Here is a 56050-nt window from a genome sequence, read left to right as displayed (position 1 = left end):
GTCACGACTCACACTGTTTCACCCACTGTCACCGACAACTACGAGTCGTAGCCGTCCGGTGGTGTCCGTGTCGTACCAGCTCAGAGCGGGGACGTCCGCGCATAGCGGCAGGTCACGCAGGTGTGGAGCGGGGCGGCAGGGGGCAGCGGAGCCGTATGACGATGACTGAGGTGGCGTCGTGGCGGCAGCTGGACGACGCCATCCGCGAGGTGGGGCAGCGGTGCGGGCAGGAGCACGCGCACTCGACCCTGGTCTACCGCGGCCTGGCGCGCAGCGCCTACTCGCACGTGTCGGGACTGGCCCGGCTGGAGGGCGACTACGCCGCCCTCGAACCGCACCTGATCCGCAACTTCCGCAAGTACGCCCACACCAGGGCACCCGGCCCGACGCTGTGGGACTGGCTGGCCCTCGGACAGCACCACGGCCTGCCCACGCGCCTGCTGGACTGGACGTTCTCGCCGCTGGTGGCGCTGCACTTCGCCACCGCCTCATGGCCGGAGGACGACGCCGTGCTGATGGCGGTGGACTGCTCGGGCGCCCACCGGCTGCTGCCCGAGCCGCTGCGCGCAGTGCTCGACCGGGAGGGGGCCCTGGTCTTCTCCACCGAGATGCTGGCCGAACGGGCCCGCGACCTGGCGTGCTTCGACGCGCTCGGCCGGGAGCGGCCGTTCCTGGCCTACTTCGAGCCGCCCTCGATGGACGATCGGGTGGTCAACCAGTCGTCGGTGCTGTCGGCGCTGTCCAGCCCCGTGGTGCAGCTGGAGCGCTGGCTGGGTGAGCATCCGGACCTGTGGTGGGGCTGGCTGATCCCCCGCCGGGTCAAGGCGGACATCAGGGGCTGGCTCGACCAGGCGAACGTCACCGAACGGATCCTGCTGCCCGGGTTGGACGGCCTCGCGGCCTGGCTGCGGCGCTACTACAGCCCCAACGCCCGCTACGACGCGGCGAACGGCGGGGGCGCGTGGATGGCCGGCGCGGAGAACGGCCGCCAGCGAGAGGGACGGATGGACACGTGACCACCCCGCGCCACGCCAGGCGGTCACGCTTGTCGGGCTGCCGCGGGCCGGCCGCACGTCCCGCGGCAGCGTGGGGCGGTCGCGCTTGCCGCGCTACCGCGAGGCGGTCACACGGTCACGCGTCAGCAGGAAGCCCAGGGCGACCATGCCGAGCCCCAGGAAGAGGTGCAGCCAGTTGTCCGCCACGTTGACGGGCACGAAGTTGGCCGGGCTGTGGTGACCGATGAGCAGCCCGTACACCCACAGCAGCAGGTAGACCACGCCGCCGACGATCAGGTAGCCGCGCGCGCCCGCCCAGGTCCGGGCCAGCAGGATGCCCGCGACGCCGAACAGCAGGTGGACGACGTTGTGCAGGACCGACACCTGGAAGAGGCCGAGCAGCAGCGCGCCCGACCCGGGTCCGGCGACGGCCAGCGCGTGATAGTGCGTGGTGATGCCGGGGATGAAGCCGAGTACGCCGACGAGCAGGAACACCGCGCCGACGACGAGCGCGGCCAGCTGCACCGGAGATCGGGTGACGGGTTTGCGCCGCGTGTCCATGAGACCCTCCTCGGGGACGAGGTCCTGCGGTGCAGCTACCCTCGGCCGGCCGCTTCACGCCGGTCAGGCCACCGATGCCGCTCCGGTCCCGGTCAGGAGAGCGCGCTGTCGACCGCGGCGACGTACCGGTAGAAGGCCTTGGTGCGGTGGGCGGGGTCCTCGATCCAGGCGCGGCTCAGGTCGCCCCCGGCGAAGAACTGCTTGCGCTGCCCGCGGCTCAGCTCCAGCTGCACGCCCATGCCTCTGCGGTTCCGGTTCGCGATGTTGGCGGGGCTGTCGCCGTTGATCTCTTCCGGCGTCGACGCCGCGACGGTGAACCCCGCGGCGCGCAGCGCGGTGGTGATCTTCTTGGCCAGCTTCCTGTCGCGACCGCCGACGTAGGTGGTCGCCTCGGCGCCGGCGGCGGCGTGCCAGGAGACGGTGTAGTCGACCGCGGCGACCAGCGCGCGCGCTCGCGGCTCGTCGAAACGGGTGGAGGTGATGTGCAGGTCGCCGTTGTCCGAGGGCTTGATGCCCTCGAAGGAGTAGAAGGCGTGCCTGCCGCCCGCCGCGTGGTCGGCCAGCTGGGTCGTCGGCGCCTCGATCGCGCCGCCGTGGATGGCGATGTGCGCCACCGTGGCCTTCCTGGGCAGGCGCTGGACGCGCCGGTAGTCCTTGCCCTCGGTCTCGTGCGCGGCCAGCTCGGCATAGTTGCTGTAGACGTCGGCCGGCTTGGCGGCATGGGCGGTGGGGGTGGCGCCCAGAGCGAGGAGGCCGGTGACGACGGCCGGGATGACGCTTCTCATATGGCGGTCAGCTTAGTGCCCGCGAACGAACAAGATGATCGCGGCGTGAGGAGACCCAGCGAAACGCCTTCTGCGCGGAGTGGCCTTCCGGTGGCAACGGCGTTGTTCGTGCCCTGCCGTACCGGAAGGTCTCGCGCCGGTGTCCGCCTCCGCTGCCACCCCTCCGGCGAAAACCTGCTGCTCCTGCGTGGCCTGCCGCTTTGGCCATGGAGCCGTCCGACGCCCCGGCCACGCCTGGCGGGTCAGTCGGGCAGTCGGTCGGTCCACTCGGTGGCGATCGTGACGGGGCCGCTGGAGTGCGCGGTGCCTCCGGTGAGCGGCGCCCAGACGGAGGTGTTCCGGAGCTGTCCGGTCTCCGGGTCAATAGTGAGCGTTTCCTGACCGTCGAGCACCGGCACTTGGAGCCGCCGTCCGCCGTCGGCATCGCCGAGGTCCTGGACACCGGGCCGGGCGGCGAGTGCCCGGTAGGCGGCGGCGCGAACCTCGGGTGAGACCGGGGCCTCGCTGATCGCGCCCGGTAGTGACGTGCCTCTTTGCGCCGGTGGCGGGCGATTAGGTTGGTGGCGAACGGCCGCATACAGGTACACGTCGTGGAAGTAACGGTCGTAGACGGCCGTGAACTCCTCCGCGTCCAGCCGAAAGCGGGCGACGAGCTCATCGTCGCCCGCTTGCTCGCGTGTCTCGGTCGTCACGTTCGGTCATCCTCCTGCGATCGGCTCTCACCCTCCCTTCGCCGCACCCGCGTCGGCCTTTCCCGCCTTCCGGGGACGGCCCTGCCGGCTGACTTCCCGGTGCCGGGGGAGACGAGGGCTGCGGCGGGCAGATAGGGGATGCCGTGCCAGCGGTCCGGGGGAGACGAGGGCTGCGGCGGGCAGGTAGGGGATGCCGTGCCTGGGGTCGGAGCCGGTGTCAGCGACGCGGCGAGGCTCACCAGGGCGATCAGCGCCGGCGAGTCGGTCGCCGGACGCCTTGCGCCGCCGGCCGCGATCGCTACTCGGCGGCGGCACGCTCCAGGTTGCCGGCCATGCGCTGGAGGACGTCTACGGTTCGGCGGTACTCCTCTTCGGTGAGGCCGGTGAGGAAGGTGGAGCGGATGCCGTTCACCTTCTCGTGCACCGCGGCGTGCCCGGCCTGGCCTGTCGCTGTCAGCGTGTAGCGGCCCGCGTCGTCCTGGGCGAGCCAGCCGCGACGCGTGAGCTCGCCGGTGATGTCTTCCAGGGGGACCGCGTCAGGTGCCCAGAAGGGTCGCAACGCCTGGGCAAGGTCGGCGGCGGTCCGCGGAGACTGATGCAGGACGTTCATGATCTGCCAGTGCCTCCGGGTGAGCTGCTGGTTGGCGAAGACACGCTCAGCCGTGGCTTCGATGAGACGGTCGAGGTGCTTGAGCCAGTAGCCGATGGGGCGTTCCATCATCATGTCCTTTTCCATATGGATGTCATATAACAAGTAAGTGTTCGGGAGCATATACTTGCGGATCATGGAACGCAACGGTGATGAGCACATCGAGACGATCGAACGGGCCATGGTGGCCATCCGCCGCAGCCAGAGCCGGCGCACCCTGGCACGGCTCGCCGCAGGCCGCCAGGCGACCGGCTCGGGCGACGGCCATGAGATGGCCTGTTCGGGCGGCCGTGAGACGACCGGTTCGGGCGACGGCCGCGAGATGGCCGGTTCGGGCGGCGGCCGTGAGATGGCCGGTTCGGGCGGCGGCCGTGAGATGGCCGGTTCGGGCGGCGGCCGTGAGACGGCGGCGAGCGCCGTGCCGGGAGCCGGCACCGAGGTGCTGGACGTCATCGAGGAAGCCGAGGAAGCAGGCGACGCCGCGACCGTCACCAGCGTGGCCACTGCCTTGAACATCGACCAGCCGCGCGCCAGCAAGCTGGTCGCCGCGGCCGTGGCGGCAGGCCTGGTGCGACGTGAGGCCGACCAGGCGGACGGCCGCCGCGCCCTGCTCGTACGAACGCCGGCCGGGCGCCGCCTGTCGGCCGAGATCCACGGGTTCCGGCAGCGGATCTACGCCGAGGCCATGAACGACTGGCCGGCCGCCGACCGCGCCGAGTTCGCCCGCCTTCTCGCCGGCTTCGTGGAATCACTGCGGACGGTCACCCGCTGAACCCGCACCGGCTCGATCAGGCTGAAGGCCGCCTCCAACTCGCCGTCGTGGAGGAGCGCGACCGTCGGCATGTTCGGCCTGACCCTGGCCGGCGCGCGGTCGTAGGAGCCGCCGCCGCGGCCCCCGCCAGGGGTAGGTGGGCCATGCCGGGCCGCCTTGACGTGGGGCTTGCCCCGTGATCACAAGCCCCACGAGCGTGGGTCAGCCGGTGCCCGGCGGCTCGCGCGCGAGTCGGTCGTGGGTGTCGACGCTGCCGAACACCCAGCCGGCGGTAGAGGATCACGGGCAGCGTGCCCCGGATGTCGGCCGGCCTGACGACGCGGGCCGGGCCGGTCCCCGTCGGCCCGCCCTTCACCCTGATCCACTCATCGGTGACGTCGGGCTTGGGCACGCTGGGGTCGGACTGCAGGTCTTCGAGGATCCCGCGGCTCTCCTCGGTCGGGGGCTGGTGAGATGAACGGTTCCTTGACGTCGGCGTCAGCGAACTGCTGGGCCGCGGGTTCCAGGACCGCCACCTCGTTCCGGGCCGCGTTCTGGGCCATGGGCGAAAAACTCCGCATCGTGTGAGTGGGTCGATGTCCGCGGTGAGTCCTGCCCCCACCCCCTTCCTTGAAGTCGTCATTTGGGATGGTTTGGGGGCTTTTTGGGCATGTGGTGTCCTGCCGTTCATGAGGGGCGTCAGGGCAGGGGCGGGGAGATCGGCCGCCGTGGCCGGACGCATCGATCTCTCCCGGACGGGTATCCGGCAACCATGCCGTACACACCCGACCCTGACCACCGTCGCCCCGAAGGTGCCGGCGACGCGGTCGTCGAGGGCCTCGGCCGCCTGTCGGAGGCGCTGGAGACGACCGAGCGCGCCCGCGGGCACCTCTACTCCTTCCACCAGCTCACCGGCACCGCCGACCGGACCCTCGATGACGTGGTCGACCTGCTGGAGTCGGCGGGCTGCGACGAACTGGCCCGGCGCATCCGCACGGAACTGCTCGGCCGCGAGGTCCTGCCCGGCCGGTGGACCTTCCAGATCGTCGAGGAGTACGACGACGGCTACTACCAGACGTTCAAGGAGCTGGAACGGCAGGCCCGCACCGAACTGCTCGGCGGCAGGCGGCACGTCCACGAGGCCGAGATGCGGCAACGCCGCCAGACCTGAGCGCACCGGCCGGCCGTCCCCCTCCCGTTCCTGGAGCGTCGCGCCACCGGCGAGGACATCTTTCTCCCGGCCATGAGTGACGTGACGGCCGCGCGGGCGACGGCGCCGCGCTGGGGGTCTGGCATGGGGTGACGGTGAGGCCGCACGGGCCGTCTGGCGAGGTGTGACGTCGCGCGGGCAGTGGCGCGGCGCCGAGGGCTGGCCGGGTGTGACGTCGCGCGGGCGGGGGCGCGGCCCGGGGTCTGGCGCGGTGTGATGTGGGGTGGGTGGTGGCGGGGCGCCGGGCGCCGGGGGTCTGGCACGGGGTGAGGGTGGCGGGGCCGCGCTGGCGGTCTGGCATGGTGTGGCGGGCGCCCGGATGGCGGCGCCGAGGGTCGCGCTGGGGGAACTCGGGCGTGGTCGGGTACGGCGACGCGGTGGTGAGCGGGATCGTGTGCCCGGGCACAGCCGCGTCGTGAGCGGGCGATCCTGTGCTCCGGCACAGCCGGAAGGCGCGGGTCGGTTGCGCCGGCCCATCGACTTCGCGACCCCACTGGCCCACGATCTCCCCTAAGCCTCGGCCACCCCACCCCACGGAGGCACGATTGAAACGTTTCGCCATCGCCGTCGCGCTCGCTCTCGCGGCCGCCACGCTGGTCGCGACCCCCGCGCACGCGGCGGGTACCACCTTCACCGGCACCTACACCAACGCGGCGGGCATCAGGGGCTACCGCGGCTACGTCCCGTCCTCCTACCAGCCCGGCACGCCGATGCCGCTGCTGGTCGCCCTGCACGGCTGCAACATGAGCGCCAAGGACATGGAGGACCTCACCCGATACAACGAGCTGGCCGAGGCCCGCGGCTTCATCGTGGTCTACCCCGAGCAGTCGATCCTGGCCAACCTGCTGCGCTGCTGGAACTTCGCCCCCGCCGGCAACCACATACGTGACAAGGGCGAACCTTCGATCATCGCCGGCATCACCGCGAAGGTCCGCTCGCAGTACACGGTCGACACGCGCAGGACCTACGTCATCGGCGCCTCCTCCGGTGCGGCCATGTCCGTGATCATGGGGGCGACCTACCCCGACGTGTACGCCGCCATCGGCAGCGTGGCGGGTGGCCCGTTCCCGGGCGACCAGAACGCGACACCCGAGCAGAACGGCCTCTACGCCTACCAGGCGATGGGCGCCTACGCCCGCAAGGTGCCCGCCTTCGTGCTCCACGGCCTGGCCGACACCACCGTGGACGCGCAGCTCGGCCGCGACACCGTCACCCAGTGGGCGCAGACCGACGACCTCGCGCTCGACGGCGGCGTGGACGACGACGACGTCGACGCCGTCGCCGACATCACCAGGCAGGCCACGGAGAACGGCCGCGCCTTCACCCACTACACCTACAACCAGGCCGACACGGGCGAGTCGGTGATCGAGGCCTACTTCGTCGAAGGCATGGGCCACCGGTGGCCCAGCGGCTGCACGTGCAGCCGGTACGGTGACCCACTCGGGCCCGACGCCTCACGCATCTCGTGGGACTTCTTCATGGCCCACCCCAAGCCATAACCCCAGGACGGTCCTGGCCGAAGCCCCGCGGCCCAGGACTGTCCGCAGGACGACCGTGGCCGTGCTCCGCCGGCCACGGTCGTCCCCCATCCGGGACGACCCTGGCCCGCGCCCCCGCGGCCAGGGTCGTCCTTTTTCTTTGGTGCGGCCCCGGTCACCCGTGGCGGGTGGGGGGTGGGTGGGGCGGCCTGGGTGGTTCGGGGGATCAGGGTGGGTGGGGTGGCCTGGGCGGGGTTCGGGGGAGGCGTCTTGAACGGGTGGGCGGGTCGTGGCGGAGGTGGTGGGGTTCGGGGTCAGGGGTGGCGTCGGCGGGGGCGGTCAGGGGAGCGGGCGGCCAGCGCCCAGGAGAGCCCCGTCGCCGCCACCAGGCCCGCCAGATACCACGGCAGGACCCGCTGCCTGTCCGCGTGGTCGCGGTAGTCCCAGTCGGTCATCACCGCGGTGGTACGCCATTCGGGGTCGTAGTGGATCTTCAGCGTCCTGTCGGCCGAAGGGGAGCTGGTACTGCTGTGTTCGACCTGGCCGCCGGGGCATGCCAGCACGTAGTCACGGACGGGCGCCCCGGAGCTCGTGACCTCCTCGTCGACCTTCCTGACGGTCGCGCTCCTGACCTGGCAGACGGCGGTCGTGCCGTACCTGGTGAGGTCGCCGAAGGCGAGATCCTCCTTCAGGGTCAGGCAGTAGGCCGGCAGCACCGGCACGCCCAGCGCCAGCAGGGCGACCGCGGCCTGGGCCTTCCGCGGCTGGGTCGGCGCGTGCCAGACCGGACCGGTGATGAGGCAGAAGCCGCCGAGCGTGGACATGATCACCGCGAGATCCCACAGGCCGGTGCGCACGCCCAGCCATACGCCCGCGGTGGGGAGCGCGAAGCCCACGACGGTCAGGGCCGCGCCGCGCAGCACGCGCAGGGTCAGACGTCCGCGCTCGCCCATGGGCGCCCGCCTCCCAAGATCCGGTTGCGGGGACAGCATCCCGCATGGCGCCCCGGCATCCGCAGGCGCCCCCGGCCGGCGCCCCCGGCAGCCGCTCGCTCAGGCGGGCAGCCGGGCTCGGGCTCGATGTTCGCTCGGCCGTACACCGAGGGTGCGCCGTACGGGCACCGCCTTCCCCGCCGGACGCGCCCGCCTGAGTTGAACCTGCCCCAGGGGAAGGTCACACACTGGGCGCATGATGAACATCGGGGAATTCGCCGAGCTGACCGGTCTGAGCCTGAAGGCGTTGCGCCTCTACGGCGAGCAGGGCCTGCTGCCGCCCGCCTCCGTCGACGAGTGGTCGCGGCACCGCCGCTACAGCGCCGCGCAGTTCGACACGGCGCTCCGGCTCAGGGCGGCCCGCTCGGCCGGCCTGCCGCTGGCCGAGGCGCCGGCGCTGCTCGGCGACCCCGAGACGGCGGCGGCGACGCTGGCCGCCCACCGCGCCAGGCTGGCCGCCGAGCGCGACCGCCAGGACGCCGCCCTCGCCGCCCTCGACCGGCTGCTGGCGGGTCCGGTGCGATGGCGGACCGAGGTACGGCAGGCGCGGCGGCAGCACTGGGCCGGCGTGATCCTTCCGGCCGACGTGGCCGACGACGAGCAGGCCGACGAGCTGTTCGCCGGGCTGTGGCGCCGGCTGTCGGCCGCGGGCAACCCGCCGACGGGGGCGTTCTGGACCACGATCAGGGCCGCGCGGGGGAGCGAGACCGAGACGGAGGTGGTGTGCTGCTGGCCGGTCGCCGAGCCGCCGCCCGCCGACTGGGCCGACGTGGAGCGCGGCACCATCGAGCCCGGCGAGGAGATGGTGGTCCGGTGGAGGTTCGAGCAGGACGTCCCGGTCGTGGACGGGGCTGCGCATCCGGCCGTGCTCGCCCTGCTGGCGGCGGTGGAGAGCGAGGGGGTGGACGTGTCGCTGTCGCAGGTCCGCCAGATCGGGCTGCTGGAGGACGGGCAGCCGGTGGGCGTGGAGGTGGCGGTCCGCGTGAAGCTCTGACACGTTGACTCACCCGGGTTCCGAAACCCTGCTGCCCCCGTAATGTCAGGCCCGTATCATGCGTTTCCGGACCGCCCGGTGTGATCGCCCGCACGGCGCGGCCGAGGAGGCACCCGGTCGGACGAAGCACCGACGAGCTCGTTCGATCTTGTCGCGCGGGACACGACGGAGCGCCAGACTCGGGGTGAGCGCGAACGCCCGCCGAGGGGTTCGCGCAACGGGGGCTGCCCGGTCCACCGGGCAGCGGAACAGGGGGACGCATGGCGATGCAGCTGTACCTGGCCGAGCCGGACGCCCTCGGGCCGACGCTCGAGGCGTCGGCGCGGGACTGGTCGGCACGAACCGGCGTCGCGGTCGAGATCTGGGCGCTGCCCCGATCGCCGGTCACCGGCGAGGCCGCGGAGACGGTGCGCAACACCATCACCACGGTGCTCCGCCAGCTCGAGGGACGCCAGGGGACACGGAGGGTCTCCATCGCCGTCACGTCGGGGGACTACGGGCTCAGGCTGACCATCAGCCATGACGGCGCGGGCTCGCCCGAACCGGCCGCCGACCGCTTCGCCGCGCCCATGGCACGGTTCGCGGCGCTGCGTGGCAAGCTGACCGTCAACGACGTCCACGGCGCCGGCACGACCATCACCGGGGCGATTCCGCTGTAGCGCGCAGACAGGCGGTGACCCGGTGCGATCTGCGGAAACACCGCCTGGCTACGCTTTGTGAAGTGACACTGACGCGACGGTGCGCGGGCCTGGCGGCAGCGGGGGCGCTGGCCGTCACCGCGTGCGGCGCCGGTGACGCGGGCCATCCGGCCCGCGTCACGCCGCCGGCCCCCACGCCGACGCTGTCGGCGGCGCCGCCCGCCCAGCCGGCGCCCGCGCTCACCCGGGCGCGGGTCGATCTCGCCGTCTCCCGCCTCGACGGGGTCATCCGCGACATGATGGCCAGGACAGGCGTGCCGGGGCTGTCGGCCGCCGTCGTCCACCAGGACCGCACGGTGTTCCTGAAGGGGTACGGCGTCCGCCGGGTCGGCGACCCGCGACCCGTCGGCCCCGACACGGTCTTCCAGCTCGCCTCCCTCTCCAAGCCGCTGGCCTCGACCGTGGTGGCGGGGGTGGTGGGCGGCAGGACGGTCACCTGGGACGACCCCGTGGTCAAACACCTGCCGGGCTTCGCGCTCAAGGACCCATGGGTGAGCCGGCACGTCACCCTGGCCGACCTGTTCGCCCACCGCAGCGGCCTGCCCGACCACGCGGGCGACCTCCTCGAGGACCTCGGCTACGGCCGGCCGTACATCCTCGGCCACCTGCGCTACGAGCCGCTGGCGCCGTTCCGGGCGAGCTACGCCTACACCAACTTCGGCTTCACCGCGGCGGCGGAGGCGGCGGCGAAGGCCCGCGGCGTCACCTGGGAGGAGCTGTCGTCCCAGGTGCTGTACCGGCCGCTGGGCATGACCTCCACCAGCTCGCTCTTCTCCGCCTACGCCACGGCGCCCGACCGGGCCGCTCTCCACGTCAGGGTGGACGGCCGCTGGACGGCCAGGTACACCCGCGACGCCCAGGCGCAGTCGCCCGCCGGCGGGGCGAGCTCCACCGCCCGCGACCTGGTCGCGTGGATGCGGCTGCAACTCGGCGACGGCAAGCTCGGCGGCAGGACGGTCGTCGACCCGGCCGCGCTCCAGCGGACGCACCAGCCGCAGATCGTCTCCCTCCCGCCCCGCGCTCCGTACGGCGAGCCCGGGTTCTACGGCCTCGGCTGGAACGTGATGTACGACGAGCTGGGACGGCTGCGGCTCAACCACTCGGGCGCCTTCGCCCTGGGGGCGGCGACCACGGCGACGCTGCTGCCGACCGAGAGCCTCGGGATCGTGGTGCTCACCAACGGCCAACCGGTGGGCCTGCCCGAGGCCGTCGCCGCGACCTTCTTCGACATCGCCCAGCACGGCAGGCCGACGGTCGACTGGCTCTCCTTCTTCGGCCGGCTCTTCACCGCCATGGAGCAGGAAGAGCGATCGCCGATCGACTACGCCAAGCCTCCCGCCGCCCCCAGGCCGGCACGTCCGGCCGGCGCCTACACGGGCACCTACGGCAACGCCTACTACGGGCCGATGCGGGTGGCCGCCGAGCACGGCGGGCTGGTGATGCGGCTCGGCCCCGAGGGGCCCAATGGGATGGCCTTCCCGCTGCGCCACTACGACGGCGACACCTTCGCCTTCCTCACCCGGGGCGAGAACGCCGCCGGATGGTCCGGTGCCCGGTTCGCCGTGGGGGAGAGCGGCAGGGCCACCGCGGTGACCGTCCAGCATCTCGACCAGAACGGGCTGGGCACCTTCACCCGGCGCTGACGGTCCCGGCTGGCGGCGCCGCCGGCCCGGTCAGGGGAGGCGGAGCTCGGCGAAGACCGCCCGATGGTCGGTGCGAGGCACGTCGCGCACCTCGACCCTGGCCACGCCCACCCGCCGGTCCGCCAGCACGTGGTCGATGGCGATCAGCGGCGGGAGCAGCCGCCCGTGCGGCCACGTCGGGGTCAGCCCCCTGCCCACCGCCGTCGCGGCGTCGACGTACCCCTTCGCCAGCAGGTCCCGCAGCGCCCGGTGGTCGAGGCTGGCGTTGAAGTCGCCCGCGAGCACCCGCACCACGTCGGGCGACGGCGCGGGCATCGCCTTCAGGGAGGCGTTCCACTCGGTCACCATCGGCCCGAGCGGCGGGTTCGGGTGGATCGCCACCACCTGCGCCCTGGCCCCCGACGGCAGCGTCACGGTGGCGGCGGGCATGTTGTGGCCGATCGGCGTGAACAGCCCCTTCTCCTCGGTCAGCGGGTGCTTGGCGAACAGGCCGCTGCCGGTCGCGCCCCAGGCCGGCTGCAGCACCCGGTACGGCATGAGCCTGTCCAGCCCCGCCGCGTCCAGCCGCCTGACCGTCTCGGGCCCCAGTTCGAGCGCGCTGAACACGTCAGGGTCGTACTCCCGCACCAGCGCGACCACGGCCTCCGCGTCGGCCCGGGAGAACAGGTTGATCGACAGCACCTTGAGCGCGGGCCCCCGCGCCGTGAGCGGCTCGGGAAAGGCGCGCGGCAGCACGGTGGCGGCCAGCGCCACGCACGCGGCCAGCGCCGGCACGGCCGCGGCCCTCCTGCGTACGGCCAGCGTCACCGCCGCGACCGCGCCGAGCGCCAGCCCGTACGGCGTGAGCGTCATCAGCTGGGTCAGGAACGAGCCGGTCTCCAGCCCGAAGACCCGCACGACCGCCCACGCCACGAGCGCCGTCGCCACCAGCCACGACAGCCACCGCCTGCGCGCGCGCCGCGGCACCGTCCCAGGCGCCTGAAGACCCTTCTCGGCGGTGATGCTCACCCGAACCCCTTGCCTCGGCCTTTCCCACGCCCTTGCGTCGGTCTGTCCGTGACAGTGTGGGGGGCGGAGATGAAAGGCGGATGAAGCGCGAGGAAGGCGGCGCCGTCAGGGCGCCGAGTACAGCAGGCGGCGCTGGAGCGCGTGGTCGATCAGGCCGATGAGCATGTCGCGGCTGGAACCGCGGTCACGGGCGTCGCACAGCAGGATCGGGATGGCCGCGTCGAGCTGGAGCGCGAGCCTGATCTCCTCGACCTCGAACTGCTCGGCGCCGTCGAAGCAGTTGACCGCGACGATGAAGGGCGTGCCGCGCCGTTCGAAGTAGTCGACGGCGGCGAAGCAGTCGCCCAGCCTGCGGGTGTCGGCCAGGACGACCGCGCCGAGCGCGCCCAGCGCCAGCTCGTCCCAGAGGAACCAGAAACGCTCCTGGCCAGGGGTGCCGAACAGGTAGAGCACGTAGTCGGTGTTCAGCGTGATGCGCCCGAAGTCCATCGCCACGGTGGTGGAGCGTTTGGCCGAGACGCCGTAGACGTCGTCCACGCCGACGCCGCGTTCGGTGAGCAGTTCCTCGGTACGCAGCGTCCGCGTCTCCGAGACGGCGCTGACCATGGTGGTCTTGCCCGCCCCGAAACCGCCCGCGATCAGGATCTTGACCGCGTTGGGCATGCGGCGCCGTTCAGAGAGAGCGAAGACCATCGAGTACCGCCTTGTAGACCCGTGGGTCGTGGATGTCGCTGTCGGGGTGGGGATGCTGCACGTCGATCAGATCGTGTTCCAGGAGGTCGCCGAGCAGGACGCAGATCGCCCCCGGCGGCAGGTCCAGGTGGGAGGCCAGTTCGGCCACCGCGATCGGCGCCCTGGACAGGCGCAGGATCGCCGCGTGCTCGGGGTCGAGCCCGGGAGCCGGCCGGTCGGCCACCTCGGCCACCGCGATCGCCTGGGTGATCAGGGCGAAGGCGCCGCGGGCCGGCTGGGTGCGTCCCCTGGTGATCACGAAGGGGCGCAGCAGGCTCGGATCGACCTCGTGCTCGGGCGTGCCTGGACGGGTCGTCAAGCGACCTCACCTGCCCTCAGGTCGGCGGCGTCGGCCGGCGTGAGGCGGGCGCTGGTCGACAGGTGCTGGCCGACCTTGGCGATGAGCATCTCCATCTCGTAGGCCAGCAGGCCGAGGTCGGCGTCATGGGTGGTGAGCGCGGCCAGCCGGGCTCCGTGGCCCGCGATCGTCACGCGCAGGATCAGCTGTTGCCACTCCACGAGTGTCTGCTTGATCTGGCCGCCGCCCGCGTAGTCGGCGGCGGCCGCGGCGAGGCTCTGCAGGCTGGCGGCGACGGCCGACAGCCTGTCGGCGTCGTCGGGTTCGAGCCCGTCCGAGGTGGCGAGCAGCAGCCCGTCGCTGCTGAGGACGATCGCGTGCCGGATGTCGGAGACCCGGGTGACCAGGTCGTTGAGCAGCCAGTTCAGTTGTGCCGTGGTCATGTCGACTCCTGATCGCCGTGGTGGTCGCGGCCGCCGAGCAGGCGCTCGGCGGCGGCGCGACCGCGGACGGTGCCCCGTTGCAGGGCCGCCAAGCGGGTGCGCAGCTCGTGCTCGTCATCCGCGATGTGCGGCACGTGCTCGTCGGGCGGCGGGCCGGCGGCGGAGGGGGCGGGGTGCTGGCGCAGTTCGGGAACGAGGCTGGTCTGGGGCACGCGCAGGGGGAGACCTCCGGGTGTGAAGTGCGGCTGGCCGGTGCTCCGGGCAGGCGTCGCCTGGCCGGGGCGTGAAGCGGGTACGGCTCCCGGCACCGGGGCCGGGGTCGGTGGACGGGCCGGGACGGACGCGACGGCGAACGCCGGTGCGGGCGCGGGCATCGGCGCCGACGGCGTCACGGGAGCGGGCCGGGGGACGGGAGCAGCCGGTGTCCCGGGAGCGGGCCGTGCCCCGATAGCCGGCGGTGCCGATGTGGAGAGCGCCGGTGTGGGCGGTGCCGATGTGGGCGGTGCGGGGCGCTGCCGTTGCGGCAGGGCAGTGGCGGGGGCGGTCCGCTGCGGGTGCGCCGCGGCGGGCGTGAACAGATCGCCGTGCTCCGGTTCCTGCAGCAGCTCCCGCGGCACCAGCACCACGGCGGCCACCCCGCCGTACGGCGAGGACTTGAGCGTCACGGAGATGTCGTGCCTGGCCGCGAGCCTGCTGACGACGTAGAAGCCGAGCCGCGCCGCCGTACCGGTGATCTTGAACTCCGGCGGGTCGGCGATCCGCCGGTTGGCCTCCGCCAGCTCCTCGGCGGACATGCCGAGGCCGCGGTCCTCGATCTCCAGCGCGTACCCGTTGGCGACGTGCTGCCCGCTGACCGTGACGGTCGTGGAGGGCGGGGAGAACGACACGGCGTTGTCGATGAGCTCGGCCAGCAGGTGGGTCAGGTCACCGACGGCCCTGCCGAGCAGGTGGCTGTCGTCGAGCGGGGTGATGGAGACCCTGGCGTAGTCCTCGACCTCGGCCAGCGCGCCGCGCACCACGTCGAGCAGCGGGACCGAGCGCCGCCACGTACGAGCGGGGGTGGCGCCCGCCAGCACCAGCAGGTTCTCGGCCGCCCGCCGGGTCCTGACGGCCAGGTGGTCGAGCGTGTACAGGTCGGTCAGCTCCTGCGGGGTGGTGGCGCGGCGCTGCATGGCGTCGAGCGCGTCGAGCTGCCGCTTGACCAGCCCCTGGGTCCGGCGGGCCAGGCTGGTCAGCGTGTTGCGGGTGCTCAGCCGCAGCTCCGCCTGCTCGACCGAGACCCTGATCGCGGTCTCCTGCACGGTGTTGAAGGCGCGCGCCACCTCGCCGATCTCGTCGGGCCCGAACGCCAGCGGCGGCGCCTCCTCGGTCAGGTCGACGTCCTGGCCGTGGCTGACGCGTTCGACCACGCCGGGCAGCCGGTGCTCGGCCAGGTCCAGGGCGGCCGCCCGCAGCCGGTTCAGCTGCGCCAGCAGGGCCCTGGTGGTGGTGACCGCGAGCACGATCGAGGCGACGACCGCCACCAGGCCGAGCCCACCGGCGATCAGGAGGCGGACCAGCACGCCGACGGCGACCGGGACCGCCTGCTGGACCACGCGGTCGCCGCCGTCCTGGATCACCGCGTTGAGGCCGGACAGCGCGCCGTCGGCGGCGCTGCGCCACTGCTGGGCGGTGACCGGCGCCGCGCTCCCGGTGGGATCGGCCTCGGCCAAGGCGTGCTCCAGCGCGCGCAGCCGGGTCACCGGCGCGCTCGCTCGCCACTCGCGGAAGGCCCGCTGGTCCTCGGCGGGCAGCGCGGAGGCGGCCTGCTCCAGGGTGTAGGTGGCGATGGTGCTCGCCCTGACGATCTCGGACTGGTCGTCGCGGGTGAGGCTACCGCCGGCCAGGACGCCGCTGACCAGCGCGTCCTCGCGGGACAGCAGCTCGCGGGAGACGCTCATCGCGCTGAGCGACCTGGCGTGCTTGGCGATCTCGTCGTCGTCGACGGCCGCCGCCGCGTCGTACATGTCGTAGAAGCTGTCGATCAGCGCGTCGTAGGCCGCCTGCGCCTGCCGGCGGTCCTGCCGTCCCGCGTCGACGCCCGAGCGCAGCTCGGGCAGGGTGGCCAGCTGCCGGACCACCTCCTGGGCGCGGACGTTGAGCGAGTCGGAGGCGGCCCACCGCGTGAGGGTGGCACGTGCGGACTCGTCGAACGCCACCCGCAGCCGGTCGTTGTCCGCGCGCTGCGCGCGCAGCTGCTGGCCGGCCACCGATCCCGAGCCGAGCGAGCCGATGGTCAGGCGCCGTTCGCGTTGCAGGCCCCATAACAGGGGTTCGCTCGGCTGGACGAGGTTGCCGTCGACCGTGGTGACCCACAGCAGGTTGATGCTGTCGGAGACGGTGACCCACGCGCTGAATGCCCACAGGGCCACCAGGGAGACCAGCATCGCGACGATCTTGCTACGGACCCGGGTTGCCCGCCATCGCCGGTGTTTGCTGCGGGCCTCCGAGGCCTTGTCAAGGCCGCGAGATGACCGCGTTTGTCGCACACCAGGGGAATGTGGCACTCGGCACACCCTAGCGATCGGACAAATCTCGCTCAAGATCCTCAGTGGATTGTGTCAGATCTCCCCTCGGTGGGGATCGTCCGCAAATCCCGGGCCGGGTGCGGCTCCGCGACGCGCTCCCGAGGCTTCCCGCGCACCGCAGCGCGGCACTCGCCCGCCCGGCCGGCGCGCAGGCGCCGGTGCGCCCGTAGCGGTGCCGCTGCGGAGCGTCAGGCCCGAAACGCCGCCCGTACGGCAGGCGGCCCGCCCGCCGTACGGGCGGCCGGTTCTCCGTCGAGGCGGGCGACCTTTTCCGGCGGAAGGCGAGCGTTCTCGTCGCCCCCGGCGTGTTCTTCGGACGCGAAGGGCGGTTCAGGATCACCATCGGAATGGACACCGGCCACCTGTCCCAGGCGCTCGAAGCCCTGTCGCCCGTCGTGGCCGAACTACCCGACGCTGTTCAGAGGTGATGGACGTGGAGCTCCGCCTCCTTTCCCGCGCGTACTCCGTCTGCCGGCTGCCGGCGGGCACCGCCGTACCGGCCCCGCCGCCGTCGGCCGAGCTGTACGGCCTGACGGTGACGGCCGACGAGGTCTCCGTCGTCTGCGCCACGGGCGAGGAGCCGCCGGGCGCCCAGGTGGAGAGCGGCTGGAGCGCGCTGCGGGTGGCGGGCGAGCTGGACTTCTCGCTCATCGGCGTCCTGTCGTCGCTCACCGCGCCGCTGGCCGAGGCGGGCGTGTCGGTGTTCGCGCTGTCGACGTACGACACCGACTACCTTCTGGTGCGGACGGCCGACCTGCGGCGGGCGTGGAAGGCGCTGGAGGCGCGCGGATACGTGATCAGCGAGGGCTGAGCCCCTCCATGCCGTAGGCGAGCCGGTCCCGGCGCGAACTCCGCCTCCGGCCTGGCGATCACGCACAGACTGGTCGTATCCCTGTATAGTCGCGCGCGTCGCACGATACGAGGAGGTGAGCCTGATGACGACGTTCTTCCGTCCTGCCCGGGCCCTCCTGGTCGCCGCGTTCGCCTGATCCGCGTCCAGGAGCGCGCCCGTCCGCGTCACTCCTGAACGAAGGAACCATGACACTCGAGTCTTTTCGCATCACCGTTTCCGATGACGTCCTGACCGACCTGCGCGAGCGCCTGACCCGCACCCGGTTCACGACCGCGTCCGACCCCGCCTTCTGGGCGGCCGGGGTCGACCCCGACTACCTGCGCGAGCTCGTCTCCTACTGGGCCGACGGGTTCGACTGGAGCGCGGTCGAGTCGGCGCTCAACGCCTTCCCCCACCACGTGGCCGAGGTCGACGGCCGGCGGGTCCACTTCGTGCTCATGCGCGGCACGCGGGTGGAGGGGGCGCCGGAGCCGCTGCCGCTGGTCCTGACGCACGGCTGGCCGAGCAGCTTCGTGGAGATGCTGCGCGTCGCGCCCCTGCTGGCCGACCCCGCCGCCCACGGCGGCGATCCCGCGGACGCCTTCGACGTGGTCGTCCCCTCGCTGCCCGGCTTCCTGTTCTCCGAGCTGCCGCGCGAGCGGTTCACCCGCAAGGGCGTCGCGCGGACCTGGCACGCGCTCATGACGCGGACCCTCGGCTACCGCCGCTTCGGCGCCTTCGGCGGCGACATCGGCGGCGGGGTCACCCAGTGGCTCGGCGCGCTCTACCCGGACGAGGTCGCCGGCGTCCACATCACCTCGGCGGTCGTGACCTCCGACTTCTCCGACGTCCCGCCGACTCCCCAGGAACAGGCCTTCCTCGACGCCCTCGCCGCCTACGACGTCACCGACCAGGGCTACAGCGAGATCATGTGGAGCAGGCCCGACACGATCGCCGCCGCCCTCATGGACTCTCCCGCGGGACTGCTGGCCTGGATCGCCGACAAGTACCGCGACTGGAGCGACTGCGGCGGCGACCTGGAGAAGCGCTGGGACAAGGACACGCTCCTGACGGTGGCCACCCTCTACTGGGCGACCGGCACCATCGGCTCGTCCTTCCGGCAGTACTACGACTACGGGCTCAACGAGCCGGTCCCCACGATCGGCGTGCCGGCCGCCGTCACGCTGAGCAACGAGCCCGCCTTCGCGGGCTTTCCCAGGAGCATGGCCGAACGCCTCTACGCCGACCTGCGCCACTGGAGCACCCCCGACCGCGGAGGGCACTTCATGGCGCACGAGGAGCCCGAGCAGGTGGCCAGGGAGCTGCGGGACTTCTTCCGCCCCCTACGGTCCACCGGCTGATCCGCGGTGCATCGGCTGATCCGCGGTGCACCGGTTGAGCTGCGGTGCACCGGTTGAGCTGCGGTGCACCGGCTGGTCCGCGGTGCACCGGCTGAGCTGCGGGTCTTCCGCTGGCCGCGGCTGACCCGCTGATCCGTGGGAAAGGGCCGCTTCCCGGCGATCGGGGAGCGGCCCTGCCGTTCAGCGGGACGGGCCGTTCAGCGGACCCCGCCGTTCAGGATCGGGATCAGCTGCTCCTCCTCGTAGTCGAGGTGCGCCTCGACCTCCTTGGTCAGCTCGTCGACCCCGGCCACGAGGGTGTCCCGGTCGAGCCCGTCGTCCGCGAGCAGCTCCTGCAGCCGGGCCAGCAGCCGCGCGACCACCTCGTGCTCCTCACGCAGGCGCGTCATGGCGGGGGCGAGCTCCGGATGCCTCGCCTCCAGGGAGGGGAACATCATCGTGTCCTCGCCCATGTGGTGATGGTGCAGCCCCTGGCACAGCGACAGACAGTTGACGCGCAGCTGCGCCCCGATGCCGGGACCCGACGCGGCGACCTCCTTGCGGATCAGGGCCAGCTCCCTGCGGAAGGAGCCGTGGATCTTCCTGAGCACCTCGCCCATCGGCCCCGCCGGCGGGCCGTCGTGGACGGGGTGGAGCGCGACGACGGGAATGACCCTGCTCGTCCTGGCCTGGTACTCGCCCCAGCCGGGGTCGGCTTCCACCGCGCGGTCGAACAGCCGGTCCCGCTCCTCGCCCTCCAGCACCACGGCGTCGGCCTCGTAGGTGAAGACGCCGTCCTCGACGGTGACGCGCGGGTGGGCGAGGAGGTTGTGGTACCAGGCGGGATGGGTGGGCGCGCCCATGGCCGAGGCGATGACGAGCATCCGGTCACCGTCGGGCAGGTAACCGAGCGGCGTCGTACGGCGGGCGCCCGTCCTGGCCCCCGTGGTCGTGAGCAGGAGCAGCCGCGCTCCCTCGAAGGCGCCGACCTGGCCGGCGTTGGCGCGGAACTCGTCGATGATCTGCTGGTTGAAGTCGTTGGTCATGCGTGTGTTCGCTCCAGGCGTGGATGAAGATCATTGGAAAGTCGGGGAACGGCCCGCACAGGGCAGAAGACGCCGACGGACGGCGTGAAAGGAATCCCAGGAGTACAGGAGTACCGGGAGTACGCGGCGCCGGGCGTGGGGAGGCGCGCGGGAGGGTCGTGGCGGTTAACCGCGCTCGACAGTGTGAGAAGTCACGACATCATCCCCCTGATACGGCGCCTCCATGCCTCCGCCGTCCTCCCGGGCGGCGGCACGCGACGCGAAGGTCATTACAGGCGCATCCCGCAGATCTTGTCAAGGCGCTCGCGCCGGCACCGGAGGTCAGTCATGGGCCAGTGTCGTCGCGACCTGCGGGAGCGTGTGACGATCGAGGCATGACACGATCGTTCGACGACCTGGTGGCCGAGGCCGCCGCCGTACCGGTCGCCGGCTGGGACTTCTCCTGGCTCGAAGGGCGGGCGACCGAGGAGCGCCCGTCCTGGGGTTACCAGCGCATGATGAGCGACAGGCTCGCCACGGCCGGGGCCGCGCTCGACGTCGAGACCGGCGGGGGCGAGGTGCTGGCGGGAGCGCGGAGGCTGCCGCGCACCATGGTGGCCACCGAGTCGTGGCCGCCGAACATCGTCAGAGCGACCAGGCTGCTGCATCCCCTGGGCGCGGTCGTCGTCGCCACCTCCGGCGAACCGCCGTTTCCGTTCGCCGACGAGGCCTTCGACCTGGTGACCAGCCGGCATCCGGTGACCGTGTGGTGGAGCGAGATCGCCAGGGTGCTCCGGCCGGGCGGCACCTACTTCGCCCAGCACGTCGGACCCGGCAGCGTGTTCGAGGTGACCGAGTACTTCCTCGGCCCGCAGTTCGAGGCGCGCAGCAAGCGCCATCCCGCCGTCGAGACCGCCGACGCCGTGGCGGCCGGCCTGCGGATCCTCGACGTGCGCATGGAACGGCTGCGGATGGAGTTCTTCGACATCGGCGCCGTCGTCTACTTCCTGCGCAAGGTGATCTGGATCGTCCCCGGTTTCACCGTCGAGGCCCACCGCGACCGGCTGCGCGACCTGCACGAGCGGATCGCCAAGGACGGCTCGTTCGTCGCCCACGCGTCACGGGTGCTCATCGAGGCCCGCAAGCCGGCCTGAACCGCCGATCAAGGTAGAGAAACCTCTACCCGCGATCGGGCGCCAACCTTACTGCCCTTCACGCGAGCGATGACGATCATCGAAGGCATGAGAACAGTGACGATCAGGCCGCGGGTCCACGCGGTGGGAGCAGTGGTGGCGGCGATGGCGCTCGGCGTGGTCGTCGGCGGCGGCGGGCAGGCCGCCACCGCCGACGACGCGGGCGGCAGGGCCAGGTTCGAGGAGATCGACGTCCAGCGGATCAACGTCGTCGAGCCGGACGGCAAGCCCCGCCTGGTCCTGACCAACAGGGTGAAGTCGCCGGGCGCCGTCGTCGACGGCGTCGACCTGGGCAACGGGGGGCTGCGGCCGGGCATGATGTTCTACAACTCCGCAGGCGACGAGAGCGGCGGCCTCGGGCTGCACAGCGGCCTGGTCGACGGCAAGCCGGAGGCGTTCGGGCAGCTGGCCTTCGACCAGTACAAGCAGGACCAGACGCTGGTCCTGCGGTACGCGGAGGGCCAGGGCGAGCGGAGCGTCGGCCTGGAGGTCAAGGACCGGCCCGACACCCCGCTGTCGGCCATGTACGAGGAGTACAAGAAGATCCAGGAGATGCCGCCGGGCCCCGAGCGCGACAAGGCGATGGCGGAGTTCAAGGAGAAGTATCCTGCTCCGCAGCGGGCCTTCTTCGGCAAGAACCGCGACAGGTCGGTGGGGCTGACGCTCGCCGACGGGAAGGGGAAGCCGCGTATCGTGCTCCGGGTCGGCGAGGACGGCAGCCCGCGGATCCAGTTCCTGAACGCCAGGGGCGAGATCACCAGGACGATCAAGGGCTGATGACCACAGTCGTGATGCCATGGCCGGCGATACCGGGCAACCCGCTGCGCTTCCTCGCGTCGGCGTGGCCCTGGCGGGCGCTCGCCTACCTGGTGACCGGCCTGCCGGGCATCGCCGGTGTGGCCTTCCTGTGGTTCCTGGGCGAGCAGGCCGCACTGGTGGTCGGCGCGATCATCCTGATTGTCGCCGTGGGGGCGCTCAGCGGCCTGATCGCGGATCTGGAACGCAGACGGCTACGGCTGATCGACCCGGTCGAGGCGCGCGCGCCGCGGCCGGCGACCGCGAGCGTCCTCTGGCGGCAGATCGGGTACGCGCTCCTGATGGCGACGGTCCTGCCCACGGTCAACCTGGTCGTCCTGATCCTCGCCGGGCTGACCGTGACCTCGCTGGTCGGCTCGTTCCATTCCTGGCTGGCCGGCCGGCTGGACGCCGGGCCCGTGGCCGACGCGCTCGGCACGCTCGCCACGCTGGTCTGGCTGGCGGCCTGCGCCTACCTGGTCACGCTGATGGCCGTGGCGCAGGGGGCGCTGGCGCGCAGCATGCTCACCGCGCCTGCCGAAGCCAGGATGATCGAGCTGACCAGGTCGAGGGCCAGGCTGGTCGACGCGTTCGAGGCCGAGCGGCGGCGTATCGAGCGGGACCTGCACGACGGCACCCAGCACCAGCTGACCGCCGTGCTCATGCAGCTCGGCCTCGCCAGGCTCGACGTCGGAACCGACGCCGACCGTGCGGCGCAGGCCATCGACCTGGCCTACGGCCACGCGCAGGCCGCGCTGGACGAGCTGCGCCGCGTCGTGCGGGGCATGCATCCGTCGGCGCTCGCCGACCGGGGACTCGCGGTGGCCGTCACCGAACTGGCCCGCCACTGCCCGGTGCCCGTGACGCTCGACCTGGACCTGCCCGTGCGCCCGCCGCCCGGGGTGGAGGCGGCGGCCTACTTCTGCGTCTCCGAGGCCCTCACCAACGTGATCAAACACAGCGGGGCCCGCCAGGCCGCCGTCAGCGCCACGCTGTCGGACGGCCGGCTCGTCGTCGAGGTGAGCGACGACGGCGCCGGCTCGGCCGATCCCGCGGCCGGCAGTGGGATCAGCGGGCTGGCCGACCGGGTCGGCGTGCTCGACGGGACCCTCTCGCTCAGCAGCCCCCCTGGAGGGCCGACGACGCTCAGGGTGCGCATCCCATGCGATTGATGATCGCCGAAGACTCGGTGCTGCTCAGGGAGGGACTGACCGGCATCTTCGCCAGGTTCGGGCACGAGGTCGTCGCCGCCGTCGGCAGCGCGGGCGAGCTGCTGCACGCCGTCGCCCGCGAGGTGCCCGACCTCGTCGTGGTGGACGTCCGCATGCCGCCGACCTTCCGCGACGAGGGGCTGAGGGCGGCCATCGCGCTGCGCGGCGACCATCCGGGGCTCGGCGTCCTGGTGCTGTCGCAGATCGTCGAGGAGGCGGCGGCGGGCGAGCTCATGGCGGCGGGAACGCGCGGCATCGGCTACCTGCTCAAGGACAGGATCGGGGCGATCACCCAGTTCGTGGCGGACGCCGAGGCGGTCGCCTCCGGCGGCACGGTCCTCGACCCGGACGTGATCCACCAGCTGTTCGCCCACCGCCGGGCCCACGACCCGCTCGACACGCTGTCGCCGCGCGAACGCGAGGTGCTCGCGCTGGTCGCCGAGGGCCGCTCCAACAGCGCGATCGCCCAGCGGCTCCACGTGTCGGAGGCGGCCGTGGCCAAGCACGTCACCGGCGTCTACACCAAGCTCGGCCTCGGGCTCGACGGCGACGACCACCGCAGGGTGCTCGCCGCCCTCACCTTCCTCCGCTCCCGCTGACCACCTGGCCGAGTGCCGGCCTCCCGCGAGAGCCGGGCCCGCCGCCCCGGCGGGTGCCCCAGCGGCCCGCGGCCGGGGCTGGGATCGCTGGGGCGTTCCCGCGGCAGAACGGTAGGAGCCGGCGCGCGCTCGAACGCAACCCGGCGTGCGGGCCCCCGAGGGCCTTCCACGATCGTCACCCGGCGCCGCCCGGTGTCCTCAGCGCGAGCGGGCAGCCGCCCCCGGCGCTTCGCGGGGAGACGGGGACGGAGCGAGGTCCGATACGGCGGGAGGTCTGGTGGGGGTGGGGTTCGGTGTGGCGGGAGGTCTGGTGGGGGTGGGGTCTGAAGCGGCGGGAGACCCGGTCGGGGTGGGGTCCGGTAGGCCGGGGGACGGGGACGCGGGGCGGCCCGGCACGGGGTGGGTCGAGAGGGAGACGGGGGTGCGGCCGAGCATGGCGCGGGCGGTGCGGGCCAGATGGGCCTGGTCGGCGAATCCGGCTGTCGCCGCGGCCGACGCCACCGAGGAGCGGGCGAGCTGGGCGACGGCCGCGCGCAGGCGTGCCCACTGGCGCAGCCGTACCAGCGGGATCCCGACGGACGCGCGGACCAGGGCGCGCAGCCGCGGCACGGACAGCCCGACCTCGGCGGCGATGGCATGGATGGGCAGTTCGGGGGAATCGGCGGCCATCGCATGGACGGGCAGCCCGAGATCGGCGGCGATGGCATGCACGGGCAGTCCGGGGGGAACGGCGGCCATCGCATGGACGGGCAGCCCGGGGGCGACAGCGTCGGCGGTGTGGACGGGCAGGCCGGGGGCGGTGGTGGCGGTGTGGACGGGCAGGCCGGGGGCGATGGTGGCGGTGTGGACGCGCGGGCCGGGGGCGGCGGCGGGCGGGGTGGCGGTGGCCAGGACCAGCGCGTGGGCCACGCGGGGGTCGAGCGCCGGGCCGGGCCCGGCCAGCGCCACGAGTTCGGGCAGGGCGGCGCCGCGGGCCAGAGCGTCCCGCAGCCGCCGTACGGCATGCCCGTCGAGCGCCGTCATCTCCCGTGGCGCGCCCAGCAGCCACGGATCGACGAACAGCGCCGTGTAGGCCGAGGTCACCGCGGCGGTGTGGGCCAGCTGGGGCGGCACGAGCAGCCCCGCCCCCCGGATGCGCCCCGCCACGGCGGTCCCCCGCTCGGGAAGGACGACCTTCCACACCGGGTGCAGGTGGCGGGCGACGGCCGCCGGGCCGTTCTCCTCGAACACGGTCAGCCCGCCGCCGGGGGCGAACGCCAACCGGCGATCGTTTCGTTCAAGCGCTCGCGCGGGCGCGGGGGTCAGCATGGCGTCATGCACGATACCGCCGCCATCGCCCTGGCCCTCTTCCTGGCCGCCGTGGGGATCTCCCACTTCGTCTTCCCCGGCTACTTCCGCACGCTCGTGCCCGGCTGGTTCCCGTGGCCGGGGCCTGCCGTCGTGGCCGGCGGGGTGGCGGAGATCCTCCTGGGCGTGCTGCTCGCCGTCCCCGGCGGCAGGGCGGCGGGAGGGTGGGCCGCCGCCGCGCTCATCACCGCCTACCTCGCCTCGCACGTCGACGCGCTCCGGCACGCGCACCGCGACCGGCCGCGGCTGCTGGACCGTCCGGCGGGCGCGGTGGCCCGGCTGGTGGTCAACGCCGCCTACATCGGCTGGGCGGTCATGGTGGCGCTCACCGCGCCCTGACGCGCACCCCTGACGCGCGATCTCCCGACCTCCGTGGCCGGTCCTCGAACCGGGCACGGGGTCCCGGGGACGTTTCGCCGGGAGGGTGGCGTGGCAGGTGTCCTGAATGGCAACCGTGTGGGACCTGGTGGTGGTCGGCGGCGGGCCCGCGGGGTCGGCGGCGGCCCTGCGCGCCAAGCAGCTCGACCCCGCCGCGCGCGTCCTGCTGCTCGACAGGGACGACTTCCCCCGCGACAAGGCGTGCGGCGACGGCATCGCCGCGCACGGCGGCGACGAGCTGGCCCTGCTCGGCCTGCCCGACCTCATCGCCGACTACCGGCCGACGCGGCGCCTGTCGGTGGTCTCGCCCGGCGGCGTGCGCGTCTCGGCCACGGTGGCCAGGCCCAACCATGTCGTGCCGCGCATGGTGTTCGACGCCCGCCTCGTCGCGGCGGCCCGCGCGCGGGGCGTCGAGGTGCGCCGCCACCGCGTCCGCTCGCTGGACGCCGCCGACGGCCACGTGGTCATCGACGGCGAGGTGCGCACCCGCACGGTCGTCGCGGCGGACGGCGCGCACTCCACCGTGCGCCGCGTGCTCGGCGTGCGGCCGGCGCCCGACAGGCACACCGCGATCGCGGTGCGCGGCTACGCGGACCTGCCCGGCGCCGACGACGCCCAGCTCATCGCCATGCAGCGGGCCGGGTGGCCGGCGTACGCGTGGTCGTTCCCCATCGGCGACGGCACCGCGAACGTGGGGTTCGGCATGCTGCTGCCCCGGCTGCGGGCGACCGGCCTGCCCGGCCGGCAGGTGCTGCACGGCAGGCTCGCCGAGCTGCTGCCCGACCTGCCCGCCCGTGACCTGCGCGCCCACCACCTGCCGCTGTCGCCGGGCCGCCCGCGGCCTGGCGCGGGCAGGGTGCTGCTCGCCGGCGACGCCGCCGGTCTCGTCAACCCGCTCACCGGCGAGGGCATCTACTACGCGCTGCTGTCGGGCAGGCTCGCCGGCGAGGCGGCCGTCACCTCGACCGGCGACCCGCTGGCCGCCTACCGGCGCGCCCTGCGCGGCGCGCTCGGACGGCACCTGCTGACGACCGACGTGCTGGCCCGCGTGGCGCAGTCGCCGGGGTTCATCGACGCGGCGATCGAGACGGCCGCGCGCCGGACCGAGGTGTTCGACCTGCTGGTGGAGGTGGGTCTGGGCGCGGGTACGGTGCCCGTCCCGCTGATGTGGGCGGTGGTACGCCGCTGGCTGGCACGCAGCCTGCGCCGAGAGGGCTGAGGCGCGCCGGACGGCCGGCGACACCGGCGGCCGCCGGCACTGAGGCGGGACGGCCGGGGAGAGCCGGTGGCTGCCGGCACTGCGGTGGGGTGGGACGGCCGGGGAGAGTCGGTGGCCGTCAGATGGGCGGTGAGGCGGACGACCGGGGGAGAGCCGGGCCGTCCGTCAGGCGGTGAGGTGGGCGCCGTTGGCGACCAGGAGGGCGACGTCGATCGCGGCCACCAGGATCGACGCGGTGAAGGGCGCCTTCGGCAGACGACGTCCCAGCGCCACGCCCGCGGCGGCGACGCCGGTGGCCACGACGAGCGCGATCCAGGCGGCCGGGCCCGCCGCGCCGTACGGGCCGAAGGCCAGCAGCGCGGTGGCCGCCAGCAGCGGCAGCGGGACCAGCAGGGAGACGGTGGGGCGGCCCAGTCGCTGCGGCAGGCCGCGCACGCCCGCCGCCAGGTCGGCCCGGATGTCGGGCAGCACGTTGGCCAGGTGCGCGCCGACCCCCAGCAGCGCGGCGGCCAGGACCGCCCACCAGGCGGGCCACGGCCGTCCGGGCAGGCCCAGCGTCACGAAGGCCGGCAGCGCGCCGAACCCCACCGCGTAGGGCAGCCAGGACCACACTGTCGCCTTGACGCCGAGGTCGTAGGCCCACGCGGCCCCGACGCCCGCCAGGTGCACGGTGCCTGCCAGCCAGCCCGAGGCCAGCGACAGCGGGACGCACAGCCCCAGCGCGACGAGCGCGGCGGCGCGCACGGTGCGGGCGCGCACCGTTCCGGCCACGATCGGCTTGCCGGCGCGTCCGGCGGCCGTGTCGCGGCGGGCGTCGACGGCGTCGTTGCACCATCCGATCGACAGCTGCCCGGTCAGGACGGCGGCGCCGACCAGCGCGCACCCCGCGGCGTCCCGCCCGCTGGCCACGGCCAGCACGGTGACCAGGAACGTGACCGCGACGGTCGGGCCGGGATGGCAGCTGCCGGCCAGCCCTCTGAGCACCCGCGCCGACCTCACCGCCCGTCACACCAGCCGATCATTGGCAGCCGAATCCATGCCGTCTCATGGGCATAGTAGCCAGCGGGCAGGGCAGCCTCCCGGACAAGTGTCTACCGGAGGGGTGCCGATGACCTGGATCGCAGCCGTCCACGGCGTGCTGCCCCCCAACCGCTACCCGCAGGGCGAGCTCACCGATCTGGCCGCCCGCACCTTCCTGCCGGCAGGCGCCGACCGCCGGCTGCTCGACCGGCTGCACACGAGCGCCAGGGTCGAGTACCGGCATCTCGCCCTCCCGCTGGACCAGTACGGCAAGCTCGACGGCTTCGGCGCCGCCAACGAGGCGTTCGTCTCGGCGGCCGTCGAGCTCGGCGCCGAGGCGGTCGGCGCGGCGTTGGACGAGGCGGGTCTGGCGCCCGGCGACGTGGACCTCATCATGTTCACCTCCGTCACCGGTGTCGCCGCGCCCTCGGTGGAGGCCAGGGTGGCGGTCCGCCTCGGGATGCGGCCGGACGTCAAGCGCATCCCGGTCTTCGGCCTGGGCTGCGTGGCGGGCGCGGCGGGGATCGCCAGGCTGCACGACTACCTGCTGGGCCGGCCAGGCGACGTCGCCGTGCTGCTGTCGGTGGAGTTGTGCTCGCTCACCTTGCAGCGTGGCGACGCCTCCACGGCCAGCCTGGTGGCCAGCTCGCTGTTCGGCGACGGCGCCGCCGCGGTGGTGGCGTGCGGGTCGGCGCGAGAGGGGAAAGGGCCCTGCGTGCTGGCCACGCGCAGCCACCTGTATCCCGGCACCGAGCAGGTCATGGGCTGGGAGGTCAGGGACGGCGGCTTCGGCGTGGTGCTCGACGCGGGCGTCCCCGAGGTCGTGCGCGCCCACCTCGCCGGCGACGTGCGCGGTTTCCTGGCCGACCACGGCCTGACCGTCGGCGAGGTGGCGGCGTGGGTGTGCCACCCGGGCGGGCCGAAGGTGCTGGAAGCGGTGGCCGAGGCCCTCGACCTGCCGCCGGGCGCGCTCGACCTGACCTGGCGCTCGCTGGCCGCCAACGGCAACCTGTCGTCGGCCTCCGTCCTGCACGTGCTGCGTGACACGCTGCGCCTGCGCCCACCGCGGCCCGGCTCCGCCGGGCTGCTCATCGCGATGGGCCCGGGGTTCTGCTCCGAGCTCGTCCTGCTGCGCTGGTAGCCGCCGATGCCGTGGTATTCGCTGCTCGTGCTGCTCGTGGGCGTGGAACGCCTGGCCGAGCTGGTCGTCGCCCGCCGCAACGCCCGCTGGAGCATGGCGCGCGGCGGGCGGGAGTACGGCCAGGGCCACTACCCGTGGATGGTGGCCCTGCACACCGGGCTGCTCGCCGGTTGCCTGCTGGAGGTGTATCTGGCCGGCAGGCCGTTCGTTCCCGCGCTCGGCTGGCCGATGCTGGCCCTCGTGCTGGCCGCGCAGGCGCTGCGGTGGTGGTGCGTCGCCGCGCTGGGGCCGCGCTGGAACACGCGGGTCATCGTGGTGCCGGGGCTGCCGCTGGTGCGGCGCGGGCCGTACCGGCTGGCCTGGCTGCGCCACCCGAACTACGTGGCGGTGGCCGTCGAGGGCGCCGCGCTCCCGCTCGTCCACTCGGCCTGGATCACCGCGCTGGTCTTCACCGTGGCCAACGCCGTCCTGATGGCGGTGCGGATCCGCTGCGAGAACACGGCGCTGGCCGCCCTCCCGGCATGATCGACGTGCTGGTGGCGGGGGGCGGGCCGGCCGGGCTGGCCACCGCGATCCACGCCGCCCTCGCCGGGATGAGCGTCGTGGTCGTCGAGCCGCGGCGCGCGCCGGTCGACAAGGCGTGCGGCGAGGGGCTGATGCCCGGCGGCGTCGCCGCGCTGCGGGCGATGGGGGTGGCGGCCGGCGGGCATCCGCTGCTGGGCATCGACTACGTGCGGGGGGAGACCCGCGCGCGGGCCGGTTTCGCCGCCGAGCCGGGCCGCGGCGTGCGCCGTACCTCGTTGCACGCGGCCATGTCGGCGCGGGCCGCGGAGCTGGGCGTCCCCGTCGTCACCGGCAGGATCACGCGCGTCCGCCAGGACGCGCGAGGGGTGGTGGCGGGCGGCCTGAGCGCCCGCTGGCTGGTGGCCGCCGACGGGCTGCACTCCCCGCTGCGCACGTCGCTGCGCCTGGGCGTGCGCGACCCGCGCCCCCACAGGTACGGCCTGCGCAGGCACTACCGCATGGCGCCGTGGTCCGACTTCGTCGAGGTGCACTGGTCGGAGGTGGGGGAGGCGTACGTGACCCCGGTGGGCGACGACCTCGTCGGGGTGGCGATCCTGAGCGCGCGGCGCGGCGGCTACGACGAGCACCTGGCCGCCTTTTCCGGCCTGACGCGCAGGCTCACCGGTCCCGCCGTGACGCCGGTGCGCGGGGCGGGCCCGCTGCGCCAGCGGGTCAGGAGCAGGGTGGCCGGGCGGGTGCTGCTCGTCGGTGACGCCGCCGGATACACCGACGCGATCACCGGTGAGGGGGTCAGCCTGGCCGTCCTGTCCGCGCGGGCGCTCGTGGACTGTCTCGTGGCGGGCCGCCCCCACGACTACGAGCGGGAGTGGCGGCGGCTGTCCCGGCGGCACCGGCTGCTCACCGAGGCGTTGCTGGGCGTCGCCCGCAGGCCGGGTACGGCCCGCCTGGTCGTGCCCGCGGCCGCCCGGCTTCCCGCCCTGTTCACGGCCGTGGTGCGGGCGCTGGCCTGACGGGACGGCCGCGGGCGTTCCCATGGCGGCGGACGACCGGCGGGAAGGCGCCGAAAACCAGCAGCCGAAGATCACGATGCCCGCCTATGCTCGGGCATCGTGCGGTTTTCTGAACGAGTTCTGGATCTGTTCGGCGAGGATGCCGTCTGGTCGGACGACCACGAGGGCATGAGCGGTCACCTGTCGCGGGTGACCAGCGCGGCGGGGGTCTTCTACGTCAAGCACGGTCCCGTGGCCCGCGAGGAGTACGAACGGCTGCGCTGGTTGAAGCACTGGATGCCGGTCCCCGACGTCGTGGCCTTCGACGAAGACGCGCTCGTGCTGGCCGACGTGGGATGGCCCAGCCTGGAGCGCGGGGCGCCGGCGGACATCGGCACGATCATGGGAGGCGTGCTCCGCGAGCTGCATGCCGTACCGGTCGGGGAGTGCCCCTTCGACGAGGGGCTGGAGGTCAGGCTCGCCCGCGCGGGCGAGCGGCTGCGGGCCGGGCTGGTCGACCCGGACGACTTCGACGACGACCACGTCGGCCTGACGGCGGCGCAGGTCTACGACCGGCTGCTGGCCGAACGGCCCGCGCGCGAGGACCTGGTCGTCGCCCACGGCGACTACACCCCCGGCAACGTGCTGGTCTCGGCCACGGGACGGCCGGTGCTGATCGACGTGGGCGGTCTCGGTGTGGCCGACCGCTACCTGGACCTCGCCATCGCGCTGCGCGACCTCGGCGAGGACTACGGCGAGTCGGCCGTCGCCGACTTCCTGGCCGCCTACGGCCTGGCGGAGGTCGACCGGTGGCGCCTCGACTACTACCGGTTGCTGGACGAGATGTTCTGAGGCGGCGCGCCGGGGCGGGGCCCGGGCCATCACCCCGGCACGCGCGGTCGCCACGGGGGGACGGCCCTGCCCGCAGAATTCACCAAGCGATGAATCAATCGCCGCACAGGTGCGGCGACCAGCACCCCCGGAAGGCGCTGCCCGCCAGACGGGGCGAAGCGGGATCACTTGCACAAAACCGGTCTTGACATCCGCAATCCACACCCGCACTCTGTTGCGTATAGCGCGAGATGTTTCTCTTTGCGAAACCGAGGTGTGACACGATGATCCCAGCGTGCCCACTTGCATCACTGCCGCGAGGCGAGGCCCTCCGGGTCGAGGCCGACCCGCCCATCGCCGTCTTCCATACCGAGGACGGCGAGATCTTCGCCATCGACGACACCTGTACGCATCAGGATGCCTCGTTGGCCGACGGCTGGCTCGAGGGCTGCGAGATCGAATGCCCGCTGCACGCCTCGCGGTTCGACCTGCGCACCGGCCAGGTCGACGCGCCCCCCGCCAAGCGGCCGGTGCGCACCCACCAGGTCGTCGTCGAGGACGACGTCATCTACGTCGTGCCCTCCGACGAGGAGCCGAACCTGCCGCCCGGCGTCACGCTCAAGGGGCAGGCGTGAACACCGTCTGCGTCGTCGGCGCCTCGCTGGCCGGGCTCCTGACCGCCAGGGCGCTGCGCGGCCAGGGCTACACCGGCCGCCTCGTCCTCGTCGGCGAGGAGCGGCACCGCCCCTACGACCGGCCGCCCCTGTCCAAGGACTTCCTCAAGGGCGCCATCGGCGAGGCCGACCTCGCGCTGGAGGGCGACGGCGAGGAGCTCGACGCCGAATGGCGGCTCGGGGTCGCCGCGACCGCGCTCGACCCGGTCGCCCGCCGCGTCATCCTGAGCGACGGCACCTCGGTCAAGGCCGACGGCATCGTGATCGCCACCGGCGCCTCCGCGCGCGAGCTGCCGGGCGCGCGGAGCCTGGCCGGCGTGCACACGCTGCGCACGCTGGACGACGCCCGCGCGCTGCGCGGCGACCTGGAGCGCGCCGGACGCGTCGTCGTGATCGGCGGCGGCTTCATCGGCGCCGAGGTGGCCGCGACGGCCAGAGACCTCGGCCTGGAGGTCACGCTCGTGGAGTCGGGCAGCGCGCCGCTGGCCGGCGTCCTCGGCGCCGCGATGGCGGAGACGATCGCCACGCTGCACGAGCGGCGCGGCGTGCGCCTGGTACGCGGCGCGTACGTCACCGAGCTGACCGGCGACGGCAGGGTCGACGGCGTACGGCTGGCGGACGGCACGCACCTGCCCGCCGACGTCGTCGTCGTGGGCATCGGCGCGACGCCCAACATCGCGTGGCTGGAGGGCAGCGGCCTCGAGCTCGGCGACGGCGTCGTCTGCGACGAGGGCGGCGGCACCCGCGTGCCCGGCATCGTCGCGGTCGGCGACTGCGCGGCCTGGTTCGATCCCGCCCAGGGCGGCCACCGCCGGATCGAGCACTGGACGGGCGCCAGGCAGCGGGCCGCCGTGGCGGCGGCCACGCTGTTGTCGGGCGGCACCGCCAGGCCCGAGCCGGCGCGCCCGGCCTACTTCTGGTCCGACCAGTTCGATATCAAGATCCAGTTCATCGGGCACGCCAGGGACGCCGACTCGGTGACCGTGGAGGAGGGTGACCCGGCCGACCACAGCTTCCTTGCCGTCTACCGGCAGGGCGAGCGCCCCGTCGCGGTGCTGGGGGTCAACCAGGTCAGGCTGTTCACCCGCTGGCGCCGCCATCTGGAGACCGCGCCGGTCCAGGCCGGCTGAGACAGGAGTGAATCATGGCTCATGAAGTACGCGGCGTGGTCGCGACGGGCAAGGGCAAGCCGGTAAGCCTGGAGACGATCCTGGTGCCGGACCCGGGCCCCGGCGAGGCGCTGGTGAAGGTGCAGGCGTGCGGCGTCTGTCACACCGACCTGCACTACCGTGAGGGCGGCATCAGCGACGACTTCCCCTTCCTGCTCGGCCACGAGGCCGCGGGCGTGGTGGAGGCCGTCGGCCCGGACGTCAAGGACGTCGCCGTGGGCGACTTCGTCATCCTCAACTGGCGGGCGGTGTGCGGCTCCTGCCGCGCCTGCCTGCGGGGCCGCCCGCAGTACTGCTTCGCCACCCACAACGCCACGCAGAAGATGACGTTGCGGGACGGCACCCCGCTCAGCCCCGCGCTCGGCATCGGCGCCTTCGCCGAGAAGACGCTGGTGGCCGCCGGGCAGTGCACCAAGGTCGACCCGGCCGCCGCCCCCGCCGCGGCGGGCCTGCTCGGCTGCGGCGTGATGGCGGGCCTCGGCGCCGCCGTGAACACTGGCGCGGTCAGCCGCGGCGACTCGGTGGCGGTGATCGGCTGCGGCGGTGTCGGCAACGCGGCGATCGCCGGATCGCGGCTGGTCGGGGCCACCACGATCATCGCGGTGGACGTCGACGACCGCAAGCTCGCCTGGGCCCGCGACTTCGGCGCCACCCACACGGTCAACGCCAAGGAGAGCGACCCGGTCGAGGCCGTCAGGGAGCTTACCGGCGGTTTCGGCGCGGACGTGGTGATCGACGCGGTCGGCCGTCCGGAGACCTTCAAGCAGGCCTTCTACGCCCGAGACCTGGCCGGGACCGCCGTGCTCGTCGGCGTGCCCACCCCCGAGATGACGCTGGAGCTGCCGCTCCTCGACGTCTTCGGCCGCGGCGGCGCGCTGAAGTCCAGCTGGTACGGCGACTGCCTGCCCAGCCGCGACTTCCCCATGCTGATCTCCCTCTACCTGCAGGGCCGCTTCGACCTCGACGCCTTCGTCACCGAGACCATCGGCCTCGACCAGGTCGAGGACGCCTTCGCCAAGATGCACCACGGCGACGTGCTGCGCTCGGTGGTGGTGCTGTGATGGCAGGCACCGTGCGCGTCGAACGCCTGGTCACCTCGGGGACGTTCAGCCTCGACGGCGGCACCTGGGACGTCGACAACAACGTGTGGCTCCTCGGCGACGACGACCAGGTGCTGGTCGTCGACGCGGCCCACGACGCCGACGCGATCGCGGCGGCCGTCGGCGACCGCGGGGTGGTGGGCATCGTGTGCACGCACGCCCACGACGACCACGTGAACGCCGCCCCGCTGCTGGCCGCCCGCACCGGCGCGCCCGTCTTCCTGCACCCTGACGACCAGGTGCTGTGGAAGCTCACCCACCCGGTCGCCGCCCCCGACAGGGCGCTGGCGAACGGGCAGATCATCAGGGTCGGCGACAGCGCCGTCCATGTCCTGCACACCCCAGGGCACGCTCCGGGCGCGGTCTGCCTGTACGTGCCCGAGCTGGGCGTCCTGTTCTCCGGCGACACGCTCTTCCAGGGCGGTCCAGGGGCGACGGGCAGGTCGTTCAGCGACTTCCCGACGATCATCTCGTCGATCAGCCAGACGCTGCTCACCCTGCCGGCCGAGACCGTGGTCCACACCGGGCACGGCGACGACACCAGCATCGGAGCCGAGGCTCCGCAGCTCGAGGACTGGATCCGCCGAGGACACTGACCCGGCCCGTATCAGAGGAGTACTCCCGTGACCACCTCCAGCACCGCCCCCACCTCCAGCGTGATCCCCACCCTGCCCGGCCACTACTACACCGATCAGGCGCTCTTCGCGCGGGAGCAGAAGAACATCTTCGAGGCGATGTGGTTCTGCGTGGTGCGCTCGTCCGACATCCCCAAGCCGGGCTCGTTCAAGACGGTCCAGGTCGGCAGCGAGAGCATCCTGGTCACCAGGGCGCGCGACAGGTCCGTGCGCGCCTTCTTCAACGTCTGCCGGCACCGCGGCGCACAGCTGTGCACCGAGGAGTCGGGCGAGGTCGCGCGCGCCTTCCAGTGCCCCTACCACGCCTGGACCTACGGCCTGGACGGCAAGCTGGTCGCCGCGCCCAACCTCACCAAGATGGCCGACCTCGACCGCGTCCAGTACGGCCTGATCAACGTGCACGTCAGGGAGTGGCTCGGCTACGTGTGGGTCTGCCTGGCCGATGAGCCTCCCTCCTTCGAGGACGACGTGATGGGCGCCGTGACCGAACGGCTCGGCGCCCTGGAGCTGATCGACAACTACGACGTGGCGGGGCTCGAGGTCGGCCGCAGGATCGTCTACGACGTGAAGGCCAACTGGAAGCTCATCATCGAGAACTTCATGGAGTGCTACCACTGCGCCACGATCCACCCCGAGCTGACCGAGGTGCTGCCGGAGTTCGCCGACGGGTACGCCGCGCAGTACTTCGTCGGCCACGGCGCCGAGTTCGGCGAGGAGATCAAGGGCTTCACCGTGGACGGCTCCGCGGGGCTCGACCGCATCCCCGGCGTGAGCGAGGACCAGGACCGGCGCTACTACGCGATCACGATCAAGCCCCAGGTCTTCATCAACCTGGTGCCCGACCACGTCATCGTGCACCGGATGTTCCCCCTGGCGGTGGACAGGACCGTCGTCGAGTGTGATTGGCTCTACCTGCCGGGCGTGGTGGAGAGCGGCAAGGACCTGGACAAGTCCGTGGAACTCTTCCATCGTGTCAACGAGCAGGACTTCGAGGCGTGCGAGCGCTGCCAGCCCACGATGGGCTCGCGCACGTACGCCAAGGGCGGCGTGCTCGTGCCCAGCGAGCACCACATCGGCGTCTTCCACGAATGGGTACAGGACAGGATCGGCTGACAGTGGTTCGAAAGGCGCCGCGCGACGACGCCGGTGACGAGGACATGCGGGTCCGCCCGCCCAAGGACTGGGCGGGCGGGCTGCCCGCCGTCGGGCACGCGATGCGGACCGCCTACCGCCAGATGGGGGTGGGCCGCACCGCGCTGACACTGCTCCAGGTCAACCAGAAACGCGGTTTCGACTGCCCTGGGTGCGCCTGGCCCGAGGGGGAGCACCGCAGCCCCGCCGAGTTCTGCGAGAACGGCGCCAAGGCGGTGGCGGAGGAGGCCACGACACGCAGGATCGGGCGTGACTTCTTCGCCGCCCACCCGGTGAGCGAGCTGGCCGTCCGCAGTGACCACTGGCTCGGCCAGCAGGGCAGGCTCACCGAGCCGATGCACAAGCCCGCGGGGGCCGACCACTACGTGCCGATCTCGTGGGAGCGCGCCTTCGAGATCATCGCCAGGGAGCTGCGCGCGCTCGGCGGCCCGGACGAGGCGGTCTTCTACACCTCGGGCCGCACCTCCAACGAGGCCGCCTTCGCCTACCAGCTGCTCGTGCGCCGCTTCGGCACCAACAACCTGCCCGACTGCTCCAACATGTGCCACGAGTCGAGCGGGTCGGCGCTCAACGAGACGCTCGGCATCGGCAAGGGCACGGTGTCGCTGGAGGACCTGCACCGCGCGGAGCTCATCTTCGTGGTGGGCCAGAACCCCGGCACCAACCACCCCCGCATGCTGACCGCGCTGGAGCGGGCCAAGCGCGCGGGCGCGCGGATCGTCGCGGTCAACCCGCTGCCCGAGGCGGGCCTGCTGCGTTTCAAGAACCCGCAGCGGCCCTCGGGCCTCGGCAAGGGCACCGCGCTGGCCGACCGGTTCCTGCAGATCCGCCTCAACGGCGACATGGCGCTCTTCCAGGCGCTGTCGCTGCTGCTGCTCGACTCGGCCGACAAGGAGTTCGTCGACCGGCACACGCACGGGTTCGAGGAGTGGGAGCGGCACCTGCGCGCCCTCGACTGGGACCAGGTGCTGGAGGCCACCGGGCTGACCAGGGCCGAGCTGGAGGCGACGGCCGAGGAGGTGCGCGCGGCCGGGTCGGTCATCGTGTGCTGGGCGATGGGCCTGACCCAGCATCGCAACTCGGTGGCCACCATCAGGGAGGTGGTCAACTTCCTGCTGCTGCGCGGCAACGTCGGCAGGAGCGGCGCGGGCGTCTGCCCCGTACGCGGCCACTCCAACGTGCAGGGCGACCGGACGATGGGCATCTACGAGAAGCCGGCCGCGGCCTTCCTCGACGCCCTGGGCAAGGAGTTCGGCTTCTCGCCGCCCCGCCACCACGGTTTCGACACCGTCGAGGCGATCCGCGCCATGCGCGACGGGACGGCCAAGGTGTTCGTCGGGATGGGCGGAAACTTCGTCAGGGCCACGCCCGACAGCGACGTCACCGAGGCGGCGCTGCGCCGTACCCGGCTGACGGTGCAGATCTCCACCAAGCTCAACCGCTCCCACGCGGTGTGCGGCGCGGAGGCGCTCATCCTGCCGACGCTGGGCCGTACCGAACGCGACGCGGGCGGCTACGTCACCGTCGAGGACTCGATGGGGCTGGTGCACGCCTCGCGCGGCCGGCTCGCGCCGGCCTCGGCGGAGCTGCGGCCCGAGGTGGCGATCGTCTGCGGGCTGGCCGCCGCGCTGTTCGGCGACGATCCGTACGTGCCGTGGGCCGACTTCGCGCGCGACTACGGCGTGATCAGGGACCGCGTGTCACGGGTGATCCCCGGTTTCGAGGACTTCAACGCCCGCGCGCCGGAGGGCTTCGCGCTGCCCAACGCGCCCAGGGACGAGCGCAGGTTCCCCACGGCCACGGGCAAGGCCAACTTCACCGTCAACGAGCTGGAGGTGCTGCGCGTCCCGCCAGGGCGGCTGCTGCTGCAGACGGTCAGGAGCCACGACCAGTACAACACCACGATCTACGGCCTCGACGACCGCTACCGCGGGGTCAAGGCGGGCCGCAGGGTGGTCTTCGTCCATCAGGACGACCTGGCCGAGCGCGACCTCGCCGACGGCGACCTGGTGGATCTGGTCAGCGAGTGGCCGGACGGCGAGCGCAGGGCCGACGGGTTCAGGGTGATCGCCTACCCGACGGCCCGCGGCTGCTGCGCGGCCTACTTCCCCGAGACCAACGTGCTGGTGCCGCTGGACTCGGTGGCCGAGACGTCCAACACGCCGACCTCCAAGAGCGTGGTGGTACGGCTGGAGCGGGCTCAGCCGGCGTAGCCCAGGCGGCGGCTGATCTCGTCGGCGCCCTCCATCAGGACGGGGGCCAGCTCGTGCATGCGCTCGGCGCTGAACCGGTAGGCGGGACCCGAGGCGCTGACGGCCGCGACCACCTCTCCGTGGTAGGAGCGGATGGGCGCGGCCATGGCGTTGAGGCCGTCCTCCAGCTCCTCCAGGCAGTAGGCGTAGCCCGCCGTCCGCGTCAGGGCCAGCTGCTGCTCCAGCTCGTCGACGGAGGTGATGGTCTTGGGGGTGTAGCCCTCCAGCTTCCCGTCGGACAGCAGCCGGGCGCGCTGCCTGTCGTCGAGGTGGGCCAGCAGCACCTTGCCGCTGGAGGTGGCGTGGAGCGGGGTCACCTGGCCGACCCAGTTGTAGGCGGTGACCGCCGAGGGGCCCCTGACCTGGTCGAGGTTGACGGCGTAGGAGGAGCGGAGCACGGCGATGTTGACCGTCTCGCCGATCTCCTGCGCCAGCCGCTGGCAGACCGCCCGCCCGCGCTGGGTGATGTCCATCTGGGTGTTGACGCCGCCGGCGAGCCTGATGATGCCGAAGCCGAGCCGGTACTTGCCTCTGTCCTCGGCCTGCTCCACGAGGCCGCGTGCCTCCAGCGCGCCGAGCAGCCGGAAGGCCGTCGACTTGTGCACGTCGATCTCGGCGGCGACCTCGCTGACCCCGGCCTCGCCGCGGCGCGAAAGGATCTCCAGCACGCTGATCGCCCGGTCGACCGACTGGACGCCCCCGCTGCTCGAGTCGTTGCTCATAGCGAAACTGTAAGTGCTGAAGGGAACCGCGTCGAACACAACACCAAAAGATCTCTTGTTGCGACTAGTGCAACACAATGCGTATAGCGATACGATTCGGTGAAACGCGCGAGCGAGACGAGGCAACATGACGTCACAGCAGTACGACTTCGTCATCGTCGGAGGCGGCTCGGCGGGCAGCGCCCTGGCCAACCGGCTCTCCGCGGACCCCGCTACGCGGGTGCTGGTCCTCGAGGCCGGCCGGCCCGACTATCTGTGGGACGTCTTCATCCACATGCCGGCCGCGCTCCCCTTCCCGATCGGCAACCGCTTCTACGACTGGAAGTACGAGTCGGAGCCCGAGCCGCACATGCACGGCAGGCGCATCTACCACGCCCGCGGGAAGGTGCTCGGCGGCTCCAGCAGCATCAACGGCATGATCTTCCAGCGCGGCAACCCCCTCGACTACGAGAGGTGGGGCGCCGACCCCGGGATGAAGACCTGGGACTACGCCCACTGCCTGCCGTACTTCAAGAGGATGGAGAACTGCCTGGCCGACCCCGGCACCCCCTTCCGCGGCCACGACGGGCCGCTGGCGCTGGAGAGGGGAGCGGCCGGCACGCCGCTCTACGACGCCTTCTTCGCGGCCGTGCAGGAGGCCGGATACCCCCTCACCGACGACGTCAACGGCTACCGGCAGGAGGGCTTCGCCCGCTTCGACCGCAACATCAGGCGCGGCCGCAGGCTGAGCGCGGCCCGCGCCTACCTGCATCCGGTGATGAAGCGGCCGAACCTGACGGTCAGGACGCGGGCGCTGGTGACGCGCATCCTCTTCGAGGGCACGCGCGCCGTCGGCGTCGAGTACGACGGCGGCACCGTCCGCGCGGGCGAGGTCATCCTGTGCGGCGGGGCGATCAACTCGCCCCAGCTCCTGCAGCTGTCCGGCGTCGGCAACGCGCGCGAGCTGGGCGAGCTCGGCGTCGACGTGGTGCACGACCTGCCGGGGGTGGGGGAGAACCTCCAGGACCACCTGGAGGTCTACATCCAGCACGGCTGCGGCAAGCCCGTCTCCATGCAGCCGAACCTGCAGAAGTGGCGCCACCCGTGGATCGGCGCGCAGTGGCTGTTCCTGCGCAAGGGGCCCGGCGCGACCAACCACTTCGAGGCCGGCGGCTTCGTCCGCAGCAACGACGAGGTCGACTACCCCAACCTGATGTTCCACTTCCTGCCCATCGCCGTGCGCTACGACGGCTCGGCGCCCTCGGGCGGGCACGGGTACCAGGTGCACGTCGGGCCGATGTACTCCGACGCCCGCGGCTCGGTCAAGATCAAGAGCACCGATCCGCGCCGGCATCCCGCCCTGCGCTTCAACTACCTGTCCACCGACCAGGACAGGCGGGAATGGGTGGAGGCCGTCAGGGTGGCCCGCAGGATCCTCGGCCAGCCCGCGCTGGGTGAGTACAGCACCGGCGAGATCTCGCCCGGTCCTTCCGTGGAGACCGACGAGGAGATCCTCGACTGGGTGGCCAAGGACGGCGAGACGGCCCTGCACCCCTCCTGCACGGCCAGGATGGGCGTGGACGACATGTCGGTCACCGACCCCGAGAGCATGCGGGTGCACGGCCTCGACGGCCTGCGCGTGGTGGACGCCTCGGTCATGCCGTACGTCACCAACGGCAACATCTACGCGCCGGTCATGATGCTGGCGGAGAAGGCGGCCGACCTCATCCTCGGCAACACGCCGCTGCCGCCCGAGCCGGTGGACTTCTACCGGCACCGCGCCTGAGCCGGACCGCGCGCGAGGGCCTGGGACACAACAAGAGAGGCGGTGGGGGGCGCAGTACCCCCACCGCCTCGTTCTTGGGTGTCCGGCTCAGCGGAAGACGACCGTGCGGTCCCCGTTGAGCAGCACCCGGTGCTCGCTGTGCCACTTGACGGCCCTGGCGAGCACCTGAGCCTCCACATCCCTGCCCGCCGCGACCAGGTCCTCCGGGTCGAGCTCGTGGTCCACCCTGGCCACGTCCTGCTCGATGATGGGGCCCTCGTCGAGGTCGGCCGTGACGTAGTGCGCGGTCGCGCCGATGAGCTTCACCCCGCGCTCGTGCGCCTGGTGGTAGGGCTTGGCGCCCTTGAACCCTGGCAGGAACGAGTGGTGGATGTTGATGGCGCGGCCTTCCAGGCGCTTGCACATGTCGTCGGACAGGATCTGCATGTAGCGCGCCAGCACCACCAGGTCCGCCTCGTACTCCGCGACGAGCTCGAGGATCCTGGCCTCTGCCTCCTCCTTTCCGTCCGGCGTGACGGGGACGTGGTGGAACGGCACGCCGTAGGAGGCCGCGAGCGGCTCCAGGTCGGGATGGTTGGAGACGACGGCGGGGACGTCGATGTTGAGGCCGCCGACCTGCCGGCGGAAGAGCAGGTCGTTCATGCAGTGGCCGAACTTCGACACCATGACGAGCGCCCGCGTGGGCGTCGCGGCGTCATTGAGCTGCCACGTCATCTGGAACGACTCGGCGACGTAGGCGAAGCCCTCACGCAGCTCTTCCAGCCCGTCCTGGGCGGCGAAGTGCACGCGCATGAAGAAGCCGCCGCCTCTTCTGTCGTTGAACTGCTTGCTCTGCAACATGTCACCGCGGTGCTGCACGAGGAAGCTGCTCACCGCGTACACGATGCCAGGCTTGTCCGAGCAGGAGACGGTGAGGATGAACTCGCGGCCTGGGCCGGGACGAGGAGACATCACACCTCCTTGTGTTGCGTAATACGCAAAATGGTGATGTATACGCAACAGCGTGGACGTGCGACCGCCCACCCGTCAAGAGGGCTACCAGGGAGTAAACGGAATCACAACGTATGTATTCGCCCAGTGATTCCCTCAAAGCCTTGACGAACGGAGGGTGACGGGTCAATTCTGTTCCTCACTGAGCATTGCCTTGCGCCATACGCAACGATCAGGGGTATGCCGATGACCCATCTCTCCATCGGCGGCACGTGGACCAGGCCGGTCGCCGGCGGACAGCGGAACATCCTTTCGCCCGCCGACGGCAGCCTCGTGACCACGGTCGCCGAAGCCACAGCGGCCGACACCGTGGCCGCCATCAGGGCCGCGCGGCACGCCTTCGACCGCGGTCCATGGCCCACCACTCCCGCCAGGGAGCGCGGCGCGCTGCTCTACGCGGTCGCCGGCCTGGTGGAACGTGACCGCGACGCCTTCGCCCGCGCGGAGTCGGGCGACACCGGCAAGCGCCTGGTCGAGAGCGAGTACGACGTCGACGACTCCATCGCCTGCCTACGTTACTTCGCCGGCGTGGCCGGAACCGACGCGGGCCGCGTCATCGACACCGGCCGCGACGACGCGATCAGCAAGGTCGTCTACGAACCCGTCGGTGTCTGCGGCCTGATCACGCCCTGGAACTACCCGCTGCTGCAGACCACCTGGAAGGTGGCGCCCGCGCTGGCCGCGGGCAACACCTTCGTGCTGAAGCCAAGCGAGCTCACCCCGAGCACGGCCATCCTGCTCGTCCGCGCCCTGGAGGAGGCCGGCCTGCCCAAGGGCGTGGCCAACCTCGTGCTCGGCGCGGGACCCGAGGTGGGCGCGCCGCTGGCCGAGGACCCCGACGTCGACCTGGTCTCCTTCACCGGCGGCCTGGCCACGGGACGGCGGATCATGGCCGCGGCCGCGGCCACGGTCAAGCGCGTCGCGCTCGAGCTCGGTGGCAAGAACCCCAACATCGTCTTCGCCGACGCCGACTTCGAGACCGCCGTCGACTTCGCGCTCACCGCCGTGTTCCTGCACTCAGGGCAGGTCTGCTCGGCGGGCGCGCGGCTGCTGGTGGAGGACTCCCTGCACGACGCCTTCGTCGACGAGGTGGTCAGAAGGGCGGAGCGCATCCGCCTGGGCGGCCCCTTCGACCCCGAGGCACAGGCGGGCCCGCTCATCTCCGCCGCACACCTGGCCAAGGTCGAGGAGTACGTGGCCGCGGGCCTGGCCGAGGGCGCGACCCTGCGCTGCGGCGGTCGCCGGCTCGACGGCCCCGGCTACTTCTTCCCGCCCACCGTCCTCGACGACTGCAAGCAGGGCATGCGCGTGGTGCGGGAGGAGTCCTTCGGCCCCGTGCTGACCGTCGAGCGTTTCACCACCGAGGAGGAGGCCGTCCTCCTCGCCAACGACACCGAGTACGGCCTGGCCGGCGCGGTCTGGACCCAGGACGCCGGCAAGGCGCAGCGGGTCGCGGGACGGCTCCGCCACGGCACGGTGTGGATCAACGACTACCACCCCTACGTGCCGCAGGCCGAGTGGGGTGGTTTCAAGCAGTCCGGCATCGGCCGCGAACTCGGGCCGACCGGACTCGACGAGTACCGCGAGATCAAGCATGTGTGGCAGAACACCCGCCCGCGCCCCCAGCGGTGGTTCCCAGCGAACTGACGCTCCGAGACTCCCAAGAGGTGGTCATGACCGTGCCGTCACTGACCGAACGTAGTCCGCTCGACACCGAAACCGTGCCCATCCTCGATGTCAGGGGGCTGTGGAAGGTGTTCGGCCCCAAGGCCGAGGCGGTCGTCGGTACCACGCTCAGCCGTAAGGAACTGAAGGAGCGGACCGGCTGCGTCGCCGCCGTGCGCGACGTCTCCTTCGAGGTACGCCGGGGCGAGGTGTTCGTCGTCATGGGCCTGTCGGGCTCGGGCAAGTCCACCCTCGTCCGCTGCCTGACCAGGCTCATCGAGCCCACGGCAGGCGAGGTCGTCCTCGACGGCGAGGACATCCGCAAGGCCGACGACCGCAGGCTGCGCGAGCTGCGCAGGCACCGCATGGCCATGGTCTTCCAGCACTTCGGCCTGTTGCCGCACCGGTGCGTGCTGGACAACGTCGCCTTCGGCCTGGAGATCCGCGGCGTCCCCAAGCAGGACCGCTACGCCCGCGCCCGCGAGGTCGTCGGCCTGGTCGGGCTCAACGGCTTCGAGAACTCCTACCCCGACCAGCTGTCCGGCGGCATGCAGCAACGGGTGGGCCTGGCCCGCGCGCTGGCCGCCGACCCCGAGGTGCTGCTGTTCGACGAGCCGTTCTCCGCGCTCGACCCGCTGATCAGGCGGGAGATGCAGAACGAGGTCATCCGCCTGCACCACGAGGTCGGCAAGACGATGATCTTCATCACCCACGACCTCAGCGAGGCGCTGAAGCTGGGCGACCGGATCCTCATCATGCGCGACGGCGAGCTGGTCCAGGTCGGCACGCCGGACCAGGTGGTGGGCGCACCCGCCGACGACTACGTCAGGGACTTCGTCAGCGACGTCCCGCGCTCCCACGTCCTCACGCTGCGCTGGATCATGCGCCAGCCCCTGATGGACGAGTCGCTGGACGGCCCGGAGCTCGGCCCCGACGTCGTCATCCGCGACGCCGTGCACACCGTGCTCTCGGCCGACCGGCCGGTGCGCGTGACGGACGGGGACACGCTGCTCGGGGTGGTCACCAGCGCCGAGATCCTCGAGGTGATCGCGGGAGGGCAGGAACGATGACCACCGTGGCGGTGGTGGCCGCCAGGCTGCCGGCCCGCAGATACCTGCTCCTGGTGGTGCTCGCCGTATGGGTGCTCGGCTGGGCGCTGTTCAACGGCCGCGACACCCTCGCCCTCGGCGGCGCGGAGCTGACGCCCCTGCACACCTCGCTCAACGAGGGCATGGACGCGATCGACGACGGCCGCAACAGCAATCCGTTCTTCCTGTACTTCATCAACTACATCCGGCTCTTCCTCGACGAGTCGGTGACGTTCGTCCAGGCGCTGATCAGCCAGGCGTCCTTCGGCCGGCCCGTCCCGGTCCTCGGTTGGCTCGGCGTGGCCGGGCTCGCCACCGCCATCGCGTGGCTGTGGGGCAACGGGAAGGTGGCGCTGCTCACCGCCGCCGGTTTCCTCTCCTTCGGCGTGCTGGGCCTGTGGCAGGAGAGCATGGACACCCTCGCTCTCACGCTGACCGCGGTCGCGCTCTCGCTGGCCGTCGGGATCCCGCTCGGCGTCTGGGCGGGGCTGAGCGACCGGTTCCACCGGGTGGTGACGCCGGTGCTGGACTTCATGCAGACGATGCCGACGTTCGTCTATCTGGCGCCGCTGACGCTGTTCTTCCTCATCGGCCCGGCCAGCGCCACCATCGCCACGATGATCTACGCGATCCCGCCGGCCATCCGCATCACCGCGCACGGCATCAGGCAGGTCTCGCCGGACACGCTGGAGGCGGGCGCCTCGCTCGGCGCCACCTCCGCGCAGGCGCTGCGCCACGTGCGGCTCCCGATGGCCAAGCAGACGATCATCGTCGGCGTCAACCAGACCATCATGGCGGCGCTGTCCATGGCGACGATCGCGGCGCTCATCGACGCGCCCGGCCTGGGCAAGACGGTGCTGAAGGCGCTGCAGACGCTCGACGTGGGCACCGCGTTCAACGCGGGCCTGGCCATCGTCATCATGGCTGTCGTGCTGGACCGGGTGACCTCGGCCGCCAGCCGGCGGGTGGAGGCCGAACGGCGCGCCGGCCGGCTGCGCACCACGCGACGGCGCCGGCTGGAGCTGGCCGGCACGTTCGGCGTGGTGGCGGTCCTCGGCTACCTGTCCTACACCTACGTCTGGGCCGCGGAGTTCCCCGTCCAGGCCGAGCTCGGCCACTACGTGCGCCAGGCCGCCGACGCGGCCAGCCTGTGGGTGCAGGACAGCCTCGCCGCCACCACCGACGCGCTGAAGAACGTGCTCACCAACACGCTGCTCAACCCCTTCGAGGCGCTGCTGACAGGCTCGCCGTGGTGGCTCGTCTTCGGCGTGGTCGTCGCCGTCGCCCTGCTGGTGGGCAGCGTGCGGGCCGCGCTGGTGACCGCCGCGGGCCTGCTCGTGCTCGTGCTGCTGGGACTCTGGCAGGACAGCATGGTGACGCTGGCCTCGACGCTCGTCGCGACGATCCTGGTCATGGTGCTCGGCGTGGTGCTGGGCGTCTGGATGGGCCGCAGCGACCGGGCCGACACGATGCTGCGGCCGGTCCTGGACGCGGGGCAGACGATGCCCGCCTTCGTCTACCTGGTGCCGATCCTCGGCCTGTTCGGCCCGACGCGGTTCACCGCGATCATCGCGGCCGTCGTCTTCGCCGCGCCCATCGCCATCAAGCTGGTGGCCGAGGGCATCAGGCGGGTCTCGCCCACGACCGTGGAGGCCGCCGTCTCGGCGGGCACGGGAACGTGGCAGCTCATCTCCAAGGTCCAGCTCCCGATGGCGCGCAGCGGCGTGACGCTGGCGGCCAGCCAGGGACTGATCTACGTGCTGTCGATGGTGGTCGTCGGCGGCCTGGTGGGAGCCGGAGCCCTCGGCTACGACGTCGTGGCCGGCTTCTCGCAGCACCAGCTCCGCGGCAAGGGGCTGGCCGCCGGGCTCGCGATCGTCGTGCTCGGCATCGTGCTCGACCGCGTCATGAGCGCCGCCACCCGGCGGGCCGACGTGGCCGCGCACGGCGGTGTCACCCACAAGTAACCGATAACCGGCTAGTGAGAACTCTGGAGGACCAGGTGGCTTTGACGAGGAGTGGAAGGGTCAGGGCGATCGCGCTCGTGACCGGCACCGGCCTCCTGCTCACCGCGTGCGGCGGGGCGAAGGTCGGCGAGACGCAGCAGCCCGCGGCCGGCGGACAGGGAGGCAAGAGCTGCGGCACCTTCAACCTCGCCGTCAACCCATGGGTGGGCTACGAGGCGAACGCCGCGGTCATCGCCCACGTGGCGGAGAAGAACCTCGGCTGCAAGGTGGTGAAGAAGGACCTCAAGGAGGAGGTGGCCTGGCAGGGCTTCGCCACCGGCGAGGTCGACGCGGTCGTGGAGAACTGGGCCCACGACGACCTCAAGAAGAAGTACATCGAGGACCAGAAGGTCGCCGTGTCGGCGGGCCCGACGGGCAACAAGGGCGTGATCGGCTGGTACGTGGCGCCGTGGATGGCCCAGAAGTATCCCGACATCACCGACTGGAAGAACCTCAACAAGTACGCCGACCTGTTCAAGACCTCCGAGTCCGAAGGCAAGGGGCAGCTGCTCGACGGCGACCCCTCGTTCGTCACCAACGACGCGGCCCTGGTCAAGAACCTGAAGCTGGACTACAAGGTCGTCTACGCCGGCAGCGAGACCGCGCTCATCACGGCCTTCCGGCAGTCGGAGAAGCAGCAGAAGCCCATCATCGGCTACTTCTACGAGCCGCAGTGGTTCATGTCGGAGCTCAAGCTGGTCAAGGTGAACCTGCCGCAGTACACCGAGGGCTGTGACGCGGACCCGGCCAAGGTGGCCTGCGACTACCCGCCGTACGAACTTGACAAGATCGTGAGCAAGAAGTTCGCCGACTCCGGCAGTCCCGCCTACGCGCTGGTCAAGAACTTCACCTGGACCAACGACGACCAGAACCTCGTGGCCAAGTACATCTCCGAGGACAAGATGACGCCCGAGGACGCGGCCGCCAAGTGGGTGGCCGACAACGCCGACAAGGTCAAGGCCTGGGTCCCCCAGAGCTGAGGTCTCACCAGCCCGATCGCCTGACCCCGCGATCGGGCTGGTGCTTGCGCGGGATTGGAACGTTCTAATCCGCCGCGAAGCCGTACGGAATAAGACAGAACGCCCCTTGACACCCGCAATGCGGCGAGCGACGCTTGTTGCGGAAAACGCGTTTGGTTGCATATATCGCAACAACGGAGGTGGCTATGACGGGCCCGAGCGTCGTCATCATCGGGGCGGGCGTGGTCGGCGCCGCCCTCGCCGACGAGTTGTCCGCCCGAGGCTGGACCGATGTCACCGTGGTCGATCAGGGAGACGTGCCCGCCACCGGCGGCTCATCCTCACACGCCCCCGGACTGGTGTTCCAGACCAACGGGTCGAAGACCATGACCGAGATGGCCCGCTACACGGTCGAGAAGTTCGTCGCACTCGACAGCTTCTTCCAGGTCGGCGGGCTCGAAGTGGCCACCACCCCCGAGCGGCTGGCCGAACTGCACCGCAGGTACGGCTGGGCGGTGGCGTGGGGGATCGAGGCGCACCTGCTCTCCCCCGAGGAGTGCGTGGCCAAGCACTCCCTCCTCGACGGTGCCAAGGTCCTCGGCGGCCTGTTCCTGCCGACCGACGGCCTGGCCAAGGCGGTCAAGGCGGTCGACGCCCAGCTCGCCAGGGCGCGCGAGCGCGGCGTGCGGGTGCTGCCCAGGCACGAGGTCCTCGACATCAGGACCGAGAACGGCAGGGTCGCCGCGGTGGTCACCGACCAGGGCGAGATCCCCGCCGAGATCGTGGTCTGCTGCGCCGGCATCTGGGGGCCGAAGGTGGCCCGCATGGTGGGCATGAACCTCCCCCTCACGCCGCTGGCCCACCAGCTGGCATGGACGGGGCAGGTGCCTGACCTGGCCGGAGCGACCGAGGAGGCCACCCGGCCGATCCTGCGCCACCAGGACGCCGACCTCTACTACCGCGAGCGCTTCGACACGCTGGGCATCGGCTACTACGGCCACCGGCCGATGCCGATCAGCGCCGACGACATCCTGTCGGTCGACGCGGCCGAGGTGATGCCCTCGGTGCTCACCTTCACCCCCGACGACTTCGCCGAGGCGTGGACCGCGACCCAGGACCTGCTTCCCGCCACCCAGTCGGCCAAGGTCGAGGAGGGCATCAACGGGCTGTTCTCCTTCACCACCGACCACCTGCCGCTCATGGGCGAGTCGCGGGAGGTCAAGGGCTTCTGGGTGGCCGAGGCCGTCTGGGTCACCCACTCGGCGGGCGTCGGCCTGGCGATGGCCGAATGGCTCGTCGACGGCCACTGCTCCTCCTTCGACCTGCACGAGTGCGACGTCAACAGGTTCGAGCCGCACCAGATCGCCCCCGACTACGTGCTGGCCCGAGGCTGCCAGAACTACGTCGAGGTCTACGACATCATCCACCCCCTCCAGCCGATGGAGGAGCCCCGCCCGCTGCGCACCAGCCCCTTCCACCCCCGCCAGCAGGAGCTCGGCGCGGTCTTCCTCGAGGCCTCCGGGTGGGAGCGGCCCCAGTGGTACGGGTCCAACGCGGGTCTGCTCAAGGGCAGGGACATCCCCACCCCCGGTGACTGGGCCGCGCAGTACTGGTCCCCGATCGTGGGCGCCGAGGCCCAGGCCACCCGCGAGTCCGTCGCGATGTACGACATGACCGCCCTCAAGCGCCTGGAGGTCAGCGGCCCCGGCGCCGTGGCCTTCCTGCAGTCCCTCACCACGGGGGACGTGGACAAGTCGGTCGGCTCGGTGACCTACTGCCTGCTGCTCGACACCGACGGCGGCATCCGCAGCGACGTCACCGTCGCCCGCCTCGGGACCGAGGAGTTCCAGGTCGGCGCCAACGGCAACCTCGACCTCGACTGGTTCGACCGGCACCGCCCCCGCGACGGCTCGGTGCAGGTGCGCGACATCACCGCGGGCACCTGCTGCGTCGGCCTCTGGGGGCCGCGGGCCCGCGACCTGGTCCAGCCGCTGACCACGACCGACCTGACGGCGCTGCGTTACTTCCGCGGCACCCGCGCCTACATCGGCAACGTGCCGGTCACGATGCTGCGCCTGTCCTACGTCGGCGAGCTCGGCTGGGAGATCTACACCACCGCCGACATGGGGCTCAAGCTCTGGGACACCCTGTGGGAGGCCGGTCAGGACCACGGCGTCGTCGCCGGCGGCCGCGGCGCCTTCACCAGCCTGCGCCTGGAGAAGGGCTACCGCTCCTTCGGCACCGACATGACCTTCGAGCACGACCCCTACGAGGCGGGCCTCGGCTTCGCCGTCAAGCTGGACAAGGGCGACTTCGTCGGCCGCGAGGCGCTGCTCGCCCGCAAGGAGTCGGTGCGGCGCAAGCTCACCTGCCTGCTCACCGACGAGGTCGTCATGGGCAAGGAGCCCGTCTACGACGGTGAGAACGTCGCCGGCTACGTCACCAGCGCCGCCTACGGATACACCATCGGCAAGGGGATCGCCTACGCGTGGCTGCCGGCCGCGCTGGCGACCCCGGGACAGCCGGTGGACATCGGCTACTTCGACCGGAGAGTCAAGGCCGTGGTCGCCGAGGAGCCCCTGTTCGACCCGGCGATGCAGCGCCTGCGCGGTTAGAAAGGACCCCAGATGATCGACACCCCGCTGGACGTGGTGGACCCCGAGGTCCACGCCGCCATCGGCGACGAGCTCGCCCGCCAGCGTTCGACGCTGGAGATGATCGCCTCGGAGAACTTCGCGCCCGCCGCCGTCATGGCCGCCCAGGGCTCGGTCCTCACCAACAAGTACGCCGAGGGCTACCCGGGCAAGCGGTACTACGGCGGCTGCGAGCACGTCGACGTCGTCGAGCAGCTCGCCATCGACAGGGTGAAGGCGCTGTTCGGCGCGCAGGCGGCCAACGTGCAGCCGCACTCGGGCGCCCAGGCCAACGCCGCCGCGATGGCCGCGCTGCTCGAACCCGGCGACACCATCCTCGGTCTCGACCTGGCCCACGGCGGCCACCTCACCCACGGGATGCGCATCAACTTCTCCGGACGCCTGTACAAGGTGGCCGCCTACCACGTGCGCGAGAGCGACTACCTGGTCGACATGGAGGAGGTCGCGCGCCTGGCCCGCGAGCACCGGCCCCGGCTCGTCATCGCGGGCTGGTCGGCCTATCCGCGGCAGCTCGACTTCGCGGCCTTCCGCCGTATCGCCGACGAGGTGGGCGCCTACCTCATGGTCGACATGGCGCACTTCGCCGGCCTGGTGGCCGCGGGACTGCACCCCTCGCCCGTGCCGCACGCCCACGTCGTCACCACCACCACGCACAAGACCCTCGGCGGGCCCAGGGGCGGGGTGATCCTGTCCACCGAGGAGCTCGGCAAGAAGATCAACTCGGCGGTCTTCCCCGGGCAGCAGGGCGGCCCGCTGGAGCACGTCATCGCGGCCAAGGCGGTCGCCTTCAAGATCGCCTCCGAGGAGGCGTTCCGCGACCGGCAGCGCCGCACCCTGGAAGGCGCCCGCATCCTGGCCGAGCGGCTGCTGGCCCCCGACGCCGTCGAGGCGGGGGTGCGGGTGCTGACCGGCGGCACCGACGTGCACCTCGTCCTGGTCGACCTGCGCGCGTCCGAGCTGGACGGCAAGCAGGCCGAGGACCGGCTGCACGAGGTCGGCATCACGGTCAACCGCAACGCCGTGCCGTTCGACCCGCGGCCCCCGATGGTCACCTCGGGGCTGCGCATCGGCACCCCGGCCCTCGCCACCCGCGGCTTCGGCGCCGCCGACTTCACCGAGGTGGCCGACATCATCGCCACCGCGCTGACACCGCGGGCCGACCTGTCGTTCCTGCGCGGCAGGGTCGAGGCCCTGGCAAGCAAGCACCCGCTCTATGGAGAGGCCCGATGAGCCCGCGCACCCCTGGCGCCGACCTGCCCGAGCACCCCGACCGGCTGTGGGGCGCCGCCGAACCGAAGCGTTCCTACGACGTCGTGATCGTCGGCGGCGGCGGGCACGGCCTGGCCACCGCCTACTACCTCGCCAAGAACCACGGCATCACCAACGTGGCGGTGCTGGAGCGCGGCTGGCTCGCCGGCGGCAACATGGCGCGCAACACCACCATCATCAGGTCCAACTACCTGTGGGACGAGAGCGCGGGGATCTACGAGCACGCGCTCAAGCTGTGGGAGGGCCTGGAGGAGGAGCTCGACTACCCGCTGCTGTTCAGCCAGCGCGGCGTGCTCAACCTCGCCCACAGCCTGCAGGACGTGCGCGACAGCGTACGGCGGGTGCACGCCAACAACCTCAACGGCGTCGACGCCGAGTGGCTCGACCCCCACCAGGTGAAGGAGGTCTGCCCGATCGTCAACATCTCGCCCGACGTGCGCTACCCCGTGCTGGGCGGGACCTTCCAGCCCAGGGCCGGCATCGCCAAGCACGACCACGTCGCGTGGGGCCTGGCCAGGGCCGCGGCGGCGCTCGGCGTCGAGTTCGTCGAGCACTGCGAGGTCACCGGGCTCCAGGTGCGCGACGGCAGGGTGACCGGCGTCGAGACGACGAAGGGCACGATCGCGGCCGGCAGGGTGGCGCTGTGCGCCGCCGGGCACACCTCGGTCGTGGCCGCCACCGCGGGCATCGACCTGCCCCTCCAGAGCCATCCCCTGCAGGCGCTGGTGTCGGAGCTGCTGGAGCCCGTCCACCCGACGGTCGTCATGTCCAACGCCGTCCACGTGTACGTCAGCCAGGCGCACAAGGGCGAGCTGGTCATGGGCGCCGGCATCGACGCGGCCAACTCCTACCGCCAGCGCGGCGCCTTCCACATCATCGAACGGCAGATGGCCGCGGCCCTCGAGCTGTTCCCCGTCTTCGCCAGGGCGCACGTGCTGCGGACCTGGGGCGGCGTGGTGGACGTCTCGCCCGACGCCTCGCCGATCGTCGGCCTTACCGAGGTGGAGGGCCTGTACCTCAACTGCGGATGGGGCACCGGCGGCTTCAAGGCGACCCCCGGCGTGGGCTGGTGCCTGGCCCACACGGTGGCCAACGACGAGCCGCACCCGCTCAACGCCCCCTTCTCCCTTGACCGATTCACCACCGGGGCGCTCGTCGACGAGCACGGCGCCGCCGCGGTCGCGCACTGAGGACCTCACGATGCTGCTGATCTCATGTCCATGGTGCGGCCCACGCGATGAGGCCGAGTTCCATTACGGCGGGCAGGCGCACGTCGCCTACCCGGACAACCCGGCGGCGCTGTCCGACGAGGAGTGGGCCCGCTACCTGTTCTTCAGGGACAACCCCAAGGGGCGCTTCGCCGAGCGCTGGAGCCACTCCGCCGGCTGCCGCCGCTGGTTCAACGCGGTGCGCGACACCGCGACCAACGAGATCCACGCCGTCTACCGGGTGGGCGAGCCCAGGCCGGTGACCTCATGAGGCGCGACAGCGGCGGCCGGATCGACCGCGACACCACGCTCCGCTTCACCTTCGACGGCCAGGAGTACACCGGGCACCCGGGCGACACCCTCGCCTCGGCGTTGCTGGCCAACGGGGTGCGCCAGGTCGCCACGAGCGTCAAGCTCGGCCGCCCGCGCGGCATCGTCTCGGCCGGCGGCGAGGAGCCGAGCGCGGTCGTGCAGATCGAGGCGCCCTTCCCCGAGCCGATGCTGCCCGCCACCACGGTCGAGCTGTACGACGGCCTGGTCGCCGCCGGCCTGCCCGGCCAGGGCAGGCTGGCCACCGAGCCGGACCCCGCCCGCTACGACGCCGTCCACGCGCACTGCGACGTCCTGGTCGTCGGCGCCGGTCCCGCCGGACTGGCCGCCGCCCGCGCCGCGGCCGGCACGGGCGCGCGCGTCATCCTCGTCGACGAGCGGTCCGAGCCCGGCGGCAGCCTGCTCGGCACCCGCGAGTCCGTGACCGAGCCCGGCGCGGACGACGTGCTCGGGCCGCAGGAGGTCGGCTCCGGCGCAGACTGGGCCGCCGCGACCGCGTCCGTGCTCGAGGCCATGCCCGAGGTCAAGGTACTGCGCAGGACCACCGCGATCGGCTACTACGACGACAACTACGTCGTCGCCGTCGAACGGCGCACCAACCACCTGGGCGCCGCCGCACCCGCGGACGTCGCGCGCGAGCGCGTGTGGCGCATCCGCGCCAAGCGCGTCGTGCTGGCCACCGGCGCGCACGAGCGGTCGATCGCCTTCGCGGGCAACGACCTGCCCGGCGTCATGCTGGCCGGCGCCGCCCGCGCCTACGTCAACAGGTACGGCGTGCTCCCCGGCCGCCGCGCGGTCGTCTTCACCGCCAACGACAGCGCCTACGCCGCCGCCCTCGACCTGGCCGACGCGGGCGTCGAGATCGCCGCCGTCGTCGACGTCCGGACCTCGCCCGGCGCGGCGTGGACGGCCGGCGCCCGCGAACGCGGCATCCAGGTGCTGTCCGGGCACGTGGTGACCGCCGCCCAGGGCGACGGCCAGGTCTCCAGCGTGCTGGTCGGCCGGCACCGGCCCGAGGCCGGCGCCGCCGTCGGAGAGCAGGAGCTGGCCGCCGACCTGCTGCTGGTGTCAGGCGGCTGGAACCCCGTCGTGCACCTGTTCAGCCAGTCGGGCGGGACGCTCCGCTACGACGACGCGCTCGGCACGATCGTGCCCGACGCCTCCCGCCAGGCCGTCGAGGCGGCAGGGGCGGCGAAGGGCGTGTTCACGCTGAGCGGCTGCCTCGCCGACGGCGCCGCCGCGGGCTACCGCGCACTGGAGGCGGTCCTCGGCAGGGCGGTGGGCGAGCGGCCCGCGACCCCGCGGGCCACCGTGGAGACGCCCACGACCCCCGGGCAGGCCTTCTGGCTGGTCCCCGCCACCGACTACCGCTCCCACTTCGTCGACCTGCAACGCGACGTGACCGCGGCCGACGTCCAGCGGGCGACCGGGGCGGGCCTGCGCTCCGTCGAGCACATCAAGCGCTACACCACCGCGGGCACCGCCCACGACCAGGGCAAGACCTCGGGACTGCTCACCACGGCGGTCGTGGCCCACGCCCTCGGCACCACCGTCGGCGAGCTCGGCAGCACCACCTTCCGCGCGCCGTACGCGCCGGTGAGCTTCGCCGCCCTCGCCGGCCGCGACCGCGGCGCGCTGCACGACCCGATCAGGGTGACCGCCCTGCACGAGTGGCACGTCGCCAACGGCGCGCTGTTCGAGAACGTCGGCCAGTGGAAGCGCCCGTGGTACTACCCGCGCGCGGGCGAGGACATGGAGAGCGCCGTCCTGCGCGAGTGCGCGGCCGCCCGCGAGAGCGTCGCGGCCATGGACGCCTCCACGCTCGGCAAGATCGACGTGATCGGCCCCGACGCCGGCGAGTTCCTCGACCGGCTCTACACCAACATGATGAGCTCGCTGGCCGTCGGCGCCGTCCGCTACGGCGTGATGTGCAGGCCCGACGGGATGGTCTTCGACGACGGCACCGTCATCCGGCTGGCCGAGGAGCACTTCCTGGTCACCACGACGACCGGCAACGCGGCCACCGTCCTCGACTGGATGGAGGAGTGGCTGCAGACCGAGTGGCCCACGCTGCGCGTCCACCTCACGTCGGTCACCGAGCAGTGGGCCACGGTCGCGCTGGTCGGGCCGCGGTCGCGCGAGCTGCTGGCCGAGCTCGCCCCCGACCTGGCCGTCGGCGTCGCCGACTTCCCGTTCATGACCTGGCGGGAGGCGGAGGTGGCCGGCATCCCCGCCCGGGTGTGCCGGATCAGCTTCTCCGGCGAGCTCGCCTACGAGATCAACGTGACCTCGTGGGACGGCCTGCGCCTCTGGACGGCGATCATGGACACCGGGCGAGTCACGCCGTACGGAACCGAGACCATGCACGTCCTGCGCGCCGAGAAGGGCTACCCGATCGTCGGCCAGGACACCGACGGCACCGTCACCCCGCAGGACCTGGGCATGTCGTGGGTGGTGTCCAAGAAGAAGCCCGACTTCGTCGGCAAGCGCTCCTTCGCGCGGGCCGACACCTCCAGGCCCGACCGCAAGCAGCTGGTCGGCCTGCTGCCGGAGGACCCGTCCTACCTGCTGCCGGAGGGCGCGCACCTGGTCGCCGACGCCGAGCTGCCCGCGCCGCCCGTGCCCATGCTCGGCCACGTCACCTCCAGCTACCGCAGCGCCGCCCTCGGCCGGACGTTCGCGCTGGCCCTGGTCAAGGGCGGGCAGAGCCGGGTAGGCGAGCGGCTGTACGCACCCGTCGGCGGCGCTCTCGTGCCCGTCACCGTCACCTCGCATGTCCTGTACGACCCGGAAGGAGCGCGCCGCGATGGCTGAACGCAGGAGTCCCGCAGCGGCCTTCGCAGGCCGGTTCGAGGCCGTCTCGTCGAGCGGGGCGCTCAGGCTGGCCGAGATCCCGTTCCTCACCCACGTCAACGTGCGCGTGGACCCGGCCGGTCCGGCCGCGGACGAGGTCGCGGCCGCCCTGGGCGCGCCGCTGCCCACCACGCCCTGCACCGCCGTACGGTCGGGCGAGCTGACCGTGGCCTGGCTCGGCCCCGACGAGTGGCTGGTGATCGGTCCTGAGGGGTACCGGTCAGAGCTGCTGCGCAAGGCCGTGGACGGCGGCCAGGGCTCGGTGGTCGACGTGTCCGCCCAGCGCACCACGCTGCTGGTCGCCGGGCCGAAGGCGCGGGACCTGCTGTCCCACGGCTGCACCATCGACCTGCACCCGAGCGCCTTCGCTCCGGGGGCGTGCGCGCAGACCACCCTCGCGCGCACGCAGGTCGTGCTGCTTCCCCAGCAGGACGGCTTCCTTGTGCTGGTGCGCTCCTCCTTCGCCGCCTACCTGGCCGAATGGCTGCTCGACGCAGCGACGGAGTACGTGCGGTGAGCATCGGCGTCTTCGACCTCTTCAAGATCGGTATCGGGCCGTCGAGCTCGCACACCGGCGGGCCGATGGCGGCCGCGCACCGCTTCGCCCGGGGGCTGCGC

General features: G+C 72.3%; 52 protein-coding genes. 37 read left to right on the top strand and 15 right to left on the bottom strand.

Annotation, left to right across the window (positions count from 1 at the left end; translation table 11 throughout):
• Positions 1-155 precede the first annotated feature (155 nt).
• The gene (locus tag ACWEVS_RS27425; RefSeq protein ID WP_449929211.1) at positions 156-1016 is read left to right on the top strand and encodes an FRG domain-containing protein; all 861 of its coding nucleotides are present in this window, start codon (positions 156-158) and stop codon (positions 1014-1016) included.
• Between the two features lie 93 nt (positions 1017-1109).
• Here ACWEVS_RS27425 and ACWEVS_RS27420 read toward each other — a convergent pair whose 3' ends face one another.
• From ACWEVS_RS27420 to ACWEVS_RS27405, 4 genes are all read right to left on the bottom strand, one after another.
• Complete coding sequence (locus ACWEVS_RS27420) at positions 1110-1556, bottom strand: DUF4383 domain-containing protein (RefSeq protein WP_452553957.1); 447 nt, start codon at positions 1554-1556, stop codon at positions 1110-1112.
• 92 nt (positions 1557-1648) lie between these two features.
• Positions 1649-2341, bottom strand: coding sequence for a poly-gamma-glutamate hydrolase family protein (locus ACWEVS_RS27415; protein WP_449929215.1), 693 nt, complete (start codon positions 2339-2341; stop codon positions 1649-1651).
• 242 nt (positions 2342-2583) lie between these two features.
• A complete protein-coding gene (locus ACWEVS_RS27410; RefSeq protein ID WP_452553956.1) occupies positions 2584-3033 on the bottom strand; it encodes a hypothetical protein in 450 nt (149 codons plus the stop codon).
• A 298-nt stretch (positions 3034-3331) separates the two neighbouring features.
• On the bottom strand, positions 3332-3820 hold the full coding sequence (locus ACWEVS_RS27405; RefSeq protein ID WP_452553955.1) for a MarR family winged helix-turn-helix transcriptional regulator: 489 nt from the start codon (positions 3818-3820) through the stop codon (positions 3332-3334).
• Here ACWEVS_RS27405 and ACWEVS_RS27400 point away from each other — a divergent pair.
• The 3 genes from ACWEVS_RS27400 (at position 3819) to ACWEVS_RS27390 (ending at position 7142) form a co-directional block, all read left to right on the top strand.
• Entirely contained in the window at positions 3819-4454 is a 636-nt protein-coding gene (locus ACWEVS_RS27400; protein WP_452553954.1) for a MarR family transcriptional regulator, read from the top strand. The two genes, ACWEVS_RS27405 and ACWEVS_RS27400, sit on opposite strands and share 2 nt — an antisense overlap.
• A 751-nt stretch (positions 4455-5205) precedes the next feature.
• Positions 5206-5604, top strand: a complete 399-nt coding sequence (locus tag ACWEVS_RS27395; protein WP_354918031.1) for a hypothetical protein — start codon at positions 5206-5208, stop codon at positions 5602-5604.
• A gap of 584 nt (positions 5605-6188) precedes the next feature.
• The gene (locus tag ACWEVS_RS27390) at positions 6189-7142 is read left to right on the top strand and encodes an extracellular catalytic domain type 1 short-chain-length polyhydroxyalkanoate depolymerase (protein ID WP_449929229.1); all 954 of its coding nucleotides are present in this window, start codon (positions 6189-6191) and stop codon (positions 7140-7142) included.
• Positions 7143-7435: 293 nt separating this feature from the next.
• Here ACWEVS_RS27390 and ACWEVS_RS27385 read toward each other — a convergent pair whose 3' ends face one another.
• Positions 7436-8074, bottom strand: coding sequence for a hypothetical protein (locus ACWEVS_RS27385; RefSeq protein ID WP_452553953.1), 639 nt, complete (start codon positions 8072-8074; stop codon positions 7436-7438).
• A 235-nt stretch (positions 8075-8309) separates the two neighbouring features.
• On the opposite strand from ACWEVS_RS27385, the gene ACWEVS_RS27380 reads away from it, so the two are divergent.
• The 3 genes from ACWEVS_RS27380 (at position 8310) to ACWEVS_RS27370 (ending at position 11448) form a co-directional block, all read left to right on the top strand.
• The gene (locus ACWEVS_RS27380) at positions 8310-9107 is read left to right on the top strand and encodes a MerR family transcriptional regulator (RefSeq protein ID WP_449929233.1); all 798 of its coding nucleotides are present in this window, start codon (positions 8310-8312) and stop codon (positions 9105-9107) included.
• 260 nt (positions 9108-9367) lie between these two features.
• Positions 9368-9766 (top strand): hypothetical protein, encoded by a 399-nt coding sequence (locus tag ACWEVS_RS27375; RefSeq protein ID WP_449929235.1) that lies wholly within the window; start codon positions 9368-9370, stop codon positions 9764-9766.
• A 62-nt stretch (positions 9767-9828) separates the two neighbouring features.
• A complete protein-coding gene (locus ACWEVS_RS27370) occupies positions 9829-11448 on the top strand; it encodes a serine hydrolase (protein ID WP_452553952.1) in 1620 nt (539 codons plus the stop codon).
• Between the two features lie 30 nt (positions 11449-11478).
• Here the strand turns inward: ACWEVS_RS27370 and ACWEVS_RS27365 are convergent, their stop codons facing one another.
• From ACWEVS_RS27365 to ACWEVS_RS27345, 5 genes are all read right to left on the bottom strand, one after another.
• Complete coding sequence (locus ACWEVS_RS27365) at positions 11479-12456, bottom strand: endonuclease/exonuclease/phosphatase family protein (protein WP_452418691.1); 978 nt, start codon at positions 12454-12456, stop codon at positions 11479-11481.
• Positions 12457-12561: 105 nt separating this feature from the next.
• Positions 12562-13149, bottom strand: a complete 588-nt coding sequence (locus tag ACWEVS_RS27360; protein WP_354918048.1) for a GTP-binding protein — start codon at positions 13147-13149, stop codon at positions 12562-12564.
• Positions 13130-13507 carry a DUF742 domain-containing protein gene (locus ACWEVS_RS27355; protein ID WP_354918051.1) on the bottom strand — a complete coding sequence of 126 codons (378 nt, stop codon included), beginning with the start codon at positions 13505-13507 and terminating at the stop codon, positions 13130-13132. Before ACWEVS_RS27355 ends, ACWEVS_RS27360 begins: the two co-directional genes overlap by 20 nt.
• The gene (locus ACWEVS_RS27350; RefSeq protein WP_449929242.1) at positions 13504-13929 is read right to left on the bottom strand and encodes a roadblock/LC7 domain-containing protein; all 426 of its coding nucleotides are present in this window, start codon (positions 13927-13929) and stop codon (positions 13504-13506) included. The genes ACWEVS_RS27355 and ACWEVS_RS27350 overlap by 4 nt, the downstream gene beginning before the upstream one ends.
• On the bottom strand, positions 13926-16355 hold the full coding sequence (locus ACWEVS_RS27345) for a nitrate- and nitrite sensing domain-containing protein (RefSeq protein WP_452553951.1): 2430 nt from the start codon (positions 16353-16355) through the stop codon (positions 13926-13928). Before ACWEVS_RS27345 ends, ACWEVS_RS27350 begins: the two co-directional genes overlap by 4 nt.
• A gap of 574 nt (positions 16356-16929) precedes the next feature.
• Between ACWEVS_RS27345 and ACWEVS_RS27340 the strand changes: the two genes are divergently transcribed.
• Positions 16930-17307: an ACT domain-containing protein gene (locus tag ACWEVS_RS27340; protein WP_449929246.1), complete on the top strand. Its 378-nt coding sequence runs from the start codon at positions 16930-16932 to the stop codon at positions 17305-17307.
• A 227-nt stretch (positions 17308-17534) separates the two neighbouring features.
• The gene (locus ACWEVS_RS27335; protein WP_354918066.1) at positions 17535-18689 is read left to right on the top strand and encodes an epoxide hydrolase family protein; all 1155 of its coding nucleotides are present in this window, start codon (positions 17535-17537) and stop codon (positions 18687-18689) included.
• Between the two features lie 197 nt (positions 18690-18886).
• On the opposite strand, the gene ACWEVS_RS27330 is transcribed toward ACWEVS_RS27335, so the two are convergent.
• Positions 18887-19714 (bottom strand): nitroreductase/quinone reductase family protein, encoded by an 828-nt coding sequence (locus ACWEVS_RS27330; RefSeq protein ID WP_452553950.1) that lies wholly within the window; start codon positions 19712-19714, stop codon positions 18887-18889.
• A 374-nt stretch (positions 19715-20088) separates the two neighbouring features.
• Between ACWEVS_RS27330 and ACWEVS_RS27325 the strand changes: the two genes are divergently transcribed.
• The 4 genes from ACWEVS_RS27325 (at position 20089) to ACWEVS_RS27310 (ending at position 23491) form a co-directional block, all read left to right on the top strand.
• Positions 20089-20847 (top strand): class I SAM-dependent methyltransferase, encoded by a 759-nt coding sequence (locus ACWEVS_RS27325; protein ID WP_449929252.1) that lies wholly within the window; start codon positions 20089-20091, stop codon positions 20845-20847.
• 87 nt (positions 20848-20934) lie between these two features.
• On the top strand, positions 20935-21663 hold the full coding sequence (locus ACWEVS_RS27320; RefSeq protein WP_452418695.1) for a hypothetical protein: 729 nt from the start codon (positions 20935-20937) through the stop codon (positions 21661-21663).
• Positions 21663-22853 carry a histidine kinase gene (locus ACWEVS_RS27315; RefSeq protein ID WP_452553949.1) on the top strand — a complete coding sequence of 397 codons (1191 nt, stop codon included), beginning with the start codon at positions 21663-21665 and terminating at the stop codon, positions 22851-22853. Before ACWEVS_RS27320 ends, ACWEVS_RS27315 begins: the two co-directional genes overlap by 1 nt.
• Positions 22844-23491, top strand: coding sequence for a response regulator transcription factor (locus ACWEVS_RS27310; RefSeq protein ID WP_449929258.1), 648 nt, complete (start codon positions 22844-22846; stop codon positions 23489-23491). Before ACWEVS_RS27315 ends, ACWEVS_RS27310 begins: the two co-directional genes overlap by 10 nt.
• 198 nt (positions 23492-23689) lie before the next feature.
• Here ACWEVS_RS27310 and ACWEVS_RS27305 read toward each other — a convergent pair whose 3' ends face one another.
• Complete coding sequence (locus tag ACWEVS_RS27305; RefSeq protein ID WP_452553948.1) at positions 23690-24751, bottom strand: helix-turn-helix domain-containing protein; 1062 nt, start codon at positions 24749-24751, stop codon at positions 23690-23692.
• A 54-nt stretch (positions 24752-24805) separates the two neighbouring features.
• Between ACWEVS_RS27305 and ACWEVS_RS27300 the strand changes: the two genes are divergently transcribed.
• Both ACWEVS_RS27300 and ACWEVS_RS27295 read left to right on the top strand, forming a co-directional pair.
• Positions 24806-25177: a DoxX family protein gene (locus ACWEVS_RS27300; protein ID WP_354918086.1), complete on the top strand. Its 372-nt coding sequence runs from the start codon at positions 24806-24808 to the stop codon at positions 25175-25177.
• Between the two features lie 106 nt (positions 25178-25283).
• Complete coding sequence (locus tag ACWEVS_RS27295) at positions 25284-26435, top strand: NAD(P)/FAD-dependent oxidoreductase (protein WP_449929264.1); 1152 nt, start codon at positions 25284-25286, stop codon at positions 26433-26435.
• Positions 26436-26600: 165 nt separating this feature from the next.
• Here the strand turns inward: ACWEVS_RS27295 and ACWEVS_RS27290 are convergent, their stop codons facing one another.
• A complete protein-coding gene (locus tag ACWEVS_RS27290) occupies positions 26601-27419 on the bottom strand; it encodes a UbiA family prenyltransferase (protein WP_449929266.1) in 819 nt (272 codons plus the stop codon).
• Positions 27420-27543: 124 nt separating this feature from the next.
• On the opposite strand from ACWEVS_RS27290, the gene ACWEVS_RS27285 reads away from it, so the two are divergent.
• The 10 genes from ACWEVS_RS27285 to ACWEVS_RS27240 all read left to right on the top strand — a co-directional run bounded on the left by ACWEVS_RS27285 (position 27544) and on the right by ACWEVS_RS27240 (position 37884).
• A complete protein-coding gene (locus tag ACWEVS_RS27285; protein ID WP_452553947.1) occupies positions 27544-28596 on the top strand; it encodes a type III polyketide synthase in 1053 nt (350 codons plus the stop codon).
• Positions 28597-28602: 6 nt separating this feature from the next.
• On the top strand, positions 28603-29121 hold the full coding sequence (locus ACWEVS_RS27280; RefSeq protein ID WP_449929269.1) for an isoprenylcysteine carboxyl methyltransferase family protein: 519 nt from the start codon (positions 28603-28605) through the stop codon (positions 29119-29121).
• Entirely contained in the window at positions 29118-30131 is a 1014-nt protein-coding gene (locus tag ACWEVS_RS27275) for an NAD(P)/FAD-dependent oxidoreductase (protein ID WP_452553946.1), read from the top strand. The genes ACWEVS_RS27280 and ACWEVS_RS27275 overlap by 4 nt, the downstream gene beginning before the upstream one ends.
• A gap of 99 nt (positions 30132-30230) precedes the next feature.
• On the top strand, positions 30231-30962 hold the full coding sequence (locus ACWEVS_RS27270) for an APH(3') family aminoglycoside O-phosphotransferase (RefSeq protein ID WP_452553945.1): 732 nt from the start codon (positions 30231-30233) through the stop codon (positions 30960-30962).
• Positions 30963-31225: 263 nt separating this feature from the next.
• Positions 31226-31576 carry a bifunctional 3-phenylpropionate/cinnamic acid dioxygenase ferredoxin subunit gene (locus ACWEVS_RS27265; protein WP_354918104.1) on the top strand — a complete coding sequence of 117 codons (351 nt, stop codon included), beginning with the start codon at positions 31226-31228 and terminating at the stop codon, positions 31574-31576.
• Positions 31573-32745 carry an NAD(P)/FAD-dependent oxidoreductase gene (locus ACWEVS_RS27260; RefSeq protein WP_452418708.1) on the top strand — a complete coding sequence of 391 codons (1173 nt, stop codon included), beginning with the start codon at positions 31573-31575 and terminating at the stop codon, positions 32743-32745. Before ACWEVS_RS27265 ends, ACWEVS_RS27260 begins: the two co-directional genes overlap by 4 nt.
• 14 nt (positions 32746-32759) lie before the next feature.
• Positions 32760-33845, top strand: a complete 1086-nt coding sequence (locus ACWEVS_RS27255; RefSeq protein WP_354918110.1) for an S-(hydroxymethyl)mycothiol dehydrogenase — start codon at positions 32760-32762, stop codon at positions 33843-33845.
• On the top strand, positions 33845-34480 hold the full coding sequence (locus ACWEVS_RS27250) for an MBL fold metallo-hydrolase (RefSeq protein WP_354918113.1): 636 nt from the start codon (positions 33845-33847) through the stop codon (positions 34478-34480). The genes ACWEVS_RS27255 and ACWEVS_RS27250 overlap by 1 nt, the downstream gene beginning before the upstream one ends.
• 27 nt (positions 34481-34507) lie before the next feature.
• The gene (locus tag ACWEVS_RS27245) at positions 34508-35632 is read left to right on the top strand and encodes an aromatic ring-hydroxylating oxygenase subunit alpha (RefSeq protein WP_449931563.1); all 1125 of its coding nucleotides are present in this window, start codon (positions 34508-34510) and stop codon (positions 35630-35632) included.
• Complete coding sequence (locus ACWEVS_RS27240; protein ID WP_452418712.1) at positions 35608-37884, top strand: FdhF/YdeP family oxidoreductase; 2277 nt, start codon at positions 35608-35610, stop codon at positions 37882-37884. The genes ACWEVS_RS27245 and ACWEVS_RS27240 overlap by 25 nt, the downstream gene beginning before the upstream one ends.
• On the opposite strand, the gene ACWEVS_RS27235 is transcribed toward ACWEVS_RS27240, so the two are convergent.
• Positions 37872-38645: an IclR family transcriptional regulator gene (locus ACWEVS_RS27235; protein ID WP_452418713.1), complete on the bottom strand. Its 774-nt coding sequence runs from the start codon at positions 38643-38645 to the stop codon at positions 37872-37874. The two genes, ACWEVS_RS27240 and ACWEVS_RS27235, sit on opposite strands and share 13 nt — an antisense overlap.
• 127 nt (positions 38646-38772) lie before the next feature.
• Here ACWEVS_RS27235 and betA point away from each other — a divergent pair, with 127 nt between their 5' ends.
• Entirely contained in the window at positions 38773-40410 is a 1638-nt protein-coding gene (gene betA, locus ACWEVS_RS27230; RefSeq protein WP_452553944.1) for a choline dehydrogenase, read from the top strand.
• 87 nt (positions 40411-40497) lie between these two features.
• On the opposite strand, the gene purU is transcribed toward betA, so the two are convergent.
• The gene (gene purU, locus ACWEVS_RS27225; RefSeq protein ID WP_354918124.1) at positions 40498-41361 is read right to left on the bottom strand and encodes a formyltetrahydrofolate deformylase; all 864 of its coding nucleotides are present in this window, start codon (positions 41359-41361) and stop codon (positions 40498-40500) included.
• A 219-nt stretch (positions 41362-41580) separates the two neighbouring features.
• Here purU and ACWEVS_RS27220 point away from each other — a divergent pair, with 219 nt between their 5' ends.
• The 11 genes from ACWEVS_RS27220 to ACWEVS_RS27170 all read left to right on the top strand — a co-directional run.
• On the top strand, positions 41581-43047 hold the full coding sequence (locus ACWEVS_RS27220; RefSeq protein ID WP_452553943.1) for an aldehyde dehydrogenase family protein: 1467 nt from the start codon (positions 41581-41583) through the stop codon (positions 43045-43047).
• Positions 43048-43073: 26 nt separating this feature from the next.
• Complete coding sequence (locus ACWEVS_RS27215; RefSeq protein WP_449931573.1) at positions 43074-44135, top strand: quaternary amine ABC transporter ATP-binding protein; 1062 nt, start codon at positions 43074-43076, stop codon at positions 44133-44135.
• Positions 44132-46120 carry an ABC transporter permease subunit gene (locus tag ACWEVS_RS27210; RefSeq protein WP_354918130.1) on the top strand — a complete coding sequence of 663 codons (1989 nt, stop codon included), beginning with the start codon at positions 44132-44134 and terminating at the stop codon, positions 46118-46120. The genes ACWEVS_RS27215 and ACWEVS_RS27210 overlap by 4 nt, the downstream gene beginning before the upstream one ends.
• A gap of 35 nt (positions 46121-46155) precedes the next feature.
• Complete coding sequence (locus tag ACWEVS_RS27205) at positions 46156-47139, top strand: ABC transporter substrate-binding protein (RefSeq protein WP_449931576.1); 984 nt, start codon at positions 46156-46158, stop codon at positions 47137-47139.
• A gap of 185 nt (positions 47140-47324) precedes the next feature.
• Positions 47325-49733 (top strand): GcvT family protein, encoded by a 2409-nt coding sequence (locus ACWEVS_RS27200; protein ID WP_452553942.1) that lies wholly within the window; start codon positions 47325-47327, stop codon positions 49731-49733.
• A gap of 12 nt (positions 49734-49745) precedes the next feature.
• Positions 49746-51002: a serine hydroxymethyltransferase gene (gene glyA, locus ACWEVS_RS27195; protein WP_452553941.1), complete on the top strand. Its 1257-nt coding sequence runs from the start codon at positions 49746-49748 to the stop codon at positions 51000-51002.
• Complete coding sequence (locus tag ACWEVS_RS27190) at positions 50999-52231, top strand: sarcosine oxidase subunit beta family protein (protein ID WP_354918141.1); 1233 nt, start codon at positions 50999-51001, stop codon at positions 52229-52231. Before glyA ends, ACWEVS_RS27190 begins: the two co-directional genes overlap by 4 nt.
• A 10-nt stretch (positions 52232-52241) precedes the next feature.
• Positions 52242-52520, top strand: a complete 279-nt coding sequence (locus ACWEVS_RS27185) for a sarcosine oxidase subunit delta (protein ID WP_354918144.1) — start codon at positions 52242-52244, stop codon at positions 52518-52520.
• Positions 52517-55393: a 2Fe-2S iron-sulfur cluster-binding protein gene (locus ACWEVS_RS27180; protein ID WP_452553940.1), complete on the top strand. Its 2877-nt coding sequence runs from the start codon at positions 52517-52519 to the stop codon at positions 55391-55393. Before ACWEVS_RS27185 ends, ACWEVS_RS27180 begins: the two co-directional genes overlap by 4 nt.
• Positions 55386-55949 (top strand): sarcosine oxidase subunit gamma, encoded by a 564-nt coding sequence (locus tag ACWEVS_RS27175; RefSeq protein WP_452553939.1) that lies wholly within the window; start codon positions 55386-55388, stop codon positions 55947-55949. Before ACWEVS_RS27180 ends, ACWEVS_RS27175 begins: the two co-directional genes overlap by 8 nt.
• A partial coding sequence (locus ACWEVS_RS27170) for a serine dehydratase beta chain (RefSeq protein ID WP_452553987.1) occupies positions 55946-56050 on the top strand: 105 nt, incomplete at its 3' end. The genes ACWEVS_RS27175 and ACWEVS_RS27170, both read left to right, overlap by 4 nt.

Source organism: Nonomuraea sp. NPDC003754, from assembly GCF_053605785.1.
This window is presented reverse-complemented; position numbering and strand designations above follow the sequence as displayed.

Coding starts and splice junctions, on each gene's coding strand:
- ACWEVS_RS27310 (WP_449929258.1), top strand. CDS start 22,844: ATGCGATTGATGATCGCCGAAGACTCGGTGCTGCTCAGGGAGGGACTG.
- glyA (WP_452553941.1), top strand. CDS start 49,746: ATGATCGACACCCCGCTGGACGTGGTGGACCCCGAGGTCCACGCCGCC.
- ACWEVS_RS27385 (WP_452553953.1), bottom strand. CDS start 8,074: ATGGGCGAGCGCGGACGTCTGACCCTGCGCGTGCTGCGCGGCGCGGCC.
- ACWEVS_RS27180 (WP_452553940.1), top strand. CDS start 52,517: ATGAGGCGCGACAGCGGCGGCCGGATCGACCGCGACACCACGCTCCGC.
- ACWEVS_RS27380 (WP_449929233.1), top strand. CDS start 8,310: ATGATGAACATCGGGGAATTCGCCGAGCTGACCGGTCTGAGCCTGAAG.
- ACWEVS_RS27295 (WP_449929264.1), top strand. CDS start 25,284: ATGGCAACCGTGTGGGACCTGGTGGTGGTCGGCGGCGGGCCCGCGGGG.
- ACWEVS_RS27255 (WP_354918110.1), top strand. CDS start 32,760: ATGGCTCATGAAGTACGCGGCGTGGTCGCGACGGGCAAGGGCAAGCCG.
- ACWEVS_RS27315 (WP_452553949.1), top strand. CDS start 21,663: ATGACCACAGTCGTGATGCCATGGCCGGCGATACCGGGCAACCCGCTG.
- ACWEVS_RS27210 (WP_354918130.1), top strand. CDS start 44,132: ATGACCACCGTGGCGGTGGTGGCCGCCAGGCTGCCGGCCCGCAGATAC.
- ACWEVS_RS27265 (WP_354918104.1), top strand. CDS start 31,226: ATGATCCCAGCGTGCCCACTTGCATCACTGCCGCGAGGCGAGGCCCTC.
- ACWEVS_RS27285 (WP_452553947.1), top strand. CDS start 27,544: ATGACCTGGATCGCAGCCGTCCACGGCGTGCTGCCCCCCAACCGCTAC.
- ACWEVS_RS27420 (WP_452553957.1), bottom strand. CDS start 1,556: ATGGACACGCGGCGCAAACCCGTCACCCGATCTCCGGTGCAGCTGGCC.
- ACWEVS_RS27350 (WP_449929242.1), bottom strand. CDS start 13,929: ATGACCACGGCACAACTGAACTGGCTGCTCAACGACCTGGTCACCCGG.
- ACWEVS_RS27215 (WP_449931573.1), top strand. CDS start 43,074: ATGACCGTGCCGTCACTGACCGAACGTAGTCCGCTCGACACCGAAACC.
- ACWEVS_RS27220 (WP_452553943.1), top strand. CDS start 41,581: ATGCCGATGACCCATCTCTCCATCGGCGGCACGTGGACCAGGCCGGTC.
- betA (WP_452553944.1), top strand. CDS start 38,773: ATGACGTCACAGCAGTACGACTTCGTCATCGTCGGAGGCGGCTCGGCG.
- purU (WP_354918124.1), bottom strand. CDS start 41,361: ATGTCTCCTCGTCCCGGCCCAGGCCGCGAGTTCATCCTCACCGTCTCC.
- ACWEVS_RS27400 (WP_452553954.1), top strand. CDS start 3,819: ATGGAACGCAACGGTGATGAGCACATCGAGACGATCGAACGGGCCATG.
- ACWEVS_RS27250 (WP_354918113.1), top strand. CDS start 33,845: ATGGCAGGCACCGTGCGCGTCGAACGCCTGGTCACCTCGGGGACGTTC.
- ACWEVS_RS27395 (WP_354918031.1), top strand. CDS start 5,206: ATGCCGTACACACCCGACCCTGACCACCGTCGCCCCGAAGGTGCCGGC.
- ACWEVS_RS27200 (WP_452553942.1), top strand. CDS start 47,325: ATGACGGGCCCGAGCGTCGTCATCATCGGGGCGGGCGTGGTCGGCGCC.
- ACWEVS_RS27275 (WP_452553946.1), top strand. CDS start 29,118: ATGATCGACGTGCTGGTGGCGGGGGGCGGGCCGGCCGGGCTGGCCACC.
- ACWEVS_RS27190 (WP_354918141.1), top strand. CDS start 50,999: ATGAGCCCGCGCACCCCTGGCGCCGACCTGCCCGAGCACCCCGACCGG.
- ACWEVS_RS27280 (WP_449929269.1), top strand. CDS start 28,603: ATGCCGTGGTATTCGCTGCTCGTGCTGCTCGTGGGCGTGGAACGCCTG.
- ACWEVS_RS27240 (WP_452418712.1), top strand. CDS start 35,608: ATGGGTACAGGACAGGATCGGCTGACAGTGGTTCGAAAGGCGCCGCGC.
- ACWEVS_RS27325 (WP_449929252.1), top strand. CDS start 20,089: ATGACACGATCGTTCGACGACCTGGTGGCCGAGGCCGCCGCCGTACCG.
- ACWEVS_RS27415 (WP_449929215.1), bottom strand. CDS start 2,341: ATGAGAAGCGTCATCCCGGCCGTCGTCACCGGCCTCCTCGCTCTGGGC.
- ACWEVS_RS27335 (WP_354918066.1), top strand. CDS start 17,535: ATGACACTCGAGTCTTTTCGCATCACCGTTTCCGATGACGTCCTGACC.
- ACWEVS_RS27425 (WP_449929211.1), top strand. CDS start 156: ATGACGATGACTGAGGTGGCGTCGTGGCGGCAGCTGGACGACGCCATC.
- ACWEVS_RS27185 (WP_354918144.1), top strand. CDS start 52,242: ATGCTGCTGATCTCATGTCCATGGTGCGGCCCACGCGATGAGGCCGAG.
- ACWEVS_RS27360 (WP_354918048.1), bottom strand. CDS start 13,149: ATGGTCTTCGCTCTCTCTGAACGGCGCCGCATGCCCAACGCGGTCAAG.
- ACWEVS_RS27300 (WP_354918086.1), top strand. CDS start 24,806: ATGCACGATACCGCCGCCATCGCCCTGGCCCTCTTCCTGGCCGCCGTG.
- ACWEVS_RS27345 (WP_452553951.1), bottom strand. CDS start 16,355: ATGCTGGTCTCCCTGGTGGCCCTGTGGGCATTCAGCGCGTGGGTCACC.
- ACWEVS_RS27330 (WP_452553950.1), bottom strand. CDS start 19,714: ATGACCAACGACTTCAACCAGCAGATCATCGACGAGTTCCGCGCCAAC.
- ACWEVS_RS27320 (WP_452418695.1), top strand. CDS start 20,935: ATGAGAACAGTGACGATCAGGCCGCGGGTCCACGCGGTGGGAGCAGTG.
- ACWEVS_RS27235 (WP_452418713.1), bottom strand. CDS start 38,645: ATGAGCAACGACTCGAGCAGCGGGGGCGTCCAGTCGGTCGACCGGGCG.
- ACWEVS_RS27405 (WP_452553955.1), bottom strand. CDS start 3,820: ATGATCCGCAAGTATATGCTCCCGAACACTTACTTGTTATATGACATC.
- ACWEVS_RS27175 (WP_452553939.1), top strand. CDS start 55,386: ATGGCTGAACGCAGGAGTCCCGCAGCGGCCTTCGCAGGCCGGTTCGAG.
- ACWEVS_RS27375 (WP_449929235.1), top strand. CDS start 9,368: ATGGCGATGCAGCTGTACCTGGCCGAGCCGGACGCCCTCGGGCCGACG.